A 56,124-nucleotide genomic window follows, 5' to 3' on the forward strand; every position below is an offset into this window, starting at 1 on the left:
GGCGCTGCAATGGCAAGTCCGGACACAAGGCCAACTGCTCGATGAAAGGCAACAACATATCGAGGCAATCTGGCGGAGCAGCAGTTGGCGAATCACCAGGCCGCTGCGCGGGGTGCGCAAGGCGATCACCTACCTGCCGCTATTGAACCAGGCTGTGCGCAACCCGACGCGTGCCTGGCGATTTCTCCAGCGCGCAGCGTTGCGGACGCGCGACTGGCAGGAGTTGCAGCAAAGACTCGACGGAAAAGTCCGCGCCGGCACCGACTACCACACCTGGATCAGCCGCTTCGAACCCGCTCCCGAATCCTATCCGCGGCTTCGGCAGATCGCCGACTCATGGCAGCAGCCTCCGATCATTTCCGTGCTGATGCCCACCTACAACTCTGATGTGGCCCTGCTCGCAGCGGCCATCGACAGCGTTCTGGGCCAGGTCTATCCGCATTGGCAACTGTGCGTCGCCGACGACGCATCCGACTCACCGGCGGTCAAGGCCTTGCTCGAACGTCATGCCGCGGCGGATCCGCGCATCCATGTGATCTTCCGCCCGGTCAACGGGCACATCTCTGCCGCCAGCAACTCGGCGCTGGCGCTGGCGAGCGGCGACTTCGTCGCTCTTCTCGACCACGACGACCTGTTGCATCCGCTGGCCCTGTGGTTCGTCGCTCAGTGCGCTATCGAGCATCCCGAGGCGGGCTTGATCTACACCGATGAAGACAAGCTTGCAGCCGACGGCCAGCGCTGCGGTCCCTATTTCAAATGTGATTTCAATTACGAACTGTTTCTGGCGCAGAACATGCTCTCTCACCTGGGGTGCTACCGGCGCTCCCTGCTGAACGAGATCGGAGGCTTTCGCGAAGGCTTCGAAGGCTCCCAGGACTACGATCTTGCCTTGCGCAGCATGGAGCGCCTGCGGCCGGATCAGATGCTCCATATTCCGCGCGTGCTCTACCACTGGCGAATCGTTACCGGGAGCACGGCAAGTGACATCGGCGAAAAACCGTACGCACTGACCGCCGCCCAGCGGGCGCTGAGCGAGCATTTGCAGCGTCGAGGGATTGCCGCGGAAGTCATGCCCGCACCGGAGATTCACCTCCACACCAGGGTTCGCTTCCCGGTGCCAACGCCGGCGCCGCTGCTGAGCATCCTCATTCCCACGCGGGACCGGGCAAATCTGCTGCGTCTGTGCATCGAATCCATCCGCATGCGCAGCACGTACGTGCCTTACGAAATCATCGTCATCGACAACGGCAGCGAAGACGCGGACACCCGCCAACTGCTCGATCGCTTGCGCCAGAGCGGCATCGGGGTGCTGCAGGCCGATGGGGAGTGCAACTTTTCACGCTTCAACAACCAGGCGGCGGCGCAGGCGCGGGGCGGCTTGCTCTGCCTGATGCACGACGACATCGAAATCATCACGCCGGGCTGGCTGGAGGAAATGGTTTCCTTCGCCGTGCAGGACGGCGTCGGTGCCGTCGGCGCCCGCTTGTGGAACCCCGGGCAGCGGCTGCAACATGGCGGAGTGATCCTGGGTATCGGCGGCGTCGCCGGAAATTCCTTCCTGAATTTCGAGCGGGGAAATGTCGGCTATTTCGGCAGGGCGGCCTTGCATCAATCCCTGAGTGCGGTCAGCTCGGCCTGCATGGTCGTACGGAAATCTGTTTTCGAGGAAGTAGGCGGATTCGACGAGCGGCTCGCGCTGACATTCCATGACATCGACTTCTGCCTGAGGATTCGGCGGGCGGGTTATCGCAACGTCTGGACGCCTTATGCGGAAATGCTCCATTACGAGTCGGCCAGCCAGAAGCAGGAAACGAGGCCCGAAGCACGCTTTGCCTCGGAAGTGGCGTTCATGCGGGACCGGTGGGCAGACGAACTGGCCGCCGATCCGGCCTACTCGCCCAATCTGACCCTCGAAGCCAATGATTTCAGCCTGGCGTGGCCGCCACGCATTGCTGATCCGTGCTGACTCGGCGTATGGTATCGTTAAAATTCCGGAGATGAACCATGACTACTGTGGAATCCCTTGAACAAGCGATTGAACAACTATCCCCAGCAGAACTTGCCAGTTTCCGTCGCTGGTTTTCCCGATTCGACGCGGATGCTTGGGACGCGCAGATTGAAGCAGATGCCGCCGCTGGAAAGCTGGACGCTCTTGCCGAGGAAGCTCTTGCTGAATACCGTAATGGTCAGGCACGCGAGATTTGAAGCATTTTACGTCGCGCCGCTTCTGGCAATGTTTTGATGCGTTACCCGAGGACATTCAAGAGCTTGCACGTTGTGGCTTTGCTTTGCTCAAGCAAAATCCAGCGCATTCATCGCTTCAATTCAAACCTGTCTGCTCAAGGCGTTTCAGGAGTGTCCGCGTAGGGCTATCGGGCACTCGGCGTACCCGTTCCCGAGGGTGTTCAATGGTTCTGGATCGGAAGGGTGTGAATGAAAGTGTTGCTCGAAGTGCCATGTTCAATGGAGATGCGTTGACATCGGTGATCACCCCTCCCCCTTGTGGGGGAGGGGTTGGGGGAGAGGGGGCCATCGTTGCACACGAATTCGTCAAATCCTTGCGAAAGCACATGGCCAGAGCCGTAAGTCTGCTCTGCTGGCATCTGCGAGGGCATGGATGCCCCCTCTCCCCCAACCCCTCCCCCGCGAGGGGGGAGGGGAGCATATCGGTACCTCCCAACACTTTCATTCACACCCGGATCGGAAGCCATTCGGAGTATGACCAGATGATGGACTAAAGGTCAAGGCGCTACCCCGTGTGTGATTCAATGTGATGCACGAGTTGGATGGCCAAGCCACTTCGTCACTCGTGATGTCTCCGAGGTGGCTTCGGGGAGCGCAGTGGAAGTGGCTTGGAATTCCCAAGTTCAACCCAAGCTACGACTGGCGTGGCCGCCACGCATTGCCGATCCGTGCTGATTCGGCCAGCAGCGGTGCCTTGTTTTTGAGCAGGACCATCCGGCGCTCCGTGATCAGGCTATACTGTCAATTGTCGACAGGCAATTGACGTTTATGGGTAATTGCCGTCCTGACGATGGCCGGGAAGAGTGCTTTGGGAGGGTTCGGATCCTCCGGGCATGGAAACTGCTTGGAGTGAGGCCAGGGGTTGTCCGTCGCATTCAAATTTCATCGTAAAGTTTTGGGTCCCATGAATAGATGGCAAGGCGGTTTTACGCTGATCGAGCTGATGATCGTGGTGGCGATCATCGGGATTCTTGCGGCCATTGCGATTCCCCAGTTCACCGAGTACGTGCAAAAGGGGGAGGACAAAGCCGCACAGGCCGACGCTCGTCACCTCTTGTTGCAGGCCACTGCTGCGAGCTTCAGCCCATAGCCTTGATCTTCAAGTCAACTTTGCATCAGCATCGAGTCCCGTTGTTCTGACTCGCGCAAGCGGGGCCGTGAGGGACTCGGTCAGAACTTGTAGCTCCGGGTGAAGCGATCCATTGCGCACCACGAATTACTTGCCACCTGCGAGTCTCATCTTCGAGTGTGTACTGCTTCCCTTTGCGCAGAAAAAGATTCGCTATGACTCATGTCTTCGGCCAGAACAAGCCAAGCGTATCCGTGGCCATCAGGACTCGTATTTCATCTTTTTATATCATGCGGTAAGATGCTATGGCCAAGTGGAGACACCTCGCCTGACAATTTTCGTCAGACATGTGACGCGAAAAGATCATCCTGAGCGATTGTACAAGCGGGAAAGGACAATTTTGCGTGGCTTCACAGCCTGGCATGGAAAATGCTGGACGTAATCCAACGGGTTGTCCGTTGCACTCACCGGAAGGAGTTCAAGACCATGAAGAAGCTGCAAAAAGGTTTTACCCTGATCGAGTTGATGATCGTCGTGGCGATCATCGGTATTCTTGCCGCAATCGCGATCCCTCAGTTCACCGAGTACACCAAGAAAGGTGAAGACAAGTCTGCACAGTCAGACGCACGCAACCTGCTGACGGCAGCTATCGCCAACTCGACCTTGTAGCCTGACGTTTTATTCGGAGATTTCGTATGAAAAATATCATTTTAGGTTCGGTTCTCGCCGTCGCAGCCGTGACATCTCTGTCTGCCAATGCAGTAACCATTTGTGCTGGAGCTGAGGCAAAAAATGGCGCTTCGGTCGCGACGGGTTCTTTCGTGAAGGTTGGGTTCACGCCCAAGTGCTCGGCGAACGTATTTCTTGATGGAAATGATAAATCGAGCACTGTTTATAATGTGTCGGCAGGTTCAGCAAAAGGGAAGAAGATATTTGCCGGTTCAACTGTTGGTGGTGCCGTTGGCGTGGTTGGGGATTGCACGTCTACCGGATGTACAGCAGGTGATGTCACAACTAAGGTAGACGCGGCTGAAGTTTCCTAAGGCTCGCTTCTCCTGAGAAAGCGGGCGCTCCGCAAGGAGCGCCCCTTTTTTGTGGCCGATCCTCATGTTCGAGTTCACCCTTTCCGGCCTACGTTCCGGCCTGCGCGGAAGAAGCTTCCACGCGGTCTTCCTGCTGGGCGTGCTGCTGATCGGCATTGCCTATCTTTCGGGATTCTTCTCGCCACGGCAGCCGCAGACCGTGGCCCTCGATGTCGGCTTCTCGGGGGTCCGTTTTTCGCTCGTCCTGCTCAACCTGTTCTGGGTTCAGGAACTGGTCGCCCGCGAGATCGACCGGCGGGTCATCCTCTTCTCGCTGGCCTATCCGGTTTCGCGCGGCGCATTCCTGGCCGGGCGTCTGGCGGCCGTGCTGATCCTGTCGGCGCTGGCGGCGACGGCGCTGGGCCTGCTGCTGCTCCTGGCGGTGACGATGGTCGGCGGGGGCTATAGTCAGGAATTTCCACCGGCGCTCGGGCTTCCCTTCTGGTGCACGGTTGCCGGATTGGCGATCGACGCGGCGATGGTGGCGGCCTTCGCCCTGTGCATCGCTGCGCTGTCCACCGTTTCGGTCCTGCCGCTCGCGCTGGGGGCGGCTTTCGCCGTCGCCGGCAAGGCCCTGGGGGCGACCGTCGCCTACCTTTCGCAGGGGGCCGACGGCGACGAGAAATTGTTCGCGAGCTATGATCCGCTGATCCGGCTGATCCAGTGGGTGCTGCCGGATCTCTCCCGCCTCGACTGGCGCGAGTGGTCGATGTATCAGTTGGCGCCGGGCGCCGAGATGGTTTTCTGGTCGGTGACGATGGCCGTTGCGTACATCGTTCTGTTACTGCTCGCCGCCAGCCTGCTGTTCGCGAGGCGAGAGTTTTCCTGATGCGGCGTTTACCGATGGCGATGATCGTGCTCGCCGGCGTCCTGTCGGCATTCGTCTATGCCTGGGCGCAGCAGCGTTTGTCCGGCCTGTCCCGTGCAACGGCTGCCCCCGAGCTGCTGATTTCGCTGCCACGTTTTGCGCAGGTCCTGATGGCCGGGGGCGATCGTTACCTGGCGGCCAATCTGGCGGGATTCCGCGTGCTGGTCGCCGACACCGGCCGGATGGATGCCAGGGATTATGCGGTGCAGGGCAGGCTGCAGCGCGACATCGCCTGGTTCAACCCGGCGCACGAAGACAATTACTACATCGCCGCGGCGATTCTGCCCTGGAACGGCCAACTGGATGCGGCGCAATACGTCCTGCGCCAGGCTTCGGAGGCGCGGACCTTTGACTGGTACCCGTTGTTTCAGTACGGTTTCCTGTTCTATCATTTTCGCAAGGACCCGGCGACCGGCGCGCAGTGGCTGCTCCAGGCCGTCCCGCGCGTCAAGATCCAGCAGGACGAGTGGGCGCTGCAGAATGTCGCTGCCCTGTGGATCGAGAAGGGTTATCAGACCGCCAATGCGGCGGGAATGGTCGAGGCGATGGCCGCAGGCTCTCCGCCGGGGGCTTTCCGCAACTACCTGCAGGTCAGGGCCAGGCGGCTGCGTGATCTGGCGGCACTGCAGAACGCCGTCACGCTTTTTCGCGAGCGTTACGGCAGGGGCGTGGAAAAATTGCAGGACCTGGTGAGCAGCGGCTTGCTCGCCGAGCTTCCCAAAGACCCGCTGGGGTATGGCTTCGGCCTGGACGCTTCGGGCTGGCCGATGTTGAATGCAACGCTTTCGAGTACCCAATGATGCTGCCCGCGATTGCCATCGATGATCTGGAAAAAAAATATCCGAGAAAGTGGCGATCGGCGCCGGTGGTCGCGCTCGGCGGCGTGTCGCTGACCGTCGAGCCGGGCGAGGCCTTTGGTTTCATCGGGGCCAATGGCGCCGGCAAGACGACGGCGATCAAGATCCTGATGGGGCTGATCCGGGCGACGCGCGGAAGCGCGCGCATCTTCGGGACTTCCGTTGCGCAGCCGGAGGCTCGCCGGGGCCTGGGCTATGTTCCCGAGAACCCCTATCTCTACGACTATCTGACGCCACTCGAAATCCTCTCGATGGGCATGCGGCTGCATCGGGTGCAGGTCAGCGCGCCGCAAAGCCACTGCCTGAACTGGCTCGACCGCCTGGGTCTGGCGCAGGTGGCGGGCAAGGCGATTCGTTCCTTTTCCAAGGGGATGACGCAGCGGGTGGCGATCGCCCAGGCGCTGTGCATCCATCCGCGGCTGTTGATTCTCGACGAGCCGCTGTCGGGTCTCGACCCGATCGGCCGCCGCGACGTGGTGGATATCCTCACCGAGTACAAGCGCGGCGGCGGAACCCTCTTTCTGACCTCGCATGTCCTGCACGACGTCGAACGGCTGGCCGATCGCTTCGGCCTGATCCACCAGGGGGTCCTGCGCGCGGTCCGGTCGCCGGCCGAACTCACCGGGGACCAGGAGATGGTCCTGGTGCGCACCTTCGGCCAGACGCCGGTGGCCGGGATGCGTGAGGATTTTTCCGGGCGCTGGATCGGCGAAGTGCCGCGCGCAGATCTCTGGGAACGCCTCGAAGCCTTGCGGAATGCCGGGCATGTGGTCCTGGAACTGCGTCCTAGCCTGTCCCTGGAAGTGGCTTTCATGCGTGCGGTCGGACAGCAATGAAGGGTTCCCGGAAGAAATCACCGCCAGTCGGTGGCAGACGTACGCCGCTGGACCCGGCGTGCCTGGCGCTGATGCGCCTGGTCGAAGCGGCCAGGTATCCGGAAGTGGAAGCGGCGGCACGCCGCATCCTCGACGGCCGCCCGAGTCATCCACTGGCCTTGAAGGCGCTGGGCTTTGCCCTGATCGGGCAGGGACTTTTCGAGGAAGCCTGGCCGATCGTCCGTTTTTCTCTCGATCGCAATCCCGATGACCCGGAAGCGCACAACAATCTCGGCATCGTCCTCTCCGCGCTGATGCGCTGGGACGAATCGATCCAGTGCTTCGCCCGCTCGCTCGAAATCAAGCCCCGCGACCCTGAAGTCCTCAAGAACTACGGCGTCGCCCTGTCGAGGATGCGCAAGTGGGACGAAGCCGTCCCGTATTTCCTCAAGGCCATCGAGTACCACCCTGGGGACTATGTGGAGGCGATCGAGCAGCTTGCCGGCGCCTTGCTCAACAGCAATCGCAATGATGAAGCCTGGACCTGTTTCAACGAACTATGGAAAAACGACCAGAGCAACGCCGCCATTCTGTCCCAACTCCTTTCCGCCAGCCTCAAGAGATGCGACTGGGACGAACTGGAAGCCCGGCTGCTCACGCTCCGCTCCTTGACTGCAGACTATCGCTTACCGACGTGCAACCCCTTTGTCGTCTTGTCGTTCCCCAACGTCAGTGCCGAAGAACAGCGCAGGGTCGCCGAAAATTTCGCTCGCCACAACCTCCCGGCGAGCGTGCTCGATGCCCCGGAACATCGCTTGTCCGTGAGCCGGGGCGGGCCGGGCTCGCGACTGCGGATCGGCTATCTGTCCGCCGATTACAAGACGCATCCGGTCGGGCAGATCATGCCGCAGGTCATCGAGCTGCACGATCGATCGAAGGTCGAGGTGTTCGGGTATTCGATCGGTATCGATGATCACAGCGAGATCCGGACGCGCCTGAGCGCGGCCTTCGATCATTTCGTCGATTTGCGGGACTGCAGCGTGATCGAGACCGCACAGCGCGTCCGTGCAGATGAGATCGACATCCTGATCGATCTCAATGGCTGGACTGCCGACGGACGCCTCGAGGCGCTGGCGCTTCGCGGTGCGCCGGTGCAGGTCACCTGGCTGGGTTATGCCGGCACCACCGGGCACCCGAAACTGGCCGACTATCTGCTCGGCGATCCGGTGGTGACGCCCTTGCAGCACGCGCATTGCTACACCGAGACGCTCGCCCATCTGCCGAACTGCTATCTGCCGGCGGACACCTCGATCGCCCTGAATCCGCCGCCGTCACGGCGTGCCGCCGGGTTGCCGGACGAGGGTTTTGTTTTCTGTTCGTTCAACAACAGCTACAAGTTCAACCCGCAGGTCTTCGACCTCTGGTGCCGGCTCCTGTCGGACACGGGGGAGAGCTGCCTGTGGTTGAGCCAGCCGGGAGGCCCGGCGCAGGACCGCCTGCGCAAGGAAATTGCAGTTCGCGGCATCGACCCGGCGAGGCTGATCTTTGCACCGCGAGTCGAGGCTCGGGCGGACCATCTGTCGCGCCTGCAGCTGGCCGATCTGGCGCTCGATCCGTTTCCGTACAATTCGCATTCGACGGGGCTCGATGTCCTGTGGGCGGGGGTCCCGATGGTCGCACTGCTCGGGGACACTTTTCCTGGACGAGTGGGGGCCAGTCTGCTGCGCGCCGCCGGCCTCGAAGAGTTGATCGCTGGCTCAAGTGACGAGTATTACCAGCTTGCCCGGTCTCTGGTTCTCGACCCGCAGCGCCTGCGTGAGCTGCGTGCGAGGTGGTGTGCAAGCAGAAGCCATAGCCCGCTCTTCGACATGCCACGCTTCGTCAGCTCGCTGGAAGAAGTGTATTTCCGGATGTGGGACCATCATTTGCAGGGCTCCAGGACAGCCGTGGCCTGATCGCAGGCGGCGCTCTGGCCGAGCGATCCAGTAAGGGCAGTGACAAACAGCGTTCGCCCTGAACTGGTCGGAGGCTCCTGTTCCCCGGCATGTTCGATGCCGATATGTCGTGAATCTGCAGCGATGGCTACGACGTGCGGGGTGTCGGCCGCTATAATCCTGTGTTCTCCCCATTGCTTGCCAGATTTCGCCATGTCCCCGAGCCCTGTCCTGTCGAAGTTGTCCGCGGCGCTGTCCTGGCTGCTTTGCTGTCTTCTCCTGGTCAGTGCTGGGGCGCCGGTTCTCGCCGCCGACTCGGCGCATCTGCGGGAAGCGACCCTCCACTACCACTTCCGGCCGATCGTCACCTTCCGAACGACCGTGGTGGGAATTACGCCCGAGACGCGCGTCCACAGGGCGCTGGCCCGCCTCGATGCCCTGACGGAGAACCAGGTGGAACAGCCGGTCGAAGTGACGCCGTTCACGGTTGACGGCAAGCGTGGAATCAGTGTGCGGATTGGGCAAGCGGTTCTCTTCAACGTCCTGGAAGGGGACCTGGACCCCGAAGAGAAACTCTCGCTCGAAGAAGCGGGGCAGCGTGCAGCAAGCGAGATGCGGGCAGCGCTGCAGGCGGCAAGCGAGCAACATCGTCCGATGGTGCTGCTGAAGGGAGCCGGACTGTCGGTACTGGCCACCGCCATTGCGCTGCTTCTGCTGTGGCTGATTCGCCGCGCGACGGCGCTGATGGTGCACCATTTGCAGGCAGTCATCGAAGCCGAGAATGCCTCCAGCCGGCTTCGCTGGGCGCGTCATGGCTGGTTGTTGGTGCAGCGGCTCGCGCAATTGCTGATGGGCTTCCTGTGGTTGAGCATCGCCTATCTCTGGCTGACCTACGTGCTGGCGCGCTTTCCGCTCACCGAGCCGCTCGGCGACCGCCTGACCGACTTTCTGTTCGGGTTGCTCGAAACTCTCGGTGTCGGCCTGCTCGACGCCATGCCGGCACTCACCACGGCACTGGTCATCCTGTTTCTGACCAAGGCCTTCAACGATGCGCTTGGCAACTTCTTCAAGGCCGCCAGGGAAGGCCGCGTGCAGGTACCCGGCCTGCACCCGGAGACGGTCACCGCAACCCACCGGATCGTCAGCATCATCGTCTGGGGTCTGGGGATCGCCATTGCCTACCCGTTCATTCCGATGTCCGACAGCGACGCCTTCAAGGGCTTGTCGGTGATGTTCGGCTTCATGCTGACGCTCGGCTCGGCCGGGATCGTCAACCAGTTGATGAGTGGTCTGGTGCTGGTTTATTCGCGCGCGCTGTCGGTCGGGGATTTCGTCGACATCGGCGACAATGTCGGCGTGGTCAGCGAGGTCGGTGCGCTGTCGACCAAGATCATCAACATGCGCAACGAGGAAGTGACGATCCCCAACGCGGTTCTCGTCGGCAATCCGATCCGGAACTACTCGCGGCTGGCCGGCGCGCGTGGCACGCTGGTGTCGACCCAGGTGACGATCGGCTATGATACGCCGTGGCGGCAGGTGCATGCGATGCTGATCGCCGCCGCCGAGCAGACGCCGGGTTTACGGGCGGTCCCCAAGCCCTTCGTCTATCAGCGTAGCCTCGCCGACTGGTATGTCGAATACGAACTGTTCGCGCATATGGACAAGCCGCTCGAACGGGTTCCGGTATTGTCGGCGCTGCATGCCAACATCCAGGACCAGTTCAACACCTACGGAGTGCAGATCATGTCGCCACACTTCGTCAGCCAGCCCCGCAACAATGTCGTCGTGCCTCCCGAGGGGTGGCACGCGCCGCCGGCAGCGCCGGAAGCCCCGCCACCGCAGTCCTGACCGCCGCGAGCAAGCCTGGAAAAACTCGATGATCAGCTTCGCCACCACCGTTTTCCTCTCGGCCTTCCTGCTTTTCCAGATTCAGCCGATCATCGCCAAGATGATCCTGCCGTGGTTCGGCGGTTCGTCGTCGGTGTGGAGTACCTGCCTGGTCTTCTTCCAGGCCGAACTGCTGCTCGGCTACCTGTACGTTCACCTCCTTCACGAGTGGCTTTCCCCCCGCCGCCAGAATGTCGTGCATGCTGTCCTGCTGCTCCGTAACCGTTTAGCCCCCTACGACATATACCAACTATGCTGCAGTGGTTGCAAGCGAGGGATGGTTTGGCTATGGTATCTCACCAGTGAGCGGGTAATCGTGTTCGTGAGGCAAGTGAGTGTACCTGAGCGACTTTGATCTTCAGCAGTGGGATGAGCAGAAGCTGATGGCGTTACCGGCGAAGCAGAAAGATGGCTTGCTGGTGAAGTTGCTGTGGGATTTGAAAGAGGCGCGGGAGCGGCTCAAGGCGAACTCCCAGACCAGTTCTCGGCCACCCCGCAGTGACCCTCCGTGGCACAGCACAAACTCTGGGGATGAGGATTCGGAAGCGGCCGGGGAGGCAGATGGTGCGGTTGATCCCGAAGCGCAGGGCAGCGGCAGCGCCGCGAACGCGGCGGCGAATGCAGAGCCGAACGGCGTCGGGGCACCGGCTGAGGGGAAGAAGCCTTTGAGTGCGACGGCCGGGAAGCCCAAGAAAGCCGGTCGGCGTCCGGGGGCAGCGGGCCATAGCCGGCAGGTGAGTTTGCCGGTGAGCGACACCGTGATCCACGCGCCGGAATTCTGCGCGGGCTGCGATGAGGCGCTGGATCCGGCCGGGTTCATCGCGTGCAACGGCTTGTATGTCCTGGATATCGAGGCCGAGCCGAGTGCGGGGCTACGTGGCTTACGGGTACGCCACGACAAGCATGTCTACGGTGAGATAAGCTGTGGCCACTGTGGGCATGTCAACCGCAGCGAACCCGGCCGCTGTCCCGCCGAACCCGGGTGGACCGTAGGACTGAGCGAATGGCATCTCGTCGGACCGCTGTTAGTGAGCCTGCTGGTGTGCCTATCGCACCGTATGCACCTGTCGCGGCGGCGGACGCAAGAATTTTTGCGGGACTGGCTGGGCATCGCGCTCTCCACCAGCACGATCAACCAGTGTATTCATGAAGCCGGTCGGGCGGTCGAGCCGATCGAAGCGCAGTGGGTGGAAGAACTGCAGCAGGAAGTGCTGGCCTATGCCGATGAAACGCCGTGGAAGGAATGGGGCCAGTTACTATGGCTGTGGGTGATCATCACGCCGACGATCTGCCTGTACTTCATTGGCTACCGCAGCAAGGAGATTCTGGCGAACGTCCTAGGCGAGGGGTTTGTCGGCTGGCTGATGAGCGATGGCTACTGCGTCTATCGCCGATTCCAGAAGCGGCTGCGCTGTTGGGCGCACCTGTTGCGCAAGGCCGAGGGACTCAAAGAAAGCCTGAGCACCGAGGCGCGGGCCTTTGGAGAGGCCACCCACGGCCTGCTCAGCGACCTGATCACTGCGATTTACCAAGCACGTGAAGGCCCTCCGGTCGATCTCACGCCTCGCTTCCGCGACCGCTTGGACGCCTTCCGTCGGCTATGCGAAGAGCACCGGGATTCGGCTCATGAGAAAACCCGTGCGCTGGCGCGCGAATTTCTCTACGACTGGGAGGCGGTCTGGATCGTCGTCGCCCATCCCTATCTGCCGTTCACCAACAACGAGGCCGAACGGGCCTTGCGGCACTGGGTCATCGCCCGGCTCATCAGCCAAGGCACCCGTACCGAGCAGGGTACCCGTGCCTTTGCCCTGTTGGCCAGTGTCATCGACACCTGCCGGCGTCGCCACATCTTGCCCTGGCCCTACCTGGCCAAGGTGGTCGCCGAGCGGCGTAAAGGCAACGCAGCGCCCCTGCTACCGGCTGCTGCCTGATTTTTGGTAGTGGTCGTCGGGGAGGCTAAACGGTTACGCTGCTCCTGAGTCTGGCGACCCTGCCGGTGATTGCCGACCCGGCGTGGAAGGAAGCGGCGTTTGCCCATCCGACCTGGAATGTGCTCGTCGTTCTGGCTTCTGCGGTCGGCATGCCCTATTTGCTGCTGTCGACCACCGGGCCGCTGATGCAGGCCTGGTATGCACGATCGTTCACGAGCCTGATGCCCTACCGGCTGTACGCGCTCTCGAACCTGGCATCGATGCTCGCCCTGCTGAGCTACCCGCTGCTCGTCGAACCGTACTTCCCGGTTTTCGAACAAGCCTGGGCCTGGTCGGTGGCATATGCCCTCTTCGTCCTGGCGTGTCTGGGCAGCGCCTGGCAGTCATGGAATGGAGTGTCAAGCGAAGTCGAACGCTCCCACGCTGCGGCGGCGCCGCGCCCGGCATGGAGCGAGTGTCTGTTGTGGGTTGGCCTGGCGATGACCGCCTCGATCCTGCTGCTGGCGATGACCCGCCATCTGACGCAGGATGTCGCGCCAGTCCCTTTCCTGTGGGTATTGCCGCTGAGCCTCTACCTCCTGAGTTTCATCCTCTGCTTCGATGCCCCACGCTATTACTACCGGCCCGGATTCCTGGTGGCGCTGCCGATCGCCTTGCTGGCCATTGACCGGGTTCTCGACGGCGGCAGCCTGCCGGTACCGATCCTCATTGCCGTGATGTCGCTGTCCCTGTTCGTCTTCTGCATGGTCTGTCACGGCGAGCTGGTCAGACGCCGGCCAGCGGTCCGCCACCTGACGCTGTTCTACCTGATGCTCTCGATTGGCGGTGCGCTCGGCGGGAGCTTTGTCGGCCTGCTGGCGCCGGCGCTGTTCGAGGCCTACTTCGAACTGCCGACCGGCCTGTTCCTCTGCGCTCTGCTGGTAGTCATCGTTCTCTGGCGCGAACTCAAGCCGGCGTGGCGCTGGCTGCTGCTGGTCGCGCTGCTTGCCTACGGTTACCGTCTGGCAGCGATCTCGGTCGACTACGTCGAAAACTACCGGCGCGTGCTGCGCAACTTCTACGGCCAGTTGCGTGTGCTCGACAGGAACGACGAAGGGCTGGGGCTGGCTTCCCACTTAAGCCGGGACAATCTCTAACTTCAATGGGTTATGCACAACCCGGTGGCGGGACTTCCTCGGTAAGGGAAGTTCCCCCATCTGGTTGAGCAGCCAATCGAAAAGATCAGGGAAAGAGGTGCTAAACAGACGTTCGGCTGCGATAGTGCCGTCACTACGTCTCACCCCATAGTTGTGGATAACCGTTAGCGCAGCCAGGCGGCATTTCGTCAGACCTCGCCCGTTATGATACAACTGGGACAAGCGGCCATTGCGCCCTTCGACGGCGGAGGAGCTGCGATGGAACTGTCGCACCATCCATTCCCCCCATTCTAGCCAGCGCTGCAACTCACTCTCGGAGAATCCCGAATGGAACGGGTCTGCTTTCCAGGCCTCTAATGCTCGCTGCCAAGCCTCCTGATACCGTTTCCGGTGAACCCTGTTTTGCGTTTTCCGCATTTGGTAGTGCCAATAGAGTACGGGCAACAGCTTGCTCGTCAGCCATTGCCGAGTCGCTTCATCCAGAGACCAGCCCAGCAGGATTTCTTCTACCCAAAGCCACCAAAAGCTGACGTGACTCGATAAGGCGCCGATCTGGGCACGGAACTTCTTCAGGGCGGAACGGGTATCCTGGATCCCTTGTTGCGCCGCCAGAGTTTCCAGGGCCTGTGCTCGCGTTTCCAGTCCTGCCACTACGCTCTCCGCCGTCGTGCGAGTATTCTCCTCCAGGGAGAAGGGATGGATTTCCTCGGCGATTCCCAGCAACTGCTTCTGGTACTCTTGCTGCGCCTGTTCCACTTGCGCGCGGGCTTCCCAGGCACAGGCCTGTTGTGCCGCCAAAGCCGCCTTTTCCTCGGTACTGGCTCCGCGCGACGGCTGATCAAGGGCCTTCTGGGCCAGTTCGCAGCACTGATCCGCCTTGGCTTTTCGACGTCCCAAGGCCGGTGACAACCAGCGACTGAGGCCATATTGCTCGTGGAACGTATCCGCGCCCGAGGTACACTCAAAGCCTGTGACCGCTAATTTGATCAGGGCCTTCGCCCGGTCACTGATGGCGTGGTTGACTTCGATACCCAGTGCTTCCAGGCGCGGGGTCACCTGGGCAAACCAGGTATCGAAACCCCGGTCCTTCTGAATCGACTCCAGCAATAGGTAGCCCGAGGACAAATCCATCAGCACCAAGATCAGAATCTCCCCAAAGAACGTCTCATCCGCGGCCACCACCGCTTGGCGTGTCCGCGTCGGTACCGAGGCTTCACACTGTTGCTGAAACAGGGGCAACAGCGCTTCCATCCGGCTGAGTTGGGTCTGCAAGGCGCTGGGAGACACCCCCACATGGGTATGAAGGCGGATCAATTGGAAGAAATCCGACAAGGCACCCGCCCCCACATGATGTTGCAGCCCGAACGTGTACAGCACAGCAAATACCAGCAATCTCAGCCATGCCTCCCCCTCTTCGGTTTCCCAAAACCCCGATTCAGGATGTCGGTTCCTACGGGCTTGCGCTTGCAGGTGGCGATGAACACTGCTTTTCGGGCGATGAATTAATTCCCCCACTGCACGCAGGCTTCGTTTTCCCTGGTCTGTAAGTGCGGCAAAAATGACGCGGCTGGTTGTCCGTATGGCTTGAGTCGTAGAGTTTTTTTGTCATAAAACTGATGATACAGGAGATGCGGCAACCAGTTCCCATCTCCTCAGCTCCCTTCATCCTCAGACTCTATCGGTAGCATGACTGTCCCGCTTTAAGTGGGAAGCCCTGGGGCTGAAGCGCACGATGTTGCACGGGGAGATTTACCACGGCGAACAGTTCCTCTCCCCCGCCTATAGCCGGCGACCCACGGCCTACTATTGCGAGAAATCGGGGATTGGCCAAGCGCTGCTCAGCCTCGCCACCGGCCAGCCGCGGAAGATCGGGGTGCTTGGTTTAGGCGCCGGAACCCTCGCCAGCTACGGCCGGCCGGGCGACGAAATGCGTATCTACGAAATCAACGAACAGGTGCTCGACCTGGCCCGCAAGGACTTCAGCTACCTTGCGGATAGCGCAGCACAGATCGTTCCGGTGCTCGGCGATGGACGCCTGATGCTCGAAGGCGAAGCGGTCCAGCACTTCGACCTGCTGGCGATCGACGCTTTCTCCGGCGACTCGATCCCGACGCATCTGCTGACCATCGAAGCCATGCGGACCTATCTGCGCCACCTCAAGAGCGATGCTGTGCTGGCCGTGCATATCACCAACCGCTATCTCGACCTGCGACCGGTCGTCGCCGCAGCCGCCCAGCAGCTCGGCATGCGCGCCCTGATCGTCGAACTCGACGCGGATGCGGACGATGCCTTCTGCCGTGATTCGGTCTGGGTGATGATTGCCCGACCCGAACCTGCGGCGGGCCTGCTGGAGAAGATCAAGGGGGCCGTCCCGCTTGCGCCGCGACCGGGCTTCGCGGTGTGGACCGATGGTTTTTCCAACCTGCTGAAAATTCTGAAATGAGCGCCGGGTATTGCGCAGTGGCGCAGTGAATTGGGAGAAGGCACATGGACGGGCAAGGGATCTCTTCCGGAGCGAAACTGACACCAGTGACGGTGCTGGTGGTCGACGACCACCCGGCCTTGCGTGCCGGCCTGCGCAGCCTGATCGATTCCGATCCTGCTCTGCGTGTGCTGGCGGAAGTGGATAGTGGCGAGGCGGCCTACGCCGCTTACCGCAAGCACGTTCCGGACACCGTGGTCATGGACCTCAGCATGGAAGGCTTCGGCGGCATCGAAGCCATCCGACGCATTCGCGAGCTTGATCCACAGGCCGCCATCCTGGTCTATAGCGTGCACAATTCGCAGGTGCTGCTCGAACGAGCGCTCGAGGCCGGCGCCATGGGTTTCGTCACCAAGGGCAGCAAGGTCGAGACGCTGTTGCAGGGGCTCAAGCAAGTGGCGAAGGGCGAATCCTTCGTCAGCGCCGACCTGTTGCCGGCGCTGCTCGACCGTCACCGCCCGTCCGGTGCCGCGCAGTTCAACCGCCTGACGCAGCGCGAATTCCAGGTCTTCAGGCTGCTCAGCGAGGGTCACACGCTGTCCGAATGCGCGAGTATTCTCAATTTGAGCAGCAAGACGGTCAGCAACCATTTCACCCAGATCCGGGCCAAGCTCGGCGTTTCCAGTCTCGCAGAAATGGCACGCATGGCCATTCGTCAGGGTCTGGTCGAACCCTGATGCGAACCGGCCGCCATTTCAGCAGGGGTATCCGCGGTCGGCAGAATCACCCGCACGCGCGTGCCACCGTCGTGCCAACTGCGGATCTGCAGCGAGCCGCCGAGACTGAGGACGCGTTCGCGCATGCCGAGCAGACCGAAGCCCGCATGCGCTGCGTCCACGTCCATGCCGACGCCATCGTCCCGGATGAGCAGACGCAGCGACTCGCCGTGCTGCCGTCTGGCGAGGACGAACCGCAGCCGCTCGGCGTGCGCATGTTGCGTGACATTGTTCAGGCACTCCTGGACGATGCGATAGATGGCCACTCGCACCGGCGCTGCCGGGCAGACCAGCTCCCGATCCAGTGAGGCTCGCCACTCGATCTCCGGATGCTGTTGTCCCCAGACCTCGAGCAGGCTGGCAATCGCCTCGACGATGCCGGCGGCGTCGAGAATGCTGGGATGCAGACCTTCCATCAGGCGGTGCGACACCTGGTAGATGGCGCGCGCGGAATCCTCGATCGCCTGCGCGGCGGCCTTGATCCATTCGTGATCGTGTGCGCCATTGCGCAGAATGGCCCCGGCAAAGGCACGAATCGCCGTCAGGTGCTGGGAAAGTTCATCGTGCAGTTCACGGGCCAGCTCCGCTCGCTCACGCTCCTGCACCGAGATCAGTTCGCGCACCAGGCGAGTGTTCTCGTCAAGCAGGAGCTGCGTCGCCTCCTCGGCCAGCTTGCGCTCGGTGATGTCCTGGACGGTGCCGACCATGCGCAGGGCTTCTCCGTTCGCTGCGCACTCGACCTGACCGAGGCCATGCATCCAGCGCAGCGCGCCGTCGCTGGGTCGAACGATCCGGTACTGGCGGTCGAATATCCCTCGCTCGGCGATGACCTGGTGGAAGTAATCGAGCGTCGCCTGCCGGTCCGCCGCATGGAGCAACTCTCCCCAGCCGCTGACGGTATGTTCACATGCCGGGCCGATGCCGAATATCCGCTCCAGCATCGGACTGCCGATCCAGGATTCCGAGGGTAGTTCGATCAGGTAACTGCCGAGCCGGCCAAGCTCCTGGGCGCACTGCAGGGCCTGCTCGCTGCGCTTGATCAGGGTCACGTCCACAATCTCGACGAAGAACCCCTGCACCTCGCCGTTGATGATGTCGGGGATGTAACGGGCCAGTGCATGGTTCACCGAACGGCCATCCGGAGACGGAATGGCGCGCTCGAATTGCTGTGCTGCGCCACCCAGTACGGCTTCGATGTAGGGCAGGTTGAGACGGTAGCGTTCCTCGCCGATCACCTCGCGGATATGCTTGCCCGGGATCGTCGCCGGATCGATGCCGAACCAGTCGCGATAAGCGTGATTGGCGAAGCGGTTGCGCAGATTGCGGTCCCAGTAGCCGATCATCGACGAGACGCTGTTCAGCACCGCGTTCAGGTCGCGCTCATTCTGGCGCCGCTCGAAGCGATGCTCCTCGGGCACACTCTCGGCCAGCTTGTGTGCGCTGATGTCCCGATGACCGACGACCATTCCCTTGATGGCACCCAGCAAGGGGGTGGCGTAACATTCGAACCAGCGTTCGCGATCCGGAGAAGGGCAGGGGTACTCGAGCGTGAACAGCGTCTGTCGTCCCGCCAGAACCTGTTCACAGCCGCGCAGGGCAGCCGCTGCCAGCGAATCGGTAGCGGCTGCCCTGCGCACTGCCGCCAGGTAGTCGATGCCGACCCCGGCCGCCAGTGCCGCGCTGCCGCCGTTGCTTTCGGCAAAGCTGCACCATGCCTGGTTGACGCTGATGATCACGCCGAATTCGTCGAGCACGGCGATCGAATCGCACTGCGAGTCGGTCAGCGAGTGCATACGGCCCCCCGGCTGCGGGTGCATGTCTGCAGCGGTCGCCTTTGCGAGTCCCGCAGGCGGCTGGGCGGGGCCGTGTAGCAGGCTTCCTGTCGATCCTGGCGCCGGCCGCGTTCGGCGAAATCGCCATATGCCTTGCCGAAGACCGCAAGGGGAAGAGCGAACGGCACGTCCGCAAGCTGGCTGGTGTGCAGTGTGATCACAGGCGGATTATTACGCAAACGTACACCAACAGCGACCCTTGGCGTCGAATTCTCGCATTCTCGCATTCTCGCCTGGCCAGAGACGGGCACGCCGGTCGGGAAATTTTCCTGCCGGAAACGGGAGTATTACCACTAGCCGCAGCCTGCACCGCACGGGAGAATCCATACCGGGAGTCCAGGGATGGAATCGGGTGCGCCCGGTCATGACTGAAGAGACTTGGCTTCGGCTTCGAGCCTTGACAAGTACTCGGAAAGGAGTTGCGAATGAACGACATGAGACAGCCGTGGACGGCGGATGACGAACGGATCCAGACCTTTGTTTCGTGTGCATGCGCGGGAGACATCGGTGCGATGCGTGCCCAGGTCGCTGCGGGCTTTGACTTGAATGGCACCGATCGATTCGGCGATACGATCCTCGAACGGGTGATCAGCGACCTGGAATTCTGCTCCGAAACGCCGAAGTACGAGGTGGTCAAGGAATTGTTGCGGCTGGGTGCTGATCCACGTGCGCTCAGCAAGGATGGTTCCAGCCCACTGATCGTTGCGGTTCTGAACATGGACACCGAAATGTTGCGCATCCTGCTGGACGCCGGTGCTGATCCCAACGCCGTGAGAATGCACTCCAGTGATGAGTTGCTGTATGACTGGGCGGTCTTTGTTTATCGCTACGAGGTCTGGAATGTCAAACTGCCCGAAGAGGCCAAAGCGGTAGACCCGGCCGACAAGGATGCCTGGCTTCTCTATCTGGACAGCCTGGCGGTGAAGTACGGCAAACCGCGCCCCGAATATCTGCGTTTGTTGCGCGCGCGCGGTGCGCTTTCCATCTCCGAATTGCGGCAAGGCAGCAAGCCGGGGCAGGCGCGCAGCAAGCGCCTTGCCCCGCTGTGGGGAACAGAACCCGCTGAACCCCCGGCAAAACGAGTGCACTGAATCAGGCGACCCGGTTCTGCGGCTCGCCGCGGGCGAAGGCTTCGAGGTTGGCCGTCAATTGGTCGGTGAGAGCCTGCATCGCCGGCCGGCTGGCCCAGGCTACATGGGGGGTCAGCAGGAAATTCGGTAGCGCGAGCACTTGCGGTGCCAGCAGGACGTTGCCGGTGCTTGGCGGCTCGACGCTCAGGACGTCGAAACCGGCACCGGCGATCCAGCCCTGCTGCAGCGCCCTGACCAAGGCCGCTTCATCGACCAGGCCGCCGCGCGCCGTATTGATCAGCAATGCCGAAGGCCGCATGGTCCGCAACTCGGGTTCGCCGAGCAGGTGCTTCGTTTCGGGGGTCAGCGGGCAGTGCAGCGAGACCGCGTCGGCCTCGCGCAAGGCCTGCTCGAAAGCGGTGTAGCCGGGACGCACGCTCGGCGCACCCTTGCGCTCGCTGCGCAGCACACGCATGCCAAAGGCTTCGGCGAGCCGGATGACGCCGCCGCCGAGACTGCCGCTGCCGATCACCGTGAGTGTTGCGCCGTGCAGGTCGCGGATCGGATAATCGATACAACAGAACTGCCCGGAACGCTGCCAGTTGCCGGCAGCCACTGCCTGCCGATAGGCAACGACATTGCGCGACAACGCCAGCAATAGCGCGAAGACATGCTCGGGAACGGTATGCACGGCATAGCCGCGGATGTTCGAGACGACGATGCCGCGTCGGCGGCAGGCGTCGAGGTCGATGTTGTTGGTGCCGGTCGCCGCGACTGCGACCATCTGCAAATCCGGTAGCGCGGCGATCAGTCCTGCGTCGACCGGCAGCTTGTTGACAATCGCAATCGTCGCCCCGGCGAGCCGCTCTGCGACCTGCGGCGGCAGCGTTGTCGCATGTTCGACCCAGCAATGGGGAAAATCCGGCCGGCGTACGTCGGCGATGATCGACTCGCCTTCGAGGTAGACAATTCGGTGCATGGCATTCCTCTGAAAGTCGCGTCAGTGACTCACGAATCTCCCCTCCCCACTTGCGGGGGAGGGGTCGGGGGAGAGGGAAACGGTCATGACTTTCATGATCGGGGTGTCTGGAACAGTCATGACCGTTAGTCCACAAAAGGCTTGCCGTGGCGGGTGGCAATGGCCGCCACCTTGCTGCCGAGTGCAGGATCACCGGCAAACAGCAGCAGCCCCACTTCGGCGGCGCTACAAAGGCCTTCGATTGCCGCCAGATCACCGTGCAGGATGTTGAACACGCCGCCGGGAAAAGCACTGCGTGCCGTCAGCTCGGCCAGCGCAAATGCCGCCGAAGGGGCTTTCGGACTCGGCTTGACGACTACCGTCGCTCCCGCCAGCAGTGCCGGAACGGCTCTCTGCAGGGGCCCGAGCAGGGGCGCGCGGTCATCGCTGACCACTGCCACGACGCCGCTGTCGCCGGTCGCTGGGCTGCCGGCTGCGGCCGCCTGCAGCAGGTGTAGCGCCTGCTCGACCTCGGTCGACGCCGACGCAGCATCCCTGCCGGTTTCCTCGGAGATCAGGCCGGCAAAGTGTTCTGCATATCCCGCCAGCGCCTTGGCCAGCGCCGTCAGCAGCGCTGCCCTGGCCGCGACCGTCAGCGCCGCCCAGGCGGGCAGTGCGGCGTTTGCCGATGCGACGGCGGTTAGCGCCTGATCCGTGCCGCACAGCGGCGTACGGCGCCTGATCTGGCCAGTGCACGGATCACGGACATCGAAAAAGGCCGGCGCCATCGTCAGATAGGCGTGGCCGTTGATCCACAGCGGAATGGCGAGGATTTCGTCGTTTTCGGTCATGGGATGCCTTGGCATTGCAGGGAGATAAAGAAAATGGTCGCAAGCGACCTAACAGGGGTAATCATAACTGGTCGCGAGCGGTAGCGCTTCAAACGCGCGTAAGGCACAAGCGGTCAGGACTTTTCTCCCTATGTCGCAGGCTGCCGACGGCGATGCAGTGTATCCGACGGGTATTCAGGCTTCTTGAGGGAGCGTTTCCCCCAGTTCTCGGATCCCCGCAGTAACCCGAGAACTGTCGGAAATTCTTACAGTTGAACCGGATCTGACGTTCAGAGTTGCTGTGACTACGTCGATGGACGATCATAATCCAATGTATTATTGGAACATTCTCTCTATCATAGACTTCTGGTACGAAACGTGCTTTGGAAAGGCTGACGAAGTGCTCATCATTGTGTTGGGCAGTGGAAGATTTCTTCGTGGGCGTGGCAAGCACCACTCTGGCTCGTAAATTCTGATGCAATCATTTTGGGAGAATAGTGGATGAACCTTAAGAACCACCTAAGTCAAAATCGGGCGCTGACTCTATTGGTGCTGCTGGGTCTGGGATGGAGCACTACTGCCATCGGCGCCTCGGTGACCTTGACCGGTACGATCCGGGACTTTTGCGCACCCAGTATCGGCTCCACCTGTACGCATTTGTCGGACTTCGAAGGTGCTGTGCCGGGTGTGGTCACTGGCATGGTAGGGAGCACATTGACGGCAGGCCTGCCGACAGCGGCTGGGTCAATCGTGGCCGGTGCGTCCACCGCGGCAAATTTTGCCAAGTGGTATGTCGACTCCCCCGGTTTCAATCTCTCGACCCCCACTTCACTCACCTTGACCGAAGGTCCGCCGGGAACTTTCACCTACAGCAGCGGGGCCTTTTTTCCGATTGACGGATTACTCTACGGCAATCAGGGCAACCCGCACAATTACCACTTCACGATGCATCTGGAGGGGCTGCTGTCGTTCAGCGATCCTACCCTCGGTGCGGACAAGCTCTTTACATTCACTGGCGACGACGACCTATGGATTTTCGTCGACGGAAAACTTGTGATCGATCTCGGCGGCGTGCATGGCGCGGCAAGCGCCAGCTTCACCGAGGAAGACTTGAAAACTTTGGGGCTGACAGCCGGTACACCATACGATCTCGACATCTTCTTCGCGGAGCGGCACACGGTGGCCTCGACTTTTGCGATCACCACAACCCTGGATATTGCTGCCCCTCCAGGGCTGCCCGAGCCGGGAACCTTGCTGCTTGCTTTCCCTGCGCTGGCCGCCCTGTTGTCACGCCGTCGGGGTGCGTCCTAAGGCAAAGGCACGACTCTAGCCCTTCAGGGCCAGGGCCCGCTGATACAGGACATTCTTTCCGACGCCGGTAATCGCGTGCGCTAGCCGGCTGGCCTGACGGATCGACAGGCCATCGTCAAGCAGCAGCTGCAACACGCGTTCGCCCTCGGCGCTTTGTTCGACCGGTGCTGCGCCGGAAACGAGCAGCACGAACTCGCCGCGCTGGCGATTGGCATCGGCCAGCAGCCAGGTCTGCGCTTCACCGAGTGCGCAGCAATGAATGCTTTCGAACAGCTTCGTCAATTCGCGAGCCAGGACCAGTGTACGTTCCGGTCCGAAGGCGACGAGCAAGGCGGCGACGGCTTCGAGAATGCGATGCGGCGCCTCGTAGAAGACCAGCGCATAGGGTAGTGGCGCGAGTTCCCGCAAGGCCTCGGCGCGCTGCCCGGCCTTGCTCGGCAGGAAACCGTAAAAGAGAAAATGGGCTTCGCCGAGCCCTGCCGCAGAGAGTGCGACCACCGCCGCGCAAGCCCCTGGCAAGGGGATGACGCGATGGCCGGCGGCGCGCACGCGCGCCACCAGCCGAGCGCCTGGATCGGACACCGCCGGCGTGCCGGCGTCCACCACCAGTGCGACCGACTCACCGGCGGCAAGGCGTGTGATCACCTGTTGAGCTGCGCCTTCCTCGTTGTGTCGGTGCGCCGGCAGCAGGCGCGCATTGCAGCCGAAGTGGCGCAGCAGTGGCGCACTGTGACGGGTATCCTCGGCGGCCACCCAGGGCACTTGCCGCAGGACTTCGATCGCGCGCTGCGTCATGTCGCCAAGGTGGCCGAGCGGCGTGGGAACGACATATAATGCGGGCGATTCTTTCGTCATGGGAGTCGGCTTGCAGGTGAGCGCTAAAGATAACACGAGCGGGCCGGCAGGACACCCCGCCATGCCATCCCTTCCCGCAGCTCCCGGTGCGATCGCCGAGGAACTGGCTGCGCGCTTCCTCGAACGGCAGGGTCTGAACGTGCTGACGCGCAATTATCGCTGTCGGGGTGGCGAGGTGGACCTGATTTGCCGAGAGCGGCGGGTACTCGTCTTCGTCGAGGTGCGCCTGCGCCGCAACGCGAGCTACGGCGGTGCGGCCGCCAGTATCACCACCGCCAAGCAGCGGCGTATCGTTCTTGCCGCGAAGCATTTCCTGAGCACCCATCCGGGCCGGGAATCCGATTGCCGCTTCGACTGCGTCCTGTTCGACGAACTCTCCGAAAAGGCCATCGAATGGATTCGCGATGCGTTTTTTGCGGTGTAGTACGCTCACGCTCCTCTGGCTGAGCCTGTGCTGGCACGCCGGTGCCGGCGAGACGGTCAGGGTGCTCGTGCAAAGCTCGCCGCTGGCCGGCAGCCAGTATTACGCCGTCGCTGAACTGTGGTCGCAGATCAAGCCCGGCGACCGTCTGACGCTGGTCCGCGAACCGGACAACCGTCATGACCGCAAGGCCATCCGCGTCGAATGGAACGGCCGCCCCCTCGGTTACGTGCCGCGCGCCGAGAACCGTGCCGTTGCCCAGGCGATCGATGCCGGCGAAAAACTCGAGGCGCGCGTTTCCCGCATGCGCGAAGACCCGAATCCCTGGCGCCGCGTCGAGTTCGAGGTGTTCCTGGTGCTCTGATGTTAGAATGGTCTTTCTTTCTTGCCCCAGAACACATTCACAGCCCATGGATTTGATCAGCCGTATCAGCGGGCACTTCACAGAGAGCGCGCAAACCAAGCTCGAAGCCGTCGAGTTGCTGGCAGCGCCAATTGCCGAAGCGATCGAGGCCATGGTCAGCGGTCTCCTGAACAACGGCAAGATCCTCGCCTGCGGCAACGGCGGTTCGGCAGCCGACGCCCAGCACCTGGCGGCCGAACTGGTCGGCCGCTTCGAGCTGGAGCGCCACGAACTCGCGGCGATTGCGCTGACCACCGACACCTCGGTCATTTCGGCGATTGCCAACGACTATGGCTACAAGGTCATCTTCGCCAAGCAGGTGCGCGCCCTCGGCCAGCCGGGCGACATCCTCGTGGCCATCTCCACTTCGGGCGATTCCGCCAACGTGATCGAGGCGATCAATGCCGCACACGAGAACGATCTGCGCATCGTCGCACTGACCGGCAAGGGCGGTGGCACCATCGGTGAGATCCTGCGCGATGGCGACGTGCACATCTGCGTTCCTGCGGAACGTACGGCACGCATTCAGGAAATACATCTATTGATCATCCACTGCCTTTGCGATGGCATTGATTGTCTGCTCATGGGAGTTGAAGAATGAAGAAATTTCTCGCCACCAGCCTGCTGCTCGGCGCGGTACTGCTGCCGATGCTGCAGGGCTGCCTGCCGATGCTCGCCGCCGGTGCTGGCGGCGGCGCCCTGGCGGCCTTCGACCGGCGATCGCTGGGCACCCAAACCGACGACGAAAGCATCGAATGGAAGGCCAGCGCACGCGTCAGCGAAACGGCTGGCGACCACTCGCATATCAACTTCACCAGCTTCAACCGCAAGGTCCTGATCTCCGGAGAGGTGCCCTCCGAGCAGATGAAGGCAGAAGTCGAGCACATCGTCACCGGCGTGCCACAGGTACAAGGGGTTTACAATGAGCTCGCTGTCGGCCCGGTCAGCTCTTTCTCGGCGCGCAGCAACGATTCGTATGTGACGACCCGGGTCAAGAGCCGCTTCGTCGACGCAGGCAAATTCAACGCCGTGCATGTCAAGGTGGTGACCGAGGCAGGGGTTGTCTATCTCCTGGGTCTGGTCAGCCAGCGCGAGGCCGACGCAGCGATCCAGGTGGCGCGAACCACCAGCGGTGTCAAGAAGGTAGTGACGCTGATGGAGATCATTCCCGATGCCAAGGTCAAAGAACTGGACATCAGCATGCCTGCGCCCAAGCCGCAGGCGAGCCCGCCGGCCAGCAGCGGCTAGGCAGGGCAGGACTTGCCGTGTTCACCAAGCTGGCACAAGGATGCCAAAAACCGAACCAGGATTCGCGGCAAGGCGAAAGCCGTCAGGACGCCGCCCCGCGCTCGATGACCACGCCGACGCGCTGCACGCCGCGCATCATGCCAAGTTTGGCAATCGAGACGCGCACCCAGGTGGCACCGAAGTCCTCCAGCAGCAGGGTGGCCACATACTCGGCAAGCCTTTCGAGGAGGTTGAAATGGCGGGTTGCGAGTTCGCTGCGCAGACGCTCGACCACCAGCGCGTAATCGATGGTGTCGCCGATGTCGTCGCTGGCGCCGGCGCTGGCGGTCGAGGTGCCGATCTGCAGGGAGATTTCCACCATCTGCGGCATTGCCTTTTCGCGCGGGTAGATGCCGATCAGCGTCGAGGCGCGAAGGTCGTTGATGAAGATGATGTCCATGAGGCCATGCGCCAGGTCGGTGTAGAATTGCCTGTCGGGCGAGCAGTCCGCAGCGCAGCGACAGCGCGCGCATTCTAACACTCTAACGGTCATGACTTTTCCAGGCACCCCCGATCATGAAAGTCATGACCGTTTCCCTCTCCCCCGACCCCTCCCCCCGCGAGGGGGGGAGGGGAGATTTGTGAGTCGCTGACGCGTTTCACATTAACCCAGAGCCCCCCGACACATGCCGCCTTACCTGATCACCTTTCTTGCGGTTCTTGCCGCTTATCTGCTGGGTTCCGTCTCCTTCGCACTGGTCGCCAGCCGACTTTTCGGTCTTGCCGATCCGCGCAGCTATGGCTCGAAGAACCCTGGAGCGACCAATGTGCTGCGCAGCGGTCACAAGGGCGCCGCCATCTTCACCCTGATTGGCGACGCCGCCAAGGGTTGGCTGGCGGTTTTTCTCGCCGATCAGCATGCGGCCGACTACGGCCTCTCCGGCTACACCGTCGGACTCGTTGCACTGGCGGTCTTTTTCGGCCATCTCTACCCGGTTTTTCTCGGGTTCAAGGGCGGCAAGGGCGTGGCGACTGCCGCCGGCGTGTTGCTGGCGATCAACCCCTGGTTGGGCCTGGCAACGCTTGGCACCTGGTTGCTGATTGCCTTCACCCTGCGCTATTCGTCACTGGCGGCACTGGTTGCGGCAACGGCAGCACCCATTTACGGCTTTCTCCTGTGGGGGCGCGATTCCCTGCTGCTGGTGATCGGCATCATTGCGATGGCGCTGATCGGCAAACACTGGCAGAACCTGCAACGCCTGATGGCCGGCAGCGAGCCGAAAATCGGCAACAGGAAGTAGCATCGTGCGGCGTTTCAGGTGCTGATTTCCCCCTGGCTGATTCTCCCGGTGGGCTCGGGTCAGTCCTCCGCATCCCGGTCATTCACTCCGTACTCCCGGTCGAGATGGTTCATGTAGCGGGCGTACCACCAGATGATCAGCACGTAGATCACCGGTGCCCCCTGGGCAGCCATGTAGAAACCGAGAGGAAGCCCCAGCAGGGTGATGTTCGCCAGGTCGCGGGCAAAGTAACTGACGACAAAGGTCACGACAAACCAGATTGCCAGCAGCAAGGCCGTCATCCTGAGGTTGCGCCGCCAGTAGTCCTGCTGCTTTCGCCTGCGTTGCACGCACTGCTCCCTGGCTACGGAAAACTGCGCCAGACCCCGGCGGCGGCGATGCTGCTCGCCCTCGGAGCAGCGATCACCAATGGTCAAACTCCGGGTAACGGACACTTTCGACAAAATTCTGTGTTTCCTGGCTGGGCGGCCTGTCGAACAGGCTGACCACGATGATCGTCAGAAAGCCGGCAGCGACGCCCCACACCCCGGCCGCAGTGGACTGAATCCCCAGCCAGGGTTCCATACCGAACCCGTGGATTCCCAGCCACGGAATGGCATCGAAATGGACGCGCACCATGTAATATATGGTCACCAGCAGGCCAATCAGCATGCCACTGACGGCACCTCTGGGCGTGGCCCGCTTCCAGAAGATGCCGAGAATCAATGCCGGAAAAAAAGCCGATCCCGCCAGTGAAAAAGCCCAGGCGACCATGAACAGGATGGTCGCCGGCTTCTGCGAGGCGACGCTGGCCGCCAGTACGGCAACCACCAGCAGCAGTGATTTGGAAACCACCAGCCGCCATTGCGTGCTCGCGTTGGGACGAAAAATCTTGTAATAGACGTCGTGCGCCAGAGCACTGGCAATCGTCAACAGCAGCCCGTCAGCAGTGGACAGGGCAGCGGCGAGCGCACCGGCCGCCACCAGGCCGGAAATAACGTAAGGCAGGCCGGCAATTTCCGGGGTTGCCAGCAGGATCACATCGGGGTTGAGCGACAGTTCGGCGAGTTGCAGGATGCCGTCGCCGTTGATGTCCTCGATCGAGACCATGCCGATCTTGCCCCACGAATTGACCCAGACCGGCAATTGCGCCATCGATGATCCGACCAGACTCGTGTACACCTCGTACTTGGCAAAAGCCGCATAGGCCGGTGCCGTCAGATACAGTGCCAGGATGAACAACAGCGACCAGAACACCGAGTTACGCGCTTCGCGTACGCTGGGCGTGGTGTAATAACGCATCAGCACATGCGGCAGGGCAGCGGTTCCGACCATCAGGCAGAACACCAGGCTCAGAAAGTTCAGGCGAGCGTCGTCATTGACCGCCTCGCCTTTCCCCGGATACGGGGTCAGATGGTGATCGGGTGCTGCGCCGCGCTGCGCTGCCTGACGCATCAAACCATCCCAATGGCTGCGTGCCTCTTCGCTGCTCTTGGGCAGATCCCGGCGCTGCCGCTCGAGGCTAACCACATCACGCATTTGCGCGTTGCTGCTCTTCAGATCGTCGATTCGTCCGCTCAGGCTGCGCCGCTCTTCCTCCAGTGAGTCCGGCAGCGTCAGGATGCGGTCGTAGTAGCCATCCGCACGCTCGCGAAAGAGGCGGCGGGCGTCAAGTTCGGATGGGTCATCGAAGATTCTTTCCTCGAGAAGCTGCACGGTTTGCAGTACCTGTCCGTAGGTCAGCTGCGGAACCGGAATGCCGGTGACCTGGTACGAGAGAATGGTCACTGGCACCAGATAGGCGACAATCAGGATGGCGTACTGGGCCACCTGTGTCCAGGTGACCGCGCGCATGCCACCCAGGAAGGAACACACCAGGATGCCGGCGAGTCCGACAAATACCCCGACCTCGAATTGCAGGCCAACAAAGCGGCTGGTAATCAGCCCGACACCATAGATCTGTGCAACCACATAAACGAAGGACGCCAGGACGGTCGCAAAGACACCGACCAGCCTGGCCAGATTGCCACCATAACGAGCGGCGAGGAAGTCCGGAATCGTATATTGGCCAAAGCGGCGCAGGTAAGGCGCCAGCAGCAGGGCAACCAGAACGTAGCCACCGGTCCAGCCCATCACGTAGGCCAGGCCCTGATACCCCGACAGGTAGAGCGTTCCGGCCAGACCCATGAACGAGGCCGAACTCATCCAGTCGGCGCCGGTGGCCATGCCGTTGAATACCGCCGGCACGCGCCGGCCGGCGACGTAGTACTCCGAAACGCTGGCAGTTCGCGCCAGCACGCCGATCGTTGCGTACAGGAAGATGGTCAGAAATAGAAAGGAATAACCGATCCAGCGTGGTGGCATGCCATGCCGCTCGAGCACCGCCAGTGTACCGATGAAAATGAAGAAACCGGCAGTGTAGTAGGCGTAATAGCGACGCAGCGGGACAGTGTAGTCGGCCATTGCGCAGTGCCCGCCTAGCCGCTCTGATGCATGTGGCGACGCGCCTTCTCAAGGTCGAGCAGGCTGGCAGGAGTCGTAAAGCCTTTGCGCGCGCCACTGGCGATCGTGATCTGCAACAACTGGGCGGTGGCGTAAGCGTCTGAAACAGCGTGATGACGGCGGATACTGGTGATGGCAAAGTGGTTCAGCCAGGCGTCGAGCCCCGTCTCGGTATGCTCGACATCACGAAACAGATCGGGCATCACCCACGCCAGGTCGATCCATGGTAGCCCCAAGTCGATACCGAGGTTTTCTGCCAGAGTGCGTTCGATCATCGCGGCAACAAACGGAACGTTGTACGCAAGCAGTGGTGCCTTGCCGACAAAGTGCAGAAAGGAGATCAGTGCGTCGATCGAAGGTGCGCCGGCCACCGGCTCCGGATGTTCCGCAGGATCGTCTGCCGGCGCTGCAGGTTCCAGGACGAGATGAAAGGCATCCTTGAAGTCGATCTGCCCGTTGACCACCGCCAGCGCACCAATCGCGCAGAGGCGATCCGTTTTGACGTTGATTCCCGTCGTTTCGACGTCGACCACCACGTAGCGGCAGCGATAGTGCGAGCGCCGCATGTCTTGATCGGGCAATTGGCGCCAGGCGGCGAGCAACTGCTGCTGTCTGGCGGTCAACGCCGGGCCAGTGGTTTCCTGGCCACCGAATAGTCTGGAATACCAGGCCATGATCAGATCTGGTAATCGAGTTTCAGGCGCGCCTGCAGTTTGCGTGCCTGTCGGAAAGCTTCTTTGAGAATCCGCCGTTCAATTTCGTTCAGTTCGTCCGGTCGGATCAGATTGTCACCGGCGCGCCCGTGCTCCTGCTCAAAATGCTGGTGCCGCAAGCGCAACAACTGGATGAAGTTGAAACCTTCGAGGCTCGCGGCTACGTCCTCTGGAGAAATATTCATCAAGGCGCCGGCGCGTTTGATGCGCGCGACCGTGTTCGTCGCCTCGACCTGACGCGCCAGCGCAAAAACCCGTGCTGCGTCGGTGAACAGGCGGACGCCGTACTTTTTCAGGTCGATGGTCCCGGGATGCTCGCGATCAGCGCCAGTCACGAAGTCACGTATCCTCCCCAGCGGCGGTGACACACTGAGCGCGTTCTGCGCCAGCATGCGCAGGAACAGGGGATTGCCGTTGGTCTGTCGGAACAGCGAAATACGCATCCGGTGCGCCAGATTGAAGCGGCCGTAGAGCGGGCGAAAGTCGAAGAAAATCGTGGCGTTGAGCAAAGCCTGTGGCTCCGGTGTGCGTACCCACTGGGCGAATTTCTCCTCCCACTCCTCGAGCGTCAGGCACAGGCTGGGGTTGCTCGCCATGATGTTGCCCTTGCACAGCGGGAAGCCGCAGGTGTCGAGATCGGCATTGACATCACGGGCGAAATCGAGAAAACGCAATTGCGTCTGCTCGCGATCCATGATGTCGGTACAGATATAGACAATTCCGTTATCCTGATCGGTAGTGAAGGTCTGTTCATCGCGCCCCTCCGACCCGAACGACAGCCAGGTCCAGTCGATGCCGTAGAGGTCATGCCGATCCAGGTTCAGTTCGATGATGCGGCGAGTCACGGTATCGTTGAGGGTCGAAATGAATTGCGTGATTTCCTGTCCGCCGACCCCTTCGGCGAGCATCGTCAGCGACAATTGGCGGACATCCTCACGGGCATGCTGCAGCACTTCGAGACTGCTTGCTGCGTCGATCGCGTGCCGGATCTGCCGCAGACCGGCACCCTGCAGCTTGAACAGATCACGCTCTGAAACCACACCCCTGAGGCGCCCACCCTCATCCACCGCGAGCACATGGCGGATGCCGTGCATGGCCATGGTCAGCGCTGCATCGTGGGCGTTTGCGGCCAGTGGCAAGGTCTGCGGCAAGTCCGACATGACCGAGGAGATCGGTTGCTCCAGCGAGGTACCCGGCAAGACGATTCGCTTCAGCACGTCCGAAAGCGTAAAGATGCCAAGCGGTTGCTCTCCGGCATCGACGATCACCATCGACCCCAGGTGGCGGTCGGCCATCAAGGCAACGACCTGGCGAATCGATGTCTCCGGCGCCACGGAAACCGGTTCCCGCTTGACAATCGCGGCGAGTGGCGAATTCATCGTTCTCTGCTCGGCAGCGCGCTGGGCAAACTGCAGTTGCAACTGCTGTTGCGAGTGCTTGAGCAGGCCGGCGATGTGCTGGCTGCAGAAGAGATTGAAAACCGTGCTCTTCTGGGTCAGGGTAAAGAAGTCGTCGACCGGCAATTCGTAGCAGAAAACCTCCTCGCGTGCCACGTAGACACTCGAAGCGGGGTGCTGCGCCATCAGCGCCCCGATCGCGAAGGCCTGACCAGGGCCGAGCGTGCTCGGTGCAGAGTCGGCGTTACTGGCGCCGCCGCTGGAGCGGACTCGCACCCTGCCGTGCTGCAGAATGTAGAGGGCGCGCGCAACCCCCATCTCACTCGAGAGAATCCGCGCACCTTTGGGGTAATGGGCAAGGGTGACATGTTCTGCAAGAAAGCAGAGTGCCTCCGCCTCCATACGATCAAAAGGCGGGTGGGCCTGCAGGAACCGGATGCATGCCGAAACCAGCATTTCCGTCGCGCTGTTGCTCATACCAGTTCCTCTATCGCCACCACAGGCCGGTACATGGATGGCGCCGGCCTGAAACCTGCTTTTGCGGCCGGGCGTGCAAGCGCAGCGCCCGGTCGCCTGGGAGGTCTAGATCAGCCGCGTAGTTGCTCCAGAATCGCCGGGTTTTCCAGCGTCGAGACATCCTGCGCAGCCGTTTCTCCCCTGGCGAGGGAGCGCAACAGACGACGCATGATCTTGCCGGAACGCGTTTTGGGCAGGTTTTCGCCGAAGCGCAGATCTTTCGGTTTGGCAATTGGACCGATCTCGCGTCCGACGTGGTCCTGCAACTCCTTGACCATCTTCTTCGCCGTTTCGCCGGTCGGCCGCGGACCCTTCAGAACCACAAAGGCACAGATCGCTTCGCCGGTCAGATCATCCGGGCGACCAACGACGGCAGCTTCCGCCACCATCGGGTGTGAGACCAGCGCAGACTCGATCTCCATGGTTCCCATGCGGTGACCGGAAACATTCAGCACATCGTCGATACGGCCGGTGATCGTGAAATAGCCGGTGTGAATGTCGCGGATCGAACCGTCGCCAGCGAGGTAGAGCTTGCCGGCGAAATCATCGGGGTAATAGGATTTGTGGAAACGCTCGGGATCACCCCAGATGTTGCGAATCATCGCCGGCCAGGGCTTCTTCACGACCAGCAGACCCCCCTTGCCCCAGTCGAGTTCGGTGCCGGTTTCGTCGACGACAGCCGCCTCGATACCGGGGAAAGGCAAGGTGCAGGAACCCGGCACCAGCGGGGTCGCCCCCGGCAGCGGGGTGATCATGTGGCCGCCGGTCTCGGTCTGCCAGAAGGTGTCGACGATCGGGCAGCGACCGCCACCGACGCTGTCGTAATACCATTGCCAGGCGGCCGGGTTGATCGGTTCGCCAACCGTACCGAGCAGGCGCAGCGACGACAGGTCGTACTGGGTCGGCGCGACCGACGGATTGGTATCGGCCGCCTTGATCAGCGAGCGGATGGCGGTCGGCGCGGTGTAGAAGATGCTGACCTTGTGGTCCTGGATCATCTTCCAGAAACGGCCGGCATCCGGATAGGTCGGGATGCCTTCGAAAACCATCTCGGTGCCGCCGCAGGCCAGCGGCCCGTAGGTGATGTAGGTGTGACCGGTGACCCAGCCAATGTCTGCGGTGCACCAGAAGAGATCGTTCGGCTTGAGGTCGAAGGTCCACTTCATGGTCAGGATGGCATGCAGCAGGTAGCCGCCTGTCGAGTGCTGCACGCCTTTCGGTTTGCCGGTCGAACCCGAGGTGTACAGGAGGAACAGGGGGTGCTCGGCGCCGACCCATTCCGGCTCGCAAACCTCGGACTGGCCGGCGATGACGTCGTGCCACCAGAGGTCCCGACCGGCAAGCATGTGGCAGGCACCGCCGGTACGCTGAAAGACGATCACGTCCTTGACCGACTCGCAGCCGCCGAGCGCAATGCCCTCGTCGACGGCCGGCTTGAGCGGGATCTTCTTGCCACCACGGCATTGTTCGTCGGCAGTAATCACCGCCACGGCACCGGCATCGTTGATCCGGTCACGCACCGACTGCGCCGAGAAACCGCCAAATACGACCGAGTGAATGGCGCCGATACGCGCGCAGGCCTGCATCGCGACAATGCCCTCGATGCCCATCGACATATAGATCAACACCCGGTCGCCCTTTTTGATGCCACGCGCCCGCAGGCCGTTGGCAAACTGGCAGACGCGGGCCAGCAGTTCCTGGTAAGTGATCCGCTTGACTTCGCCATCATCGGCTTCGAAGACGAGCGCCACTTTGTCGCCGAGACCGGCTTCGATGTTACGGTCCAGACAGTTATACGAAACATTCAGCGTACCGTCGGCAAACCATTTGAAGAAGGGCGCCTTGGACTCGTCAAGTACCTGCGTAAACGGCTGTTTCCAGGTGACGTGTTCGCGGGCCAGGCGGGCCCAGTACCCCGTGTAATCGTTTGCTGCCTCGGCACACAGCGCCCGGTAGGCGTCCATGCCCGAAATGGTGGCCTGCTTGACAAATTCGGCAGAGGGCTCAAAAAATTTTACGGCCTCGTTCAATGACATGTCCCATCTCCTGTTTGGTATTGGTAGAGAATTCAAGAAATCGATGCTGCAATTAACGAAAAGAACCCGTCGCTCGCGACCTCCGTCTAACGTTTAACGCCTAGCGGAAGGCAAATCATACGCTGCTAGCCCTGCCCCGTGTCACGCCAAGTGGGTCAGATTAAACGCCGCCAATCTTACACACCACTTACGGCATGTCCGGCAACGCAACGCAAACAGGCCTTGATGCTAAAATCCCGCATCCAATCTGTTGACCCTGAAGAAAATGGCCTCCTTGAAACCTGCCGTAGACAAACTCGAAATGTTCATCTTCTGGAGCCGCTGGCTGCAGGCGCCGCTGTATCTGGGGCTGATCATCGCCCAGGGCGCCTATGTCTATCTGTTCATGATCGAACTGTCGCACCTGATTCAGAACCTCTTTTTCAGCAGCACGCGGATCAGCGAGACCGATGTGATGCTCGTCGTCCTCGGCCTGATCGATGTGGTGATGATCGCCAACCTGCTGATCATGGTGATCATCGGCGGCTACGAAACCTTTGTCTCCCGACTCGACCTCGAAGGCCACCCCGATCAGCCGGAATGGCTTTCGCATGTCAATGCCGGGGTGCTCAAGATCAAGCTGTCTACGGCGATCATCGGCATCTCGTCGATCCATCTGCTGAAGACCTTCATCAATGCAGCGAATATGAGCGAGCACACGATCATGTGGCAGGTCATCATCCACGCCCTCTTTCTGTGCTCGGCGCTGGCCATGGCCTGGGTCGACCGCATGATGACCCAGACCATCCTGCTCGGAAAAATGCCGCACGCTGCAGCACACTGAACAGACACCCGCCGCGGGGAGGTGCCCCGCGGCCACCCACGAGAGAGAGCCTGAAATGACCACGATCAAGCAGGAAGACTTCATCCAGAGCGTTGCCGACGCATTCCAGTACATCAGCTACTATCATCCGCTCGACTACATCCAGGCGCTCGGCGCCGCTTACGAGCGCGAGCAGAGCCCAGCAGCCAGGGATGCGATCGCCCAGATTCTCACCAACAGCCGCATGTGTGCCGAAGGCCATCGCCCGATCTGCCAGGATACCGGCATCGCGGTGATCTTCCTCAAGGTCGGCATGGACGTCAGATGGGACGCCAGCCTGTCGGTCCAGGAAATGTGCGACGAGGGCGTGCGCCGCGCCTACAACAACCCGGACAACAAGTTGCGGGCCTCGGTGCTGCTCGACCCGGCCGGCGCGCGCAAGAACTCGCGCGACAATACGCCCGCAGTCGTGCATTACGAGATCGTTCCCGGCCATCACCTCGAAGTCATCTGCGCCGCCAAGGGGGGAGGCTCGGAAAACAAGTCCAAGTTCTACGCGCTCAACCCATCGGACTCGATCGTCGATTGGGTTCTCAAGACGGTACCGACGATGGGCGCCGGCTGGTGTCCACCGGGAATCCTTGGCATCGGCATTGGCGGTACGCCCGAGAAGGCCATGCTGCTGGCCAAGGAATCACTGATGGCGCCGGTCGACATCCACGAATTGATCGCCCGCGGCGCGAGCAACCGCGTCGAGGAACTGCGTCTGGAGCTTTACGAAAAGGTCAACGCACTGGGAATCGGTGCGCAGGGCCTCGGCGGACTGACGACCGTCCTCGACGTCAAGATCCTCGACTACCCGACGCATGCGGCCAGCTTGCCGGTGGCGATGATTCCCAACTGTGCTGCGACGCGGCACGCGCACTTCCATCTCGACGGTTCAGGGCCGGCCATTCTGACACCACCGGACCTTCGTGAATGGCCCCAGGTCAACTGGACGCCGAACACCGAGACCTCGACGCAGGTCAACCTCGACACGCTGACACCGGCCGAGGTCGCCTCCTGGAAACCCGGTCAAACGCTGCTGCTCAACGGCAAGATGCTGACCGGCCGCGACGCCGCCCACAAACGCATCCAGGACATGCTGGCGAAAGGCGAAAAGCTGCCGGTCGACTTCACCAACCGCGTCATTTATTACGTCGGTCCGGTTGATCCGGTTCGCGACGAGGCCGTTGGCCCGGCCGGCCCAACGACCGCCACGCGGATGGACAAATTCACCGAGATGATGCTGGCCCAGACCGGGCTGATCTCGATGGTTGGCAAGGCCGAGCGTGGCCCGGCCGCGATCGAAGCGATCCGGAAACACCAGTCGGCGTATCTGATGGCTGTCGGCGGTGCAGCGTACCTGGTCGCCAAAGCGATCAAGACTGCCAGGGTGGTCGGTTTCGCCGATCTCGGAATGGAGGCAATTTACGAATTCGACGTCAGGGACATGCCGGTGACCGTCGCGGTGGATTCGACCGGAACATCGGTACACAACACCGGACCGAAGGAATGGCAGGCCAGGATCGGCAAGATCCCGGTCGCCGTCGTCTGAGTTTCCGGGAGTCACAGGCGGGGAGCCGGCTCCAGGCCGGCTTTGCGGGAGGGAAAAGGCATGGCGATAGAGCGGCACGGAACGACACAGCGGTATTCAGACATTTGCGCGTACGGGAACACCATCTATCTCGTCGAAACGCCGCAAACGCTGGACAGCAACGTCGCCACCCAAACACGCGAGGTTCTGGCCAGCATCGAAAAGCTGCTCGAAAAAGCGGGGAGCGACAAGACACGCCTGCTGATGGTCACCATTTATCTGCGCGACATCGACGATTCGATCGCGGTCAATGCGGTCTGGGACCGGTGGATTCCGCGCGGCACCGCGCCGGTGCGGGTCTGCGTCGAAGCCAAGCTGGCCCATCACGACTTCCTCATTGAAGTTGCCGTCGTTGCCGCTCGCTAGCTGCCTGGCGGCGCCAGCGGCGCAAACCTCTGCCTGAGCCGATGATTGGCATTTTCGACAGCGGTATCGGCGGACTTTCGGTATTGGCCGCCATTGCACGTGCGCTGCCGCGCGCGGATCTGGTGTACCTTGCCGATACGGCTCACCTTCCCTATGGGGACAAGGATGACGCCTACATTCGCCGGCGCGTGCTGACGATCGGCAATCATCTGGTCGATCAGGGCTGCGGGGTCATCGTCGTCGCCTGCAACACCGCCACCGCGGCAGCGGTTGCGGCCTTTCGCGAACACTTTCCCAAGCTTCCCGTGGTCGGCGTCGAGCCCGGCGTCAAACCTGCAGCGGCCATGTCGCGCAGTGGTCGAATCGCTGTCCTGGCGACGCTGTCGACGGCGCGCAGCGAGCGCTTGGCACAGTTGATCCGGCAACACGCAGGCAGCGTCCAGGTCGAGATCGAGGCCTGTCCCGGCTGGGCCACCCGCGTCGAAACCCTGTACCTCGACGACCCGGATTTCGTCGAGGACGCGCGTCGTCATCTGGCGCCCCTGCTCGCTGCCGGCGTCGATCAGATTGTTCTTGGTTGTACCCATTACGCCTTCCTCTGTCCGGTGCTGGAACCGATTGTCGCCAAGCAGGCAACGCTGGTTGACGTTGCCGACGCCGTTGCCCGCCAGTGCGTTCGCCTGGCCGGCGCCGACGCACTCGGGCAAGGCCGACTGACGCTGCTGGCTACCGCCCAGCCGGAAAGACTGCAGGCCGCTTTGCCCGCACTCGGCCTGCGCTGGCTGGACGACCGCCTGTACAGCGCCGCGCGTCTGGTCGTCGCCTGAGCTTGACGGACACGACCGCCAGCCAACCTCACATTCATTGCCGCCATGGACCCACTCAAGAAAACGACCGTCAGCGAGTACGTTTCCTGGAGCATTGCCTTGCTGGCGATGCTGCTGGTCATCGAGGTGCACCTCTTGCCGGCGCTGATTGCCGGGTTGCTGGTGTATGAACTGGTGCATGTACTGGCGCCGTTCTTTGCACGCCATCTCTCGAGCACGCGCGCCAAGGCCATGGCTGTTGGTCTGGTCGTGTTATTGGTCCTCGGCGCGGTGGCTGCGGCAGTGCTCGGGCTGATTGTCTTCATGAACAGCGAGGGCGGCAGTTTCGCTGCGCTGCTCGCCAAGATGGCCGAGATCATCGAGACTTCCCGCTCGACGCTGCCGAACTGGCTCGCCGACTTGCTGCCGCGAGGCGGCGAGGCCATTCGCGAACGAGCTGGCCACTGGCTACGGGAACATTCGGCCGAACTGCAGATGATCGGCAAGGAAACCGGTCGCCTGCTCGCACACCTGCTGATCGGCATGATCATCGGTGGCATGGTGTCCTTATGCGAGGCGGACGCCGGCGAAAGCATGAGGCCGCTGACGCGCGCGCTGGCCGAGCGGGTTTTTCGCCTCGGCGAGGCCTTCCGCCGGGTCGTCTTCGCCCAGGTCCGGATCTCGGCGCTGAATACCGCCTTCACCACACTCTACCTCGTCGTCGTGCTACCGCTCTTTGGTGTGCACCTGCCGCTCACCAAGACCATGATCGTCGTCACCTTCATTGTCGGCCTGCTGCCGGTAGTCGGCAACCTGATCTCCAATACCGTGATCTTCGTCGTCAGCCTGGCACACTCGCCCGGCGTGGCGATCTCGTCACTGGTTTTCCTGGTATTCATCCACAAGCTCGAGTATTTTCTCAACGCGCGTATCGTCGGTGCCCAGATCCGGGCCAAGGCCTGGGAACTGCTGACTGCGATGCTGCTCATGGAGAGCAGCTTCGGTCTCGCTGGTCTGGTGGCTGCGCCGATCTGTTATGCCTGGCTCAAGGACGAACTGTCGAGTCGGGAGCTGATCTGAACGCGCAGCGGAATGATTGGAGCAGCGGGCAGGGGAGGGCGGCCTGCCCTTACCGGGGTAGGTTTTCCAGCAGCCTGTCGGACTGGGAGTAGGGAAAAGGGAAAAGGGAAAAGGGAAAACCGCAAAACTTCACGATGCGGAATGAGCGGGCCGGATTTCGTCGACTTTGCGGACTTTCGGACGGCTTTCCCCTCGTTTTCCCCTACTGCGGGCGAAAAAAGCTTTTCTGTACCAGCGCACCTAGGTGCCCGGCTGCAGCTCAACACGCACCTCGCGAGCCTTCCCCTCTCGTTCAACAGACAAGACGACGATGTCACCCACCCGACGGTCATCCATTTGTGCCAGGAGGCCAGTAACACCGTCAATGGACTTCCCGTCTATCGCTGTGATGAGGTCGCCCGGAACAATCCCCTCCTGCGTAGCGCGAATGCCCAGCAAACCGGCTCGTTGAGAAGCGGAGCCAGGCTGTACCAACAGGACAAATACGCCACGGCGGCCGGTAATCATCTGCAGCCGCAAATTGAGTTGCTCGTCCACTTCGATCCCCAAAGCCGGGCGCACATACTTGCCTGACTTGATGAGTTGCGGGACCACTCGCATCACCGTGTCGACCGGCACCGCGAAGCCGATGCCGGCCGACGCGCCAGAAGGGCTGTAGATGGCGGTGTTGATGCCGATGAGGCGCCCTGCGGAATCGAGCAGTGGCCCACCGGAGTTGCCGGGGTTGATGGCGGCGTCGGTCTGAATCAGGTGCTCGATTGAGGGACTACCGGCATCGCCCGGCAACGATCTGTCGAGCGCCGAAATGATGCCTGTGGTCAAGGTCCAATCGAGTCCGAACGGGTTGCCGATGGCGAAGAGCTTCTGGCCGACCTTCAGGTCGGTACTGGTGCCGATGGGCACAGCCGGGGGACGCTTGAAGCCAACGCCAATCTTGAGCACCGCGATGTCGTGGGCCGGACTCGCACCGACCAGGGCAGCCTGATAGTCGCGGCCGTCGGCAAGCTTCACCGTCGCTTGAGAGGCTCCCTGGATGACATGAAAGTTGGTGACGACGTGCCCCGCATCATCCCAAATGAAGCCGGAGCCGGTACCGCGCGGTACGGAAAAGACGTTGCGTGTCCAGACATCGCGAACCAGCTGGGTCGTAGAGATGTAAACCACCGAATCGCGCGATTTCTCGAAGAGCTCAATGGTTGCCCGTTCATCGGCCGCGAGGTCTCCCCGGGGCGTGACCGTTCTCTCGGCGGCCTGTTGGGGGCTGAACCACGCTTCGATGGCGGGCAGAAACTGCCAGAGCAGCATGAGCGCCGCAATGCAAGCGGTAATGACCAGCCAGCGCCGGAGAAAGCGGTCCGGAGCTGCGTGACCGTAGGGATCGTGGTAAGCCATCGCAAGGTCTCCTTGGTTCGAATCAGCGCCAGAGGCCGCCGGGGTGCCAGCGCGGCGAGCGCATCGCCTTGACGGGTTCCGGGGCGGTGTAGAAGGGATGGGGCCGCAGCGTCACGGGATGCTGGGGTACGAGTTCAAGCAGTCGGGCGATGCGATCCGGCGTGGCTGGATGCGTGCGTAACCAGGATGGCTCCGGATTTCCCCAACCCGGCATTAGCCAGGCTCGCCAGGAGCGGCTCACCCGTTCAATCTTCGCCAAGGCCGATGCCAGACCATGCGGGTCGCCGGTCAGCTGCGCCGCCAAATGATCGGCATCGAACTCGCGTACCCGAGACAGGCCGAGTTGAGCAAGCAATGCCAGTTGTGGAGACACCGCCAGCAGGAACAGGCCGAACCAATTGACTTCCGCCGCCCCGACAAGCAGCGCGGGCAGGCTGAGAATAATCGCAATCTGCCCCAGCATGGCCAGGAGGCTGGTGAGCCGGCTGATGTAATCCGCCAGCCCCATGACACGCAAATCTTCATTGGCGATATGCGCAACCTCATGACCAATGACACCCGCCAGCTCGCGCGGCGTCAGGCTGCGCAAGATGCCATCGGTCAGCGCAATGGCCGAATGACGCTTCGAGCCTGTCGCAAATGCATTGACCACGGCACTGGGGATGTAGTGCGGAATCGGGACGGCGGGCAGGCCGGCACGGGTGGCCAGATCGCGCACGATCTCCCACAGTTCGGGCGCGTCGCCCGGATGAATGGGACGTGCACGGTACAACCTCAGCGTCAGCGTGGAGGTTGCCGCCGGTTCGAACAGCAGTGCGAAGATGCTCGCACCCAGTGCCATCCAGAGGCCACCTTCGCCGAAAAGCAGACCACTTGCCAGCGCAGCGATACCGATCAATGTCAAGACCAGCAGCGCCGTCTGGAGGCGGTTGATCGAACGATGCCGCGGCCAAATTTGCGGCCCATCCCGTGGATCACTTCCTGTCATAGCGGATTGAATGCGTCGAGGATCAGCAGCGTGAAGACGATCTGGATCAGTTTGAGCAGCGACACCACGCTGATCACGGTGATCACCGCTGAAAGGATCAGGGCAACGACCTGATCGAAGCGTTCGTGAAACGTCATCACCGACCATTGGTGGGAAATCACCGCAGTTCGCCGTTGCCGGATCAACCCCATTGGCAGCCCTTCAGAGCCAGCCTTCCACCTTGCCGCGTGTGGGCACGCCACCGGCATGCACCACCTGCCCGTCAATGACTACGCCAGGTGTGGACATCACGCCATAGCTCATGATGTCCGGCAGGCTTTCAACTTTTTCGAGCGTGATCTCCACTCCTTTTTCCTTGGCCACCGCCTCGACGAGGGCGATGGTTGTGCGACATTTGGCGCAGCCGGTGCCGAGGACTTTGATGCTCTTCATGGAGTTTCCTTTCGTTGGGTCAAGAAGATGAAGCGAGGCCGAAGAACTCGACCACCGTAGGCAGTCCTGAAGCGGTGGCATTCTGTACCAGGCGCATGCCGGGAGAAGCGCTCGTAAAGGGGTCGCCCCGGTCGCAGGCAGGCATCGGCAAGACGGCGATGGCCAGGAGAAGAGCCCGAAGCCAAGGCGAGGTATCCATCATAGCAGCCAGTTGAAAATGTAGCCCACCAGCAGAATGCCGGTCGCCACGACACCGACAAAGGTCGCGATCAAGGTCGGCTTCAGCGCCTTCCGTAGAATGATCATCTCCGGTGCCGAAAGCGCGATCACCGCCATCATGAACGCGAGGACCGTACCCAGGGCGGCTCCTTTTCCGATCAGGGCTTCGACAATCGGAATGATTCCCGCCGCGTTGGTATACATCGGTACCCCGAGCAGAACGGCGGCCGGGACTGCCCACCACACATCCTTGCCCATGAACGAGGCCATGAAGTCCTGCGGCACATAGCCGTGGATGGCGGCACCCAGCGCAATGCCCGCCAGAATGTAGGGCCACACCTTGCCGACAATCTCGCGCATGTGCGCGCCGCCGGCCTCAAGACGTTCCAGCCAGGAAAGGCGCTCGCCGTCTGCTTGGGCGACTTGGCCAGCGAGGATTTTCTGTACCCAATCCTCAAGGTGTCGTTCCATCTTCAGCTTGCCGATCACCAGGCCGGCGATGATGGCCACCAGCAGCCCCAGTCCAAGGTAGAGGCCGGCAACTTTCCAGCCGAACATGCCAAACAGCAGCACCAAGGCCACCTCATTGACCATTGGTGCCGAGATCAGGAAGGAGAAGGTCACTCCCAGCGGTACCCCGGCGGAGAGAAGGCCGATGAACAGCGGCACGGCCGAGCAGGAGCAGAACGGCGTCACAATTCCCAGCGTAGCCGCCAGCACATTGCCGACACCTTCCCGCTTGCCGGAAAGTAGCGCCCGCGTACGTTCCGGCGAGAAAAAGGTCTGGATGATGCCCATGACGAAGACGATGCCGGTCAGCAGCAGCAATACCTTGAGGGTATCGTAGAAGAAGAAATGGACGGCTTCGCCGAAGTGGGTCTCACGGGAAAGGCTGAGCAGTCCGACGACCCAGTTGGCAAAGGCGGTGAGTTGGCTGTAGGCCAAAACCCAGGCAACCGTTGCGATGAAAAGGCTGAGCAACCATTTGGCCAGTCTCCTCTGGGAAGACTCTTCGATGTGCACTACACGCATTGCGCTACTCCGGGTTCGGCTGAAAAAAGAGCGACGGATCGTTATTGTTCATCTAACTTTTCACATTAAAAGTGACGACTGCTGCAATGGCAATCATGAAGAATGTTGCCCCTCAAACTGTTGTTGCGCGCTAGTCTGCCGCAATCTGGGATGGTTGCTCAAGACCCCCCTTACCCTAGTCGACGCGAACTCCGCCAACGCAGAGAGGAAACCGCGAAAACCGTGCGCCGCATTCAACCGTGTTCGGCTTCGCTCAGCATGTCGGCCGAGAGCAGGATCAGCTCGATTTCCTCGGTAATTTCCTCCTGGCGCTGGCTGTTGTAGCGGAGTCTGAGCCGCTCGCTGTCTTCATCGAGTCGCTGCAGGGCACGATCCATGTGTGCCTGCCGTTGCCGGTTCTCGGCCATCAGCGAGCTGTACAGCAGCTCGTTCAGTACCGCGTGCAGATAATGCCCGGTCAGCCCGCGCAGGAACTCGATGGGACGCAGATTCATTTCCGCCGGGTACGCATACGCCCGCTCGGGAGCGGGCAGATCGCGCAAGGGCAGCAGATGACGCATGCGCATATCGCCACTGGCATCACAATGAGAGAGGGCCGAGAGCCCGTAACCGGCGTACACCTCGCGGGCCAGCAAGCCGCCGAGCTCGCGCGTCAAGCGCAGCAGAACGGCTGGAACTTCGTCGGCGACAATGGCGCCCGGCAGCGCCAGGGCAACGCAGTCGCGTTCGCCGATTCGAGCTGCCAGACGGCTACCGACGACCAGCCAACGAACCGGCGCCTCCTTTTCCTCACACAGTGCCGCCATCCGCGCCAACAGCGCTTCGTTGAAATCGCCGCAGAAGCCCTGTTCCGAGCCCACCAGCACGCAGAGTTCCCGTCCCGCAACCGGCTCGCTGCTGAATTCGGCGTGCCAGGCCAGGAAATCGGCGGCGGCCGTTTCGATCCCTGCCACCATGCGCTGCTGGCTGACGAGGAAATTGCCCAGGATGCGGGTCTCCATCAGAGCCAATCCCTTCATCGCCGACAGGATGCCACCGATATCGGACAGCGCTTCCAGCCGCCTGGCGATCTCACGCCGGCGGCTCATCGGCTGGCTCCTACGACCCTGTGCATGCGATGGTCATATCTGGCCGTACGTGAATACGCTATTCCCGGCACCCGTCGGCGCCATCTGGGCGAGAAGACGATTCAAGGGTGGTACACCTACCGAGCCCAAGGCCTCGATGGCCTGATGCCGAAGGCGCGCGCCGACCGCGGGCAATCGAAGCTTTCCGAGGCCATCCAGGCCGCGATTCTGGCGGCCAAACGGGATAATCCCCGGCGCTCGATTCGCCAGATTCGGCAGTTGCTCGAAACCGCTGGAACCGTCGCCCGCGGGAGTCTGTCGCGATCGACGATCCATCGTCTGCTCCAGCAACACGGTCTTTCCCGCCTCACCGGCTCGGCCAGCCTGCCCGAGGAGAGGCGCAGTTTCGTCGCCGCTTCGGCCGGCGCGATCTGGTACAGCGACGTGATGCACGCTCCGCAGGTCCCCATCGGCGGCAAGCTCGCCAAAGGGTATTGTTCGATGATGCCTCACGTTTGCTCGCCCACGGCGCCTTCTGCCCCGGGGAGACGGCGCTGGACATCGAGGGCGTGCTCAAGCAGGCGATCCTGAAACGCGGCATCCCGCTCAAGCTGGTCGTCGATCACGGTGCCGCCTACCGCGCCCACATCTGGCAAGGGATCTGCGCCCGCCTGGGCATTCAGTTGATCTATTGCCGGCCATATGCGCCCGAAGGCAAGGGGAAGCTGGAGCGCTGGCACCGCACCTGTCGCGATCAGTTTCTTTCTGAACTCGACGAGCGCCACATCACCGGTCTGGCGGACATCAATGCGCGCCTGTGGGCGTGGGTCGAACGGGTCTATCACCACAGCCCCCATGACGGACTGGAAGGAATCACGCCGCTGGCGCGTTACCAGCAGGATTTGCCGAACGTTCAAATTCAGCGGTGAGCGAAGCGAGTCCGCTGCAATGCAGAGTTAGGCGTAGGAAGTTCAGATGGAGGAGAAACAAAGGGATGGCCGGCGGCAATACGCTCAGCCTCCGACCTTTTCAGGTCTGCATAAATCGCGCGCAGGTCGTAAGCAAATCTAGCGGCATGGGCGTCACGAATGGCCCGCACTTCATCGATCACTTCGTCATTCAGCATTGGCTTCTCCAAGAAGTTCTTCCGGTGTACAAATGAAGGGTAGAAATAGACCAATCTGCTCAAAGTACTCCGCAATGCATCTTTGTAGCTCCGGGTTTGCGATATGCCGACAGTTCCATGTCAGCAAATAATCCATACCGCTGACCGTGGCGACCGCGATGTGCAGCGCATCTTCCGCAACCTTGACCGGCACAATTCCATGTCCTACCAACGACTCCGCGATATGGAGTGCCTGCTCAGTGATTAAGAGCAAAGGCACATCATTCAACACAGCCAGCCGTTTCTCGGCTGCATCTGGGTCACCAGAGCCACACTCACGCAATACCGCCTCCGACACCAGCAGTTCGTACTGGTTGCGGGTTTCCCACCAAGCAAGAGTAATTTGCTGATGGGCTGCCCCGAGAATGGTCTTGCTGGGACGAGCCGTCAGGTAGCTGATGACCGAGGTTTCAACGTATACCTTGCGCTTCATGACTTCAACCCTCGTTCAGAAAACCGTGGTTTGTCCCCTATTAGTTCGATTAGACGTTTAATTGACCCTGGCCCCTTTACTTCTGCTTTACTTCTGATGCTTTACTTTCTGATGGGTTGGGCGAACCCTTCCTACTTAGCTTTCCTCGCAACAGCCAAAGCTGACGCATTTCAAGTCTAGGTGATTTCCACCGTCAGCAACGGATCGAATGCCTGATTCTCGTTCAGCCCGCCCTTCGCATAGCCCCTGGGGTTACACAGCACCCGCGTGCCATTGATCTCGTAGTTTGAGCTGTCGTGCAAGTGGCCGTGCACCCACAGGCAAGCGCGCTCGTGGCCCACCAGGTGTTCGGCGTCAGAGACGAAGTTGACGTTGAGTGCAGAGCCAGCAAAACGAGGGGGGATACTGCGCAACGAAGGAGCGTGGTGCGTGACTACTACCGTTGAACCGCCAAAGGGCTGGCGTAGCACGGTGTCTAACCAGCTAGCATTGCGCGCAAACAGCGCAGCCGAGTCTTGTGGTGTGAACAGCCGTCTGTCGGGCGGCTCATCGGTGTAGATACGACTAAAGTCGCGGTTGAACGCCATCGATTGCACTATGGCACCGGTTTGTTCGGTTCCAGTTCCTGCGGCGAGAAAATCCGTCCACAGCGTGCTACCCACAAAACGAACGCCATGCCACTCCAGTACCTGGTTGTCGAGGACGTGGATGTTTGTGCCTGCTGTCAAACGCTGCAGTTCTTGTACCGTGGCCTGGAGGCTGGAGCCGTAAAACTCATGGTTGCCCGGTACGTATACGACGGGTTTGTCAGTGAATGCCAGAATCCACGCGATAGCCTCTACCGGACGAGCAATGTCGCCTGCGAGAATGACCACATCTGCGTCGGTGCGTGGCGGTGACATGTCGTACACACTCAAGTGTAGGTCCGAAAGGATGTGGAGCTTCATTGTTACTTCCCTTTCTCATGGCAACTGCCTTGAAGCTTAGGGGGACTAATTGTTTTCCAGCCTAGTGCGCCCAACGTTCGAGTTCAGGGGAGCGGCGCAGCTTTATTGCGGTTAGATTGCCGTGGCCGCGTTCCAGATGACTTCATAGATCTGAATCTTCTGCGCCGCGACATCGGCGGAGAGCGGGGTCAAGTACGTTGGCTTCTTGGTGGCGGCATCCTTTGTGGAAGCGCCCAGAACCCAGCACTGCGCCCCATCGACAAACATGACCCGATCATGAATGGAGTTGCTCTTTCGCGCCTCAACTCTGCACTTGTGTTGGAGCGCGAACTTCTCGGCCGCCACGCGCACGTCGTCTGCATACCTCGCTAGGAGTAACCGAACATCCCGTCCGGAGCCTAGGGAACGTTCAAGAAACAACTTGTGTAAATTCAATATCTGACTGCGGAGAAACGGTGTAATTCCATTTAGGAAGAATGGAATCGGCAATAATCTTCAGGGTTGACTTGAGTTGCTCTGAAGCTTTGCGCCCAGTTTCGTAGACTTTGTTGAGGATGTCGACGGAGACACACAGGCCAGTTTTCGTGTGTGTGCGTTCAATCAATTCCTTCACCAATGGAACGTTCTTGAAGACTACGCCTTCGCAAGCACGCGTGACATGAGGGAAAAGACGGTGTTCGATCGGGTTGTGTTTGGAGCAGTACGGTGGATAGTGGGCAATACGAATTTCCAGTCCGATGCGGTTGGCCAAGGTCTGCAAGTCCTGTCGAAACAAAGAGGAATTGGAGGGATTGCTGCCTCCGCCATCGCACGTCAGCAGGAGTTGGGTGGCGTGAGCATAGTCGTACTTGCCCACCTTTTCCCACCAGTGCGCGACGCTGTCGCACGCAAATTCCGTCGTATCGCGGCTCGTTCCTAGGTTCACGTGCCCCTTGTTTAGCCCTACGTCATAAAGTCCGTGCGGCACAATTTTTCCCTCGCCGTAGCTGGCAAAATCATGGTCCAAGACTTCAATGGATTCTCGTGCGTACAATTTTCCCGCGCGATAGAAGTTGCCTATCATCTCCTTTTTCTTCGTATCCATGCTGATCACAGGCTGGTTCCGTGCAAGATACTTCGCTTTGATTTCTGTGATGTTCTGAAACTGGGGGTTACGTTCTGGATGTTGCTTGAACGACTTCTTTTTCTGGGCTTGGCGACTTGCAAATTTATTCTTTTTCAACAACTTGCAGGCAACGTAGCGACTTACAGGAATGCCATTCGTCGTGATTCGCTCGGCAATAGCTTGCGGTTTGAGGTTCGTCCAGACGATGTCGTGTTGCGGACTTCCTGCCGTATGTTCAGAGATGACTTCAAAAAAAAATGCTTTCCAATTCAGGCATGGCGTTGATGATGGATTTGCGGCCGCCCCCTGGTCTGCGGATCCGACCGGGCGCCAATTCTTGCATTTCTTTCAAATCCACCAAGCCTTGGCAGATCGTCCTGGAGTCTATACCCAACAATTTCGAAATATATTCCTTTCCACCCCACCCTAATTTATGGGCTTCGACTGCCGCATACCGTCGCCGATCTTTTTCGGACAACCTGCAAAACATTGTCGTCATCAGACGTTCTATTTCTTCAGTGTAAGGCTTCATGCGATGAAGGAAATCATAGCCATGGGAGAATCTGTCATCTTAACAAATACTCAAATTCCGCAACTTGTTTTTTGAACGTTCCTTAGGAACGTTTCAAAAACAATTTGCGAAAGCTGATCAATGGAATCCCACCGTTTTTCCAGTCCAGCAATGAATTTCCGCAGGTTGTTTTTTGAACGTTCCTAGGGCGCTCAGATAGCCGTCGAAGGTTTCGGCGTCCATGTAAGGATCGACTAACAAGACGCTCTTCTCGGCGGAGGAAGCAAGTTCACGGAGCGCCTTGAAGAAGTCGTACGCTGCACCCGGCCCGAAGGCCTGCCCACTGGGGCGTGGCAGTTGGTCTTCGAGTGATGCGATTGCCTTATGGATCGTAGTGAAAACGATCCTGTGATTTGCAAAACTGCTCTTGCCCGAATAGCGTTTATCTGCCGCGCCGAAAGCGTCCGGCCTTGCCGCTGGCGTATCCGCGGCAGATAAACCTCGTTGGACTGAAGCGCCTCGACGGCGGTACTTATGGGGATTGTAAGCGTCCCGTGCCGCGGGTCAAGCCACGGGCAGGGGTCAGACGGGTTGGCCAGAGGCAGACGAGCGGCTTCCTGCTGTTCGCGAGGAGGTGACAGGAACGAACAGGGCGCTCTGGCAAACAGAAAGCCAGCGCCAGAATCGTGACTTCGGCACGCTGCCGACGAGGCATCTCCTGGCGGCCGGAACTGCCATTGAGCACACGGGAAAGCCCCTCGCCAAGCGCTGGCCGTTTTCATGGGGGTCCGCGAACCGATGCGCTCTGCGGCGTCGCCTGACGCAGGGGCGGAATCGCCGCCGTCGGCACGAACCGTCCCTCGTGGCAGTGGGGACAGCGCGCCCACTCCGCGCGGCCGACGCGCTGCAGGAAGTCCTCCACCGTCGCCGTGATCACCGGATCGGGTCCGGGTACCGACAAGGCCTGCCGTGCCAGCGCCAGCCTCGTCGCCTTCGCCGCCGGGGCCAGCAGGCCGTAGTGCCGAATCCGCTTGAAGCCGCTCGGCAACACGTGCAGCAGGAAGCGCTCGATGAATTCCTCCGCCGGCACGCTGAGCACGCGTTTGCCCGGCGTGGCGCGCACGCGGAAACGGACCGTCGTCTCGTCCATCCCGACCAGACGCTCGTTCGAGATCGCCACCCGATGCGTGTAGCGACCCAGGTATTCGAGGACCTGCTCCGGGCCGCCGAGCGGCTGTTTCGCATAGACCACCCAGTCGTGCGCCAGCACTGCTGGCGCAGGGCCCGCCAGACCTTCTCGTCGGCCAGCTCTGCCACCAGCGGCCGCCCGAGCCTCGGGCTTCACTCAGTGCCGCGAGGAACTTGCCGCGAAAGACCGGTGACAGCGCGCGGACCGGAAACAGGAAGCCGCGTTTGGGCGACTTCCCTTCGCCCTCGGGAGACAACGCCCCGCCGGCGACCAGGGCGTGCACAGGCACAGGCCGCCCGAGGTCCTGCTTCCCGGTGTGCAGAATCAACGAGAACGCCAGCTTGCCACCCAGCCAGCGGGGATTGGCGGCGAATTCGGTGAGCGTGGCCGATGCCGCGCCAAAGAGCAGCTCGTAGATCACCCGCGGGCGTTGTCCGATCAGCGCATGGAGGGCATGCGGCAGGGTGAACACCGATGGAAATACGGCACCGGCAACAGCTCCTGGCGCCGTTTCGCCAGCCAGTGCTCCTTGGCTCGGGTCTGGCACTGCGGGCAGTGGCGGTTGCGGCACGAGTGATCGACGGGTCGCGTCACCCCGCAGCAGTCACCGGTCTCGACGTGGGCGCCGAGGAGGGCCGTGCGACAGGCGACGATGGCCCGCCAGACTTTGGCCTTGGCTGACGACAAGACCTGCTTGGCGAGGTACGCCGGCCCGTGCCGGCGGAAGACCTCGGCCAGAGTCACTGGCGGTGGCCCAACGGTGCGGGTCGAGCAGTTCCAGCGGCGAGGGGTTGCCGGTCAGCTTTGAGCGTGCCAGATGCAGATCGCGCGAGGTCGTCGACAGAGGACCCTGGCCGAGGAGCCGGCCGATGCGGTAAAGATCGACGCCGGCTTCGAGCAGGTGCGTGGCGAAGGCGTGGCGAAGACCGTGGATGCCGCCCTCGGGGGCGATGCCCGCCGCGTGGCGCGCTGCGTAGTCAATCCGCTGCGCGGTCTGGATCTCGATCGGATCCGTGCCTGCCCGGTTCGGAAACCACCACAGCCGCGGCCGGGTGTCGCGCCAGTAGGCCCGCAAGGCGGCGAGCAGACGCGGCGACAGCAGCGTGTAGCGATCCTTGCCGCCTTTGCCCTGGCGTACCTTGAGGCACATGCGATCGGCGGCGCTCTCGATGTCCCCCACCTGCAGGGCGCAGACTTCCGACACCCGCAAGCCGGCGGCGTAGGTGGTCATCAACAGCGTTCGCCCGCGCAGGGTTCTCGCCGAGTCGATCAGGCGCGCGACTTCTTCACGCGAGAGGATCTGCGGCAGACGCTTGGGCACCTTGGCCATCGGGATGTCGAGACCGGCTTCCGGGCGACCGAGCACCCGCCGATAAAGAAAGCGGAAGGCGCACGAGGCTTGATTGACGCTCGCGTAGGCGAGCTTCTTGTCGCGAATCCAGTGCAGCAGGTAGGCTTGCACTTCCTCGACACGCAAATCCGCCGGCGAGCGGTGGGAATACTTCGCCAGTTCGACCAGCGCTCCGATGTAGGCTTCCTGGGTCCGTGCCGCCATTCCCCGCAGGCACATGGTGTTGCTCATTCGTTCACGCAGCTCACTCATGATCCTCTCCTCGATTGCTGCGGGGACGTCCCCCGCAGCGAGGAGGATCGAGGATTTGCGAGTGAGTTGGGGAACGAGGCGTCGAGGACTCGACTGCGAGAACGAACGCTCGAAGCGGAAGAGGGAGGAGACCGAGGCGCCGGGGTGCCTACTCCAGCGCGCAGCGCTTTAGTTCAACGTTTATTAGGCGCCCTTACTGCGGGCCTGCTGAAGCTCTCGCGCCTTCTGCACGAGGGTTGCTGCGTCCCAGTCTGGAAGCAGGGCTTGGCGCTCCTCGGTGTAATTGCCAGAGCCTGGGTCGTACTGACGAATGAACCGCACAGCGTTCACCCACCCAAGCGCCTCGACGAGTGCTCGGAAACCTGCTTGGCGAAGCTCTGTGGGGTTTGTGATTACGGCTTCCATTGCGAGAGCTCCTCGACGAGTTGAATGGGATCGATTACGCGCGTCTTGAGCGCGGCAGCGTGGCGGGTGCCCGTGCGTAGAAGCCGCTGGTCGACTGTAACAAAGGCCGTAGCACGCGTAAGCTCAGCAGAGGCAACATGGAACGAATCGAAGTTCTTGAAGCCCAGCGCCTGAAGCTCCTGAATGCGAAGCTGCACCTCAGCCTCGGGAAGTTGGACTACTGAACCCTGGGAGAGCCATAGGTCGACTGCCTCGCGGCGGCTTTGGACTGGATTGAGGCTGTTCTCAAGGTACTGGGCTTCGCTCCGAACGAGGTCGACCGTGCCAGGGGGTAGAGCCTGAATGCTCAGGACCGCTTCCGTCTGGAGGCGGACGATGGGCTGGTCCTGGAAGTCGAATTGTCGCTTAAGGCAGCACAGATCAAGGTACACGCGCATGGCTAAGTGTAAAGCCTCTTGGACCTGCTCACCGCGCTTCCGTAGCTCCTCATTCTAGTGCGCGTTCAAGTTGATACTAACAATCCAAGGCCAGGCAGTGAGGCTCCGGATGCTAGCTCTATTTGCTGCCAACCTCGGCAGACCGTCCTCAAGCTGCCGGCGAACCGATTCAAGATCATTGAATACTCGATTGGGGAATTCTTTCTCTCGTAACTCGTCCCAGACATGCTCCTGCGGGTTCAGCTCCGGCGAGTACGGCGGCAGTCGAAGCAGCCGCATGTTCTCCGGCACCACCAGGTCATGTGCCTTGTGCGAACTCGCTCCGTCCACCACCATGACGATGAAGTCTCGCCGATGAGCCGAGCTGACTTGGGCGAGGAACTCACTCATGTGGGTGGTGTTCATGATGTGGGTGATCATCCTGTCGAACTGTCCCTGCAGCGGGCTGACGGCGCCGTAGACGTACAAGAACTCGCGCTCGTAGCCGTTGCCGACCATCGGGCGTGCCGGTTTCGGAGCCCAGCAGCGCCGGATGCGCACCATGCGGCCGAAGCGGGCCTCGTCCTGGAACATCAGCCGCACCTTTCGGCCGCGAACATCCTGCGGCTTCAGCAAGGCTGCCAGCTCGCCAGGAAGTTTTTTTCCAGTCCTCCTGGACAGAAGGGTCGTTCTTGGGGTGTCGGGTGTCCGGAGCTCCCTTGCGCCAGCCGTGGCGAGCGAGCATGCGGTACACCACCGAAGGCGCAATCGGATGCCCCAATCGCTGCGCCAGCGCTGCGCGGATTGGGGAGACAACCAACACGCCGCCTTGGGCAGACCGTTGCCGCCATGGCTCAAGGAACGACTTTTCCTCCTCCAGGCTCATGGCTGCATGGCGCCGGCCACCCCACTGAGGCGCTGCAGTGGCCGGCCGCGCGACGCGATCTCGCAGCCGCGACTGGTATCGCGCCACCGTTGCCCGACCCACACCCAGCACGGCAGCCGTCTGCTCCAGCGTGGTCCCCAGCAGCGCCGGCATCAGCACCGCCTGCGCGCAGCGCTTCGAGGGTATTGGCCTGCAGCGCCAGCTCCTGCGCTTTGGCCACCAATTCCGTATCTACCCGCCTCGGTCTGGCCATGCGATGCCTCCGTCGATGTCGACAGATTCAAGCATGCCATAGTTCGTCTCATCTTGAAAGCTACTTGGAATCAGCCACGTTGATCGATCTCGTTCTTCCTTGTTCTGGCTCAGTTTCCACTTGCCGACCATCCTGGTTACCTCAACCTCAATGCCAACGATGGCCGATAGCATCTGGTCGATGTATTCAGGTGAAGAATCCGTCATCTTCCAAGGCCGCGGTGATCCGGTCTGCGCTTCATGAGTTCGCGTAAGTCGCGCCACCACGCCACGCACGAACCGTTCGTTGTCCCTGATGTAGAGCTTGCCGTGCACGTGCACCACGCGGTAGTTCCAAGTCGGGACTTTTGTGGAAATCGTGCTTGCTGGGATACCAGTTCGGCGAGACATACACGTCTTCGGCACGGAAGATCACCAACACCTCATCCCCGTCCTTGGTTTCCTTCCACAACGGATTCGCGCGAGCAACGTGCGCCAACAGCCTTTTCGGACTCTTGCCCGCCTCATCGGTGGTGTCCATCAAGTGTATAATAACCTCTAATATATTGATTATAATACACTATATTAGTCTCATATCCACGTCTGGACCAGGCCTTGATCATCGTTCCGGCCACCCCCTACGCCGCCACCTGCATCAGATAGGGCGGCTTGGGTGGTCGAGGTCGTCGGCGCGCCGGTCGTGGGGGTAGCGGCATGCGCTGGAGCACCTGCGCGAACAGCGTTTCGTGTGCACGGCCAAAGAAGCGCTCGGCGGCGGTTGTGCCGTCGGCGCGACGGATGTGGTAGTTGTGCACGGCGGTGAGCGCCGCGAGCTTGCGGTCGCTCAGGCGATGGCGGCCCTGGTGATGCAGGGCCAGTTGTCCGTTACGGCCCTCCACCCCGGAACTGCTGCGCTGGAAGCGATCGGCGCATTCGCCGGCCACCTGTTCCAGGCGCGCGATCTCGGTGGACGGTAAGGCCTGGATCGGATGCGCGCCGTGACGCAGCGGTTCGAGCAACTGGCGGCTCAGCGCGCGTAGTCGGTGACGCGGCTCGGCGAGGGTGCTGCGCTCGGCGACGCGCTCCAGATACAGAGCGGGAATCAGTTCTTCGACGAGGGCGCGCTCCAGCTCGGGGGGCAGCGCGAGGGCCTCGACCTGCACCTGCAGGGTGGCGAAGAAAAAGGTGAGGGTGGCCAGCAGTTGGGTAGTCAGACGTTGCGCTTTGGCCAGGCGCTCACGGGCGCGCGTCGGCAGATCAGCGGCCTGGGCGATACGCCCGAGCCGCGCCCAGACGTCGTTGAAGCGCTGCGCGACGGGTTCGACGGGTTGTGCCTGTCCACACTCCAGGTCATACGGGTGATACCCGATGCCCAGCTCCCGCACCAGTTCGCGGGCTTCGCTCTGACGCGCCTGCGCCTGGGTGTGCGCGACTTCGGCCTGCACCACCTCGCTCACGGCGGCCTGGAGGCGGGCGGCGAACGCGGGTGGGCGACCGCGGGGACGAGGCGACTGGTTCTCGTACGCCTGCTGGGCCGCCCGCTCGACCGCCCAAGCCTGCTGAGCGGCCACCACCGTCGCGGCGGCCTGCCGGACCTGGCGGGCCAGGTGTAGGCTGGTGGCCTTCGATACCTCGTGCTGACCATGGAAGAGGTCCGGCGAATGATGCGCATCCAGGTCCACCTCGACCTGCCGATGCAACGCCGTGGCCTCGTCGCTGGTGCCTTGGATCACGGCAACATTCAACCCGACCAGGGCCGCCTGGAGCGCCTGCGTCCAGGTCGCCGCCTTGCGATCCGCCGCGTACTGCTCCAGAAGAAGAAAGCCCGACACCGGCTCCAGCGCCACCAAACCCATCTGCGGATGGAAGGTCTCATCCTCACATACCGTGAGATCCCGGTGCGGCATGCCCCGCGCCAGCGCCGCGCGCTGCTCATGTGCGACAGCGACCAGCGCCTCCTCCAGGGCCGCATTGAGGCCCTGGTGGGTGCCGTAGCTGGCACCGACGAATGCCGACAGCCCGCTCAACTCCAGAAATTGGCACACCACCCGAACTCCGGCACCCCCCTGCAGGGTGATGCTGAAGTGCGCCGCCAACACCAGTGGATGCAGCCACCGCACGCCCTCAGCGGTCTCCACCCACGCCGCCAAGGCCGCTGGGGCTGCGCCGACCACAACCGGCTGGCACCACTCCTGCAAGGTGCTGTGGGCCAGGCCGAGGTCGGCGGCTACCTGCCGTTGCGGCTGTCCCGCCGCCAGGCGCGCGTTGACCGTCTCAAGCTGCTCCGCCCGCTCCAGGCGCGAGCGGCGCTTCACGACCCACCCACCATCGACGACCGTGCAGCGCACAGTGGCACCGGCCTCGTCTCTGAGCTATAGTCAATCCCGGCAGGACCTTCGAGCATCTTCCTTCTCCCTCGGTGAGTTTGCACTTCCAAGGGTACGAGATTTCGAGGGTTCTGCCACTCCTTTCTCCAAGCGCCGCACTCGGCGTTGGCCGGAATGATGATCAAGGCCGGGCTTACCGTTGGCGGGCTGGACAAGGTAGTGCACGCTGAACGTCGGGAGCTGGCGGCGAAGGCTCGGGCAGACGACGAAGAGGGCGACAGCGAGCGAGGGCGAATCTTTGAGATCATCGCTCCTTGGGACGCGCACATCACCGGGGCGGATGCCCTCGATGACGCGCTTGCCTTACTGCGCAAGTATGTTGTGGCTGACGAGGCGACGCTACACTGTGGTCAGCGCTCACATGGTTTGTGGATCATGCAACAGTGCTCCCGCTGGCAGTCATCAATTCCCCGGAGAAGAACTGTGGAAAATCTACGCTCCTGGGTGTGGTTCAAAGGTTGGCGCTTCGTCCGGTCCCGGCATCGAACATCACAGGGCCAGCGCTCTTTCGCACAATCGAGGCGTGGCAACCAACGCTACTGCTTGACGAGGCCGACACCTTCGCCAAGGACAACGAGGAACTACGCGGCATCCTGAACTCCGGGCACACTCGGAAATCCGCCTATGTCATCCGCGTTGTCGAAGTCGACGGCG

The 56,124-nt window shown here is 61.5% G+C and carries 54 protein-coding genes and 5 pseudogenes (2 of these 59 running past the window's edge); 29 read left to right on the forward strand and 30 right to left on the reverse strand.

Features of this window, described 5'->3' with window-relative positions:
• The 13 genes from V5B59_RS23120 to V5B59_RS23180 form a co-directional block, all read left to right on the forward strand.
• Positions 1–1,966, forward strand: partial view of a glycosyltransferase gene (locus V5B59_RS23120; RefSeq protein WP_332352366.1) — the 3' portion only. The gene continues 899 nt to the left of window position 1, outside the view; only the last 1,966 of its 2,865 coding nucleotides appear in the window; its start codon lies beyond the left edge, outside the window; it ends in the stop codon at positions 1,964–1,966.
• 38 nt (positions 1,967–2,004) lie between these two features.
• The gene (locus tag V5B59_RS23125) at positions 2,005–2,205 is read left to right on the forward strand and encodes a hypothetical protein (RefSeq protein ID WP_332352367.1); all 201 of its coding nucleotides are present in this window, start codon (positions 2,005–2,007) and stop codon (positions 2,203–2,205) included.
• 943 nt (positions 2,206–3,148) lie between these two features.
• Positions 3,149–3,334 (forward strand): prepilin-type N-terminal cleavage/methylation domain-containing protein, encoded by a 186-nt coding sequence (locus V5B59_RS23130; protein ID WP_332352368.1) that lies wholly within the window; start codon positions 3,149–3,151, stop codon positions 3,332–3,334.
• A 465-nt stretch (positions 3,335–3,799) separates the two neighbouring features.
• Complete coding sequence (locus tag V5B59_RS23135; protein WP_046536458.1) at positions 3,800–3,982, forward strand: prepilin-type N-terminal cleavage/methylation domain-containing protein; 183 nt, start codon at positions 3,800–3,802, stop codon at positions 3,980–3,982.
• Between the two features lie 26 nt (positions 3,983–4,008).
• Complete coding sequence (locus V5B59_RS23140) at positions 4,009–4,356, forward strand: hypothetical protein (protein WP_332352369.1); 348 nt, start codon at positions 4,009–4,011, stop codon at positions 4,354–4,356.
• Positions 4,357–4,405: 49 nt separating this feature from the next.
• Positions 4,406–5,224: a hypothetical protein gene (locus tag V5B59_RS23145; protein ID WP_332352370.1), complete on the forward strand. Its 819-nt coding sequence runs from the start codon at positions 4,406–4,408 to the stop codon at positions 5,222–5,224.
• On the forward strand, positions 5,224–6,063 hold the full coding sequence (locus V5B59_RS23150; protein ID WP_332352371.1) for a hypothetical protein: 840 nt from the start codon (positions 5,224–5,226) through the stop codon (positions 6,061–6,063). Before V5B59_RS23145 ends, V5B59_RS23150 begins: the two co-directional genes overlap by 1 nt.
• On the forward strand, positions 6,060–6,956 hold the full coding sequence (locus V5B59_RS23155; protein ID WP_332352372.1) for an ABC transporter ATP-binding protein: 897 nt from the start codon (positions 6,060–6,062) through the stop codon (positions 6,954–6,956). The genes V5B59_RS23150 and V5B59_RS23155 overlap by 4 nt, the downstream gene beginning before the upstream one ends.
• Positions 6,953–8,890, forward strand: a complete 1,938-nt coding sequence (locus V5B59_RS23160; protein ID WP_332352373.1) for a tetratricopeptide repeat protein — start codon at positions 6,953–6,955, stop codon at positions 8,888–8,890. Before V5B59_RS23155 ends, V5B59_RS23160 begins: the two co-directional genes overlap by 4 nt.
• Before the next feature lie 192 nt (positions 8,891–9,082).
• Positions 9,083–10,717 carry a mechanosensitive ion channel family protein gene (locus tag V5B59_RS23165; protein ID WP_332352374.1) on the forward strand — a complete coding sequence of 545 codons (1,635 nt, stop codon included), beginning with the start codon at positions 9,083–9,085 and terminating at the stop codon, positions 10,715–10,717.
• Positions 10,718–10,745: 28 nt separating this feature from the next.
• Positions 10,746–11,111 carry a hypothetical protein gene (locus V5B59_RS23170; protein WP_332352375.1) on the forward strand — a complete coding sequence of 122 codons (366 nt, stop codon included), beginning with the start codon at positions 10,746–10,748 and terminating at the stop codon, positions 11,109–11,111.
• Complete coding sequence (tnpC, locus tag V5B59_RS23175; RefSeq protein WP_332351632.1) at positions 11,092–12,687, forward strand: IS66 family transposase; 1,596 nt, start codon at positions 11,092–11,094, stop codon at positions 12,685–12,687. Before V5B59_RS23170 ends, tnpC begins: the two co-directional genes overlap by 20 nt.
• Before the next feature lie 65 nt (positions 12,688–12,752).
• Positions 12,753–13,823: a hypothetical protein gene (locus V5B59_RS23180; protein ID WP_332352376.1), complete on the forward strand. Its 1,071-nt coding sequence runs from the start codon at positions 12,753–12,755 to the stop codon at positions 13,821–13,823.
• Here V5B59_RS23180 and V5B59_RS23185 read toward each other — a convergent pair.
• Entirely contained in the window at positions 13,803–15,338 is a 1,536-nt protein-coding gene (locus V5B59_RS23185; RefSeq protein WP_332351228.1) for a DUF6399 domain-containing protein, read from the reverse strand. The genes V5B59_RS23180 and V5B59_RS23185 overlap by 21 nt on opposite strands.
• A gap of 217 nt (positions 15,339–15,555) precedes the next feature.
• Here V5B59_RS23185 and V5B59_RS23190 point away from each other — a divergent pair, with 217 nt between their 5' ends.
• Positions 15,556–16,266, forward strand: a complete 711-nt coding sequence (locus V5B59_RS23190) for a spermidine synthase (protein ID WP_248594915.1) — start codon at positions 15,556–15,558, stop codon at positions 16,264–16,266.
• A 44-nt stretch (positions 16,267–16,310) separates the two neighbouring features.
• Positions 16,311–16,982: a response regulator gene (locus V5B59_RS23195; RefSeq protein ID WP_211203425.1), complete on the forward strand. Its 672-nt coding sequence runs from the start codon at positions 16,311–16,313 to the stop codon at positions 16,980–16,982.
• Here the strand turns inward: V5B59_RS23195 and V5B59_RS23200 are convergent.
• On the reverse strand, positions 16,961–18,814 hold the full coding sequence (locus V5B59_RS23200) for a PAS domain-containing protein (RefSeq protein WP_169070792.1): 1,854 nt from the start codon (positions 18,812–18,814) through the stop codon (positions 16,961–16,963). The two genes, V5B59_RS23195 and V5B59_RS23200, sit on opposite strands and share 22 nt — an antisense overlap.
• Before the next feature lie 464 nt (positions 18,815–19,278).
• Here V5B59_RS23200 and V5B59_RS23205 point away from each other — a divergent pair, with 464 nt between their 5' ends.
• Positions 19,279–19,944 carry an ankyrin repeat domain-containing protein gene (locus V5B59_RS23205; protein ID WP_034912799.1) on the forward strand — a complete coding sequence of 222 codons (666 nt, stop codon included), beginning with the start codon at positions 19,279–19,281 and terminating at the stop codon, positions 19,942–19,944.
• Position 19,945: 1 nt separating this feature from the next.
• On the opposite strand, the gene V5B59_RS23210 is transcribed toward V5B59_RS23205, so the two are convergent.
• Both V5B59_RS23210 and V5B59_RS23215 read right to left on the reverse strand, forming a co-directional pair.
• Positions 19,946–20,902: a D-2-hydroxyacid dehydrogenase gene (locus tag V5B59_RS23210; protein ID WP_169070791.1), complete on the reverse strand. Its 957-nt coding sequence runs from the start codon at positions 20,900–20,902 to the stop codon at positions 19,946–19,948.
• Positions 20,903–21,027: 125 nt separating this feature from the next.
• Complete coding sequence (locus V5B59_RS23215; protein WP_332352377.1) at positions 21,028–21,732, reverse strand: aldehyde dehydrogenase family protein; 705 nt, start codon at positions 21,730–21,732, stop codon at positions 21,028–21,030.
• Between the two features lie 480 nt (positions 21,733–22,212).
• Here V5B59_RS23215 and V5B59_RS23220 point away from each other — a divergent pair, with 480 nt between their 5' ends.
• Positions 22,213–23,022: a fibro-slime domain-containing protein gene (locus V5B59_RS23220; protein WP_169070790.1), complete on the forward strand. Its 810-nt coding sequence runs from the start codon at positions 22,213–22,215 to the stop codon at positions 23,020–23,022.
• A gap of 15 nt (positions 23,023–23,037) precedes the next feature.
• Here V5B59_RS23220 and rsmI read toward each other — a convergent pair whose 3' ends face one another.
• Positions 23,038–23,877, reverse strand: coding sequence for a 16S rRNA (cytidine(1402)-2'-O)-methyltransferase (gene rsmI, locus V5B59_RS23225; RefSeq protein WP_169070789.1), 840 nt, complete (start codon positions 23,875–23,877; stop codon positions 23,038–23,040).
• A 61-nt stretch (positions 23,878–23,938) separates the two neighbouring features.
• Here rsmI and V5B59_RS23230 point away from each other — a divergent pair, with 61 nt between their 5' ends.
• The 4 genes from V5B59_RS23230 to V5B59_RS23245 are packed head-to-tail and all read left to right on the forward strand — an operon-like array spanning position 23,939 to position 25,949.
• Positions 23,939–24,301, forward strand: coding sequence for a YraN family protein (locus tag V5B59_RS23230; RefSeq protein ID WP_034910072.1), 363 nt, complete (start codon positions 23,939–23,941; stop codon positions 24,299–24,301).
• A complete protein-coding gene (locus V5B59_RS23235) occupies positions 24,282–24,662 on the forward strand; it encodes an HIRAN domain-containing protein (RefSeq protein ID WP_034910073.1) in 381 nt (126 codons plus the stop codon). The genes V5B59_RS23230 and V5B59_RS23235 overlap by 20 nt, the downstream gene beginning before the upstream one ends.
• Positions 24,663–24,708: 46 nt before the next feature.
• Complete coding sequence (locus V5B59_RS23240; protein ID WP_034910074.1) at positions 24,709–25,302, forward strand: phosphoheptose isomerase; 594 nt, start codon at positions 24,709–24,711, stop codon at positions 25,300–25,302.
• The gene (locus tag V5B59_RS23245) at positions 25,299–25,949 is read left to right on the forward strand and encodes a BON domain-containing protein (RefSeq protein ID WP_034910075.1); all 651 of its coding nucleotides are present in this window, start codon (positions 25,299–25,301) and stop codon (positions 25,947–25,949) included. Before V5B59_RS23240 ends, V5B59_RS23245 begins: the two co-directional genes overlap by 4 nt.
• 82 nt (positions 25,950–26,031) lie before the next feature.
• Here the strand turns inward: V5B59_RS23245 and V5B59_RS23250 are convergent, their stop codons facing one another.
• A complete protein-coding gene (locus V5B59_RS23250; protein ID WP_169070794.1) occupies positions 26,032–26,388 on the reverse strand; it encodes a dihydroneopterin aldolase in 357 nt (118 codons plus the stop codon).
• 226 nt (positions 26,389–26,614) lie between these two features.
• On the opposite strand from V5B59_RS23250, the gene plsY reads away from it, so the two are divergent.
• Positions 26,615–27,229 (forward strand): glycerol-3-phosphate 1-O-acyltransferase PlsY, encoded by a 615-nt coding sequence (gene plsY, locus V5B59_RS23255; RefSeq protein ID WP_034912493.1) that lies wholly within the window; start codon positions 26,615–26,617, stop codon positions 27,227–27,229.
• 59 nt (positions 27,230–27,288) lie between these two features.
• Here the strand turns inward: plsY and V5B59_RS23260 are convergent, their stop codons facing one another.
• From V5B59_RS23260 to acs, 5 genes are all read right to left on the reverse strand, one after another.
• A complete protein-coding gene (locus tag V5B59_RS23260; RefSeq protein ID WP_169070787.1) occupies positions 27,289–27,558 on the reverse strand; it encodes a DUF4212 domain-containing protein in 270 nt (89 codons plus the stop codon).
• A 73-nt stretch (positions 27,559–27,631) separates the two neighbouring features.
• Positions 27,632–29,671, reverse strand: coding sequence for a sodium:solute symporter family protein (locus tag V5B59_RS23265; protein ID WP_169070786.1), 2,040 nt, complete (start codon positions 29,669–29,671; stop codon positions 27,632–27,634).
• A gap of 14 nt (positions 29,672–29,685) precedes the next feature.
• On the reverse strand, positions 29,686–30,384 hold the full coding sequence (locus V5B59_RS23270; protein ID WP_169070785.1) for a 3'-5' exonuclease: 699 nt from the start codon (positions 30,382–30,384) through the stop codon (positions 29,686–29,688).
• A 2-nt stretch (positions 30,385–30,386) separates the two neighbouring features.
• On the reverse strand, positions 30,387–32,297 hold the full coding sequence (locus V5B59_RS23275; protein ID WP_169070784.1) for a putative nucleotidyltransferase substrate binding domain-containing protein: 1,911 nt from the start codon (positions 32,295–32,297) through the stop codon (positions 30,387–30,389).
• A gap of 110 nt (positions 32,298–32,407) precedes the next feature.
• Positions 32,408–34,372 (reverse strand): acetate--CoA ligase, encoded by a 1,965-nt coding sequence (gene acs, locus V5B59_RS23280; RefSeq protein ID WP_169070783.1) that lies wholly within the window; start codon positions 34,370–34,372, stop codon positions 32,408–32,410.
• A gap of 265 nt (positions 34,373–34,637) precedes the next feature.
• Here acs and V5B59_RS23285 point away from each other — a divergent pair, with 265 nt between their 5' ends.
• The 5 genes from V5B59_RS23285 to V5B59_RS23305 are packed head-to-tail and all read left to right on the forward strand — an operon-like array spanning position 34,638 to position 39,062.
• The gene (locus V5B59_RS23285) at positions 34,638–35,195 is read left to right on the forward strand and encodes a TIGR00645 family protein (RefSeq protein WP_332352378.1); all 558 of its coding nucleotides are present in this window, start codon (positions 34,638–34,640) and stop codon (positions 35,193–35,195) included.
• Positions 35,196–35,250: 55 nt separating this feature from the next.
• Positions 35,251–36,771, forward strand: a complete 1,521-nt coding sequence (locus tag V5B59_RS23290; RefSeq protein WP_169070781.1) for a fumarate hydratase — start codon at positions 35,251–35,253, stop codon at positions 36,769–36,771.
• Between the two features lie 60 nt (positions 36,772–36,831).
• Positions 36,832–37,176: a RidA family protein gene (locus tag V5B59_RS23295; protein ID WP_169070780.1), complete on the forward strand. Its 345-nt coding sequence runs from the start codon at positions 36,832–36,834 to the stop codon at positions 37,174–37,176.
• Between the two features lie 41 nt (positions 37,177–37,217).
• Positions 37,218–38,003 (forward strand): glutamate racemase, encoded by a 786-nt coding sequence (gene murI / locus V5B59_RS23300; RefSeq protein ID WP_034908474.1) that lies wholly within the window; start codon positions 37,218–37,220, stop codon positions 38,001–38,003.
• A 45-nt stretch (positions 38,004–38,048) separates the two neighbouring features.
• The gene (locus V5B59_RS23305) at positions 38,049–39,062 is read left to right on the forward strand and encodes an AI-2E family transporter (RefSeq protein WP_169070779.1); all 1,014 of its coding nucleotides are present in this window, start codon (positions 38,049–38,051) and stop codon (positions 39,060–39,062) included.
• Positions 39,063–39,302: 240 nt separating this feature from the next.
• On the opposite strand, the gene V5B59_RS23310 is transcribed toward V5B59_RS23305, so the two are convergent.
• The 6 genes and pseudogenes from V5B59_RS23310 to V5B59_RS23335 form a co-directional block, all read right to left on the reverse strand.
• The gene (locus tag V5B59_RS23310) at positions 39,303–40,454 is read right to left on the reverse strand and encodes a S1C family serine protease (RefSeq protein ID WP_169070778.1); all 1,152 of its coding nucleotides are present in this window, start codon (positions 40,452–40,454) and stop codon (positions 39,303–39,305) included.
• Between the two features lie 22 nt (positions 40,455–40,476).
• On the reverse strand, positions 40,477–41,442 hold the full coding sequence (locus V5B59_RS23315) for a zinc metalloprotease HtpX (protein ID WP_169070777.1): 966 nt from the start codon (positions 41,440–41,442) through the stop codon (positions 40,477–40,479).
• Positions 41,442–41,633 (reverse strand): annotated as a pseudogene (locus tag V5B59_RS23320) (hypothetical protein); the annotation flags it as partial. The pseudogene V5B59_RS23320 and the gene V5B59_RS23315, both read right to left, overlap by 1 nt.
• 10 nt (positions 41,634–41,643) lie before the next feature.
• Positions 41,644–41,874 (reverse strand): thioredoxin family protein, encoded by a 231-nt coding sequence (locus V5B59_RS23325; protein WP_169070776.1) that lies wholly within the window; start codon positions 41,872–41,874, stop codon positions 41,644–41,646.
• A 198-nt stretch (positions 41,875–42,072) separates the two neighbouring features.
• A complete protein-coding gene (locus V5B59_RS23330; RefSeq protein WP_169070775.1) occupies positions 42,073–43,125 on the reverse strand; it encodes a permease in 1,053 nt (350 codons plus the stop codon).
• Positions 43,126–43,358: 233 nt separating this feature from the next.
• Positions 43,359–44,213, reverse strand: coding sequence for a F0F1 ATP synthase subunit gamma (locus V5B59_RS23335; protein ID WP_169070774.1), 855 nt, complete (start codon positions 44,211–44,213; stop codon positions 43,359–43,361).
• Between the two features lie 39 nt (positions 44,214–44,252).
• Here V5B59_RS23335 and V5B59_RS23340 point away from each other — a divergent pair.
• Positions 44,253–45,109: pseudogene (locus V5B59_RS23340) on the forward strand (helix-turn-helix domain-containing protein); the annotation flags it as partial.
• Positions 45,110–45,111: 2 nt separating this feature from the next.
• Here V5B59_RS23340 and V5B59_RS23345 read toward each other — a convergent pair.
• The 13 genes and pseudogenes from V5B59_RS23345 to V5B59_RS23405 form a co-directional block, all read right to left on the reverse strand.
• The gene (locus V5B59_RS23345) at positions 45,112–45,318 is read right to left on the reverse strand and encodes a hypothetical protein (RefSeq protein ID WP_248594914.1); all 207 of its coding nucleotides are present in this window, start codon (positions 45,316–45,318) and stop codon (positions 45,112–45,114) included.
• Positions 45,308–45,790: a type II toxin-antitoxin system VapC family toxin gene (locus V5B59_RS23350; RefSeq protein ID WP_169070773.1), complete on the reverse strand. Its 483-nt coding sequence runs from the start codon at positions 45,788–45,790 to the stop codon at positions 45,308–45,310. Before V5B59_RS23350 ends, V5B59_RS23345 begins: the two co-directional genes overlap by 11 nt.
• A gap of 176 nt (positions 45,791–45,966) precedes the next feature.
• Positions 45,967–46,737 carry a metallophosphoesterase gene (locus V5B59_RS23355; protein ID WP_169070772.1) on the reverse strand — a complete coding sequence of 257 codons (771 nt, stop codon included), beginning with the start codon at positions 46,735–46,737 and terminating at the stop codon, positions 45,967–45,969.
• 111 nt (positions 46,738–46,848) lie between these two features.
• On the reverse strand, positions 46,849–47,088 hold the full coding sequence (locus V5B59_RS23360; protein ID WP_169070771.1) for a hypothetical protein: 240 nt from the start codon (positions 47,086–47,088) through the stop codon (positions 46,849–46,851).
• Between the two features lie 58 nt (positions 47,089–47,146).
• Positions 47,147–48,115 (reverse strand): ISAzo13 family transposase, encoded by a 969-nt coding sequence (locus V5B59_RS23365; protein WP_332352483.1) that lies wholly within the window; start codon positions 48,113–48,115, stop codon positions 47,147–47,149.
• On the reverse strand, positions 48,090–48,374 hold the full coding sequence (locus V5B59_RS23370) for a hypothetical protein (protein WP_332352379.1): 285 nt from the start codon (positions 48,372–48,374) through the stop codon (positions 48,090–48,092). Before V5B59_RS23370 ends, V5B59_RS23365 begins: the two co-directional genes overlap by 26 nt.
• 757 nt (positions 48,375–49,131) lie before the next feature.
• Positions 49,132–50,229: pseudogene (locus V5B59_RS26420) on the reverse strand (IS91 family transposase).
• On the reverse strand, positions 50,147–51,145 hold the full coding sequence (locus tag V5B59_RS23380) for a tyrosine-type recombinase/integrase (protein ID WP_332352381.1): 999 nt from the start codon (positions 51,143–51,145) through the stop codon (positions 50,147–50,149). The pseudogene V5B59_RS26420 and the gene V5B59_RS23380 overlap by 83 nt, the downstream one beginning before the upstream one ends.
• A 392-nt stretch (positions 51,146–51,537) precedes the next feature.
• Entirely contained in the window at positions 51,538–51,987 is a 450-nt protein-coding gene (locus tag V5B59_RS23390) for a hypothetical protein (RefSeq protein ID WP_288130648.1), read from the reverse strand.
• 54 nt (positions 51,988–52,041) lie between these two features.
• Positions 52,042–52,734, reverse strand: a complete 693-nt coding sequence (locus V5B59_RS23395) for an IS630 family transposase (protein WP_408612959.1) — start codon at positions 52,732–52,734, stop codon at positions 52,042–52,044.
• A pseudogene (locus V5B59_RS26425) lies at positions 52,634–53,005 on the reverse strand (winged helix-turn-helix domain-containing protein); the annotation flags it as partial. The gene V5B59_RS23395 and the pseudogene V5B59_RS26425, both read right to left, overlap by 101 nt.
• 78 nt (positions 53,006–53,083) lie before the next feature.
• A pseudogene (locus tag V5B59_RS23400) lies at positions 53,084–53,585 on the reverse strand (FMN-binding negative transcriptional regulator); the annotation flags it as partial.
• A 136-nt stretch (positions 53,586–53,721) separates the two neighbouring features.
• On the reverse strand, positions 53,722–55,398 hold the full coding sequence (locus V5B59_RS23405) for a DUF6399 domain-containing protein (RefSeq protein ID WP_332352383.1): 1,677 nt from the start codon (positions 55,396–55,398) through the stop codon (positions 53,722–53,724).
• Positions 55,399–55,853: 455 nt separating this feature from the next.
• Here V5B59_RS23405 and V5B59_RS23410 point away from each other — a divergent pair, with 455 nt between their 5' ends.
• Positions 55,854–56,124, forward strand: partial view of a DUF3631 domain-containing protein gene (locus V5B59_RS23410; RefSeq protein WP_288131029.1) — the 5' portion only. 653 nt of this gene lie beyond the right edge of the window; only the first 271 of its 924 coding nucleotides appear in the window; the start codon lies at positions 55,854–55,856; its stop codon lies off the right edge, out of view.

The organism is Candidatus Accumulibacter contiguus (assembly GCF_036625285.1).
GTDB lineage: Bacteria > Pseudomonadota > Gammaproteobacteria > Burkholderiales > Rhodocyclaceae > Accumulibacter > Accumulibacter contiguus.

What these genes read in the sequence shown, in the direction of transcription:
- V5B59_RS23125 (WP_332352367.1), top strand. Translation starts at nt 2,005, where the DNA reads ATGACTACTGTGGAATCCCTTGAACAAGCGATTGAACAACTATCCCCA.
- V5B59_RS23130 (WP_332352368.1), top strand. Translation starts at nt 3,149, where the DNA reads ATGAATAGATGGCAAGGCGGTTTTACGCTGATCGAGCTGATGATCGTG.
- V5B59_RS23135 (WP_046536458.1), top strand. Translation starts at nt 3,800, where the DNA reads ATGAAGAAGCTGCAAAAAGGTTTTACCCTGATCGAGTTGATGATCGTC.
- V5B59_RS23140 (WP_332352369.1), top strand. Translation starts at nt 4,009, where the DNA reads ATGAAAAATATCATTTTAGGTTCGGTTCTCGCCGTCGCAGCCGTGACA.
- V5B59_RS23150 (WP_332352371.1), top strand. Translation starts at nt 5,224, where the DNA reads ATGCGGCGTTTACCGATGGCGATGATCGTGCTCGCCGGCGTCCTGTCG.
- V5B59_RS23155 (WP_332352372.1), top strand. Translation starts at nt 6,060, where the DNA reads ATGATGCTGCCCGCGATTGCCATCGATGATCTGGAAAAAAAATATCCG.
- V5B59_RS23160 (WP_332352373.1), top strand. Translation starts at nt 6,953, where the DNA reads ATGAAGGGTTCCCGGAAGAAATCACCGCCAGTCGGTGGCAGACGTACG.
- V5B59_RS23165 (WP_332352374.1), top strand. Translation starts at nt 9,083, where the DNA reads ATGTCCCCGAGCCCTGTCCTGTCGAAGTTGTCCGCGGCGCTGTCCTGG.
- V5B59_RS23170 (WP_332352375.1), top strand. Translation starts at nt 10,746, where the DNA reads ATGATCAGCTTCGCCACCACCGTTTTCCTCTCGGCCTTCCTGCTTTTC.
- V5B59_RS23190 (WP_248594915.1), top strand. Translation starts at nt 15,556, where the DNA reads ATGTTGCACGGGGAGATTTACCACGGCGAACAGTTCCTCTCCCCCGCC.
- V5B59_RS23195 (WP_211203425.1), top strand. Translation starts at nt 16,311, where the DNA reads ATGGACGGGCAAGGGATCTCTTCCGGAGCGAAACTGACACCAGTGACG.
- V5B59_RS23200 (WP_169070792.1), bottom strand. Translation starts at nt 18,814, where the DNA reads ATGCACTCGCTGACCGACTCGCAGTGCGATTCGATCGCCGTGCTCGAC.
- V5B59_RS23205 (WP_034912799.1), top strand. Translation starts at nt 19,279, where the DNA reads ATGAACGACATGAGACAGCCGTGGACGGCGGATGACGAACGGATCCAG.
- V5B59_RS23210 (WP_169070791.1), bottom strand. Translation starts at nt 20,902, where the DNA reads ATGCACCGAATTGTCTACCTCGAAGGCGAGTCGATCATCGCCGACGTA.
- V5B59_RS23215 (WP_332352377.1), bottom strand. Translation starts at nt 21,732, where the DNA reads ATGACCGAAAACGACGAAATCCTCGCCATTCCGCTGTGGATCAACGGC.
- V5B59_RS23220 (WP_169070790.1), top strand. Translation starts at nt 22,213, where the DNA reads ATGAACCTTAAGAACCACCTAAGTCAAAATCGGGCGCTGACTCTATTG.
- rsmI (WP_169070789.1), bottom strand. Translation starts at nt 23,877, where the DNA reads ATGACGAAAGAATCGCCCGCATTATATGTCGTTCCCACGCCGCTCGGC.
- V5B59_RS23230 (WP_034910072.1), top strand. Translation starts at nt 23,939, where the DNA reads ATGCCATCCCTTCCCGCAGCTCCCGGTGCGATCGCCGAGGAACTGGCT.
- V5B59_RS23235 (WP_034910073.1), top strand. Translation starts at nt 24,282, where the DNA reads ATGCGTTTTTTGCGGTGTAGTACGCTCACGCTCCTCTGGCTGAGCCTG.
- V5B59_RS23240 (WP_034910074.1), top strand. Translation starts at nt 24,709, where the DNA reads ATGGATTTGATCAGCCGTATCAGCGGGCACTTCACAGAGAGCGCGCAA.
- V5B59_RS23245 (WP_034910075.1), top strand. Translation starts at nt 25,299, where the DNA reads ATGAAGAAATTTCTCGCCACCAGCCTGCTGCTCGGCGCGGTACTGCTG.
- V5B59_RS23250 (WP_169070794.1), bottom strand. Translation starts at nt 26,388, where the DNA reads ATGGACATCATCTTCATCAACGACCTTCGCGCCTCGACGCTGATCGGC.
- plsY (WP_034912493.1), top strand. Translation starts at nt 26,615, where the DNA reads ATGCCGCCTTACCTGATCACCTTTCTTGCGGTTCTTGCCGCTTATCTG.
- V5B59_RS23265 (WP_169070786.1), bottom strand. Translation starts at nt 29,671, where the DNA reads ATGGCCGACTACACTGTCCCGCTGCGTCGCTATTACGCCTACTACACT.
- V5B59_RS23270 (WP_169070785.1), bottom strand. Translation starts at nt 30,384, where the DNA reads ATGGCCTGGTATTCCAGACTATTCGGTGGCCAGGAAACCACTGGCCCG.
- V5B59_RS23275 (WP_169070784.1), bottom strand. Translation starts at nt 32,297, where the DNA reads ATGAGCAACAGCGCGACGGAAATGCTGGTTTCGGCATGCATCCGGTTC.
- acs (WP_169070783.1), bottom strand. Translation starts at nt 34,372, where the DNA reads ATGTCATTGAACGAGGCCGTAAAATTTTTTGAGCCCTCTGCCGAATTT.
- V5B59_RS23285 (WP_332352378.1), top strand. Translation starts at nt 34,638, where the DNA reads ATGGCCTCCTTGAAACCTGCCGTAGACAAACTCGAAATGTTCATCTTC.
- V5B59_RS23290 (WP_169070781.1), top strand. Translation starts at nt 35,251, where the DNA reads ATGACCACGATCAAGCAGGAAGACTTCATCCAGAGCGTTGCCGACGCA.
- V5B59_RS23295 (WP_169070780.1), top strand. Translation starts at nt 36,832, where the DNA reads ATGGCGATAGAGCGGCACGGAACGACACAGCGGTATTCAGACATTTGC.
- murI (WP_034908474.1), top strand. Translation starts at nt 37,218, where the DNA reads ATGATTGGCATTTTCGACAGCGGTATCGGCGGACTTTCGGTATTGGCC.
- V5B59_RS23305 (WP_169070779.1), top strand. Translation starts at nt 38,049, where the DNA reads ATGGACCCACTCAAGAAAACGACCGTCAGCGAGTACGTTTCCTGGAGC.
- V5B59_RS23310 (WP_169070778.1), bottom strand. Translation starts at nt 40,454, where the DNA reads ATGGCTTACCACGATCCCTACGGTCACGCAGCTCCGGACCGCTTTCTC.
- V5B59_RS23315 (WP_169070777.1), bottom strand. Translation starts at nt 41,442, where the DNA reads ATGACAGGAAGTGATCCACGGGATGGGCCGCAAATTTGGCCGCGGCAT.
- V5B59_RS23325 (WP_169070776.1), bottom strand. Translation starts at nt 41,874, where the DNA reads ATGAAGAGCATCAAAGTCCTCGGCACCGGCTGCGCCAAATGTCGCACA.
- V5B59_RS23330 (WP_169070775.1), bottom strand. Translation starts at nt 43,125, where the DNA reads ATGCGTGTAGTGCACATCGAAGAGTCTTCCCAGAGGAGACTGGCCAAA.
- V5B59_RS23335 (WP_169070774.1), bottom strand. Translation starts at nt 44,213, where the DNA reads ATGAGCCGCCGGCGTGAGATCGCCAGGCGGCTGGAAGCGCTGTCCGAT.
- V5B59_RS23345 (WP_248594914.1), bottom strand. Translation starts at nt 45,318, where the DNA reads ATGCTGAATGACGAAGTGATCGATGAAGTGCGGGCCATTCGTGACGCC.
- V5B59_RS23350 (WP_169070773.1), bottom strand. Translation starts at nt 45,790, where the DNA reads ATGAAGCGCAAGGTATACGTTGAAACCTCGGTCATCAGCTACCTGACG.
- V5B59_RS23355 (WP_169070772.1), bottom strand. Translation starts at nt 46,737, where the DNA reads ATGAAGCTCCACATCCTTTCGGACCTACACTTGAGTGTGTACGACATG.
- V5B59_RS23370 (WP_332352379.1), bottom strand. Translation starts at nt 48,374, where the DNA reads ATGAAGCCTTACACTGAAGAAATAGAACGTCTGATGACGACAATGTTT.
- V5B59_RS23380 (WP_332352381.1), bottom strand. Translation starts at nt 51,145, where the DNA reads ATGAGTGAGCTGCGTGAACGAATGAGCAACACCATGTGCCTGCGGGGA.
- V5B59_RS23390 (WP_288130648.1), bottom strand. Translation starts at nt 51,987, where the DNA reads ATGCGCGTGTACCTTGATCTGTGCTGCCTTAAGCGACAATTCGACTTC.